This window comes from Dolichospermum heterosporum TAC447, assembly GCF_024584745.1.
In the GTDB taxonomy this organism is placed as follows: domain Bacteria; phylum Cyanobacteriota; class Cyanobacteriia; order Cyanobacteriales; family Nostocaceae; genus Dolichospermum; species Dolichospermum heterosporum.
Genome location: NZ_CP099464.1, coordinates 2,799,386 through 2,857,056, shown reverse-complemented (window position 1 = coordinate 2,857,056; position 57,671 = coordinate 2,799,386). Strand labels below are relative to the sequence as shown.

The window sequence follows — 57,671 nt, the reverse complement described above, 5'->3', positions numbered from 1 at the left end:
CATCTGTTCTGCCAATTCCTGATTTTGTAGTATCCGCAACAAAGCAGCCGCTAAAGCTTGTGAATCTCCAGGGGGGACAAGCAAGCCTGTCTGATTGTTTTGAACAATTTCCGCCAGTCCACCAATTGCACTTGCTATCACTGCGGTTCCTCGCATCATCGCTTCAATCACCACCATGCCAAACGGTTCTGGCCAAAGGGATGGGACTACCTGTACCCAAGCAACGGAGAATAATTTTTCCATCTCTATCCTTGACATGAAACCATACATTAAGACGTTAGTAGCAATATCTAAGTCAATGATTTGCTGATGTAAAGTTTCTCTTTCGGCTCCATCTCCCAATAATAATAACCTTGCCTCTGGTATCTGATTTACTACCAGGGCAAAAGCTTTTAACAATACCTCTGCTCCCTTTTCTTTGACCAGTCGAGCCGCAAATACTACTGTTGGAGGTGATGACAAAGGAGGACGTTGGCGTTGAATTGGTGTACCGTTCCAAACTATCTCGACTGAATTGATACCTGCCCCTATTAAATATTTTTTTACTGCTTGACTGGGGGCTACAAACAAGTTGAAAGCATTGCTCCAACGTTGCCATAATTTCATTTGGATCATTAATGGCAACCAATCCCGTAAAGGTAAGCAATGATTCTGATAACAAGCCATACCCATTTTTACTTGGCAAGCTGTTCCATTAGGTAGAATTTTAGTACCAATGGGACACATAGACCGATACCAAACCGCATAGTAAAGACTCGGTATATTTTTGAGTAGGGGCAGTATTAAGGGTGAAAGTTGAGTTAAAAATATTGTTACATGAACTACATCAGGCTGAAATTCTGCGAGGATTTGTTTTAATTTCCCAAAAGCCCAAAAGTTAGCCGTTTGTAATAGGGTACGCAATCTAGATGTTGTCCCTAAACAATGATAATCAGCTTGGCTTTGGGCATTTAGTGGACAGGCAGAACTGGCAAATAGGCGGGCATCATGGCCGCGCGATCGCAATCCATCTCTCAGGGCAATAGTCTGTATTTCTGCCCCTCCTGTCGGGGTAGCATAATCAGTAATTAACAAAATTTTCATGGATTTTCTATGTGATAGTAAACTAAAAATTCTGCAATTTTGTTTGAAAAAATCCCAAAGTATTAGCTAATTGGGAGATAAATAATAAGCCAGAAATTAAAACTTTAGATAGCATTCGGTATTTTGTTATCCATGGGTAAGCTAGTAATTGTAAATAGAAGTGCAATGGTTCGACTTTCATTGAAGTTTGATTACGCCGTGACCGAATCTGATGAAAGTAAAATGCACCACAACCATAATTAAAATGTTGTCGCCAAAATCTGGGTAAATTGAGATCATGGGCATGGTAAATTATGGCTTGAGGAACATAATATAAGGAATATCCAGAAAATAACCAGCGATCGCAAAATTCCCGATCCTCCGCCGCAGCTAAGGGAAAATTAAGATCAAATTGTCCTACTTGATTAAATAATTCCCTAGAAACAGCAAAATTATTAGAAGCGAAAAACTCAGGTTGAGAAGAATTTAGATTGTAATAATCGTAAATATAATCAATGAGTAATTGACTAGCTGTGGAGTATGGGTTGTCCGCTAAGGCGTTGATGGTTTTTCCTCCTAACAGGGCATTTGGTCTGTTGGAGAAAGTATTTTCCATAACTGAGAGCCAATTTGGATCGAGGGTGCAGTCATCATCCGTAAATCCTAAATATTGCCCTTTGGCCAGATTAGCACCTGTATTTCTAGCGGTTGCTGGACCTGCATTAGCTTGGTGAATTAAGGTGATATCTAGCTGACTTTGAAACGATTTAACCACCCTATCTAAAGAGATTTTGCTACCATCATCTACTACTATCACCTCAAAGCAGTTATGAGGATAATCTAGATTAGCTAGAGATTGCAAGCAATTAGTTAATGGCTGTGGACGATTGTAGGTAGGAACAATGATTGAGAATAAAATCTGGTTTTCTAACATAGCTGTGGATTTTAGTTATTTTTCCTTAAATCCTTTTTTGTGAACTCCTCATAATAAGAACGTTCAGTATTTACATCCCACAAATCATGATTCTCCCCCAAAACATTTTTCGCGGCTAATAATCCTGTTAACATCGAATGATCTTGATTATTATAACGGTGCATCCCATTCCGTCCAATGGTTTGTAAGTTATCAAACCCCTGCAAATAATCTTGAATCACCTGCAAATGTTGACGATATTCCTGATCATAAACAGGATAAGCTTTTAATTGTCTAATTACTGTCCCATCTTCAATTTTATTGATATTTGACAATAGAGATAAATCTACAATTTCTCTACTAGCAAATTCGATTAATTCACTATCCGATCTTGACCAAAGTTCATCACCTTCAGAACAAAAATATTCCATACCCAAGCAAGTTTTACTACTATCAGGAACCATTGCCAGACTCCAGTTTTTAAAGTTTTGTATCCGTCCTACCTTAAATTCTGGACTATGAATATAAATCCAGTTATCTGGAAATAAATCAACTGCATCAATTATTAAAGCCACAATTAAAAAATCTCGATATTTCAAACTGCGTGCTGCTTGTAAAACTGCTGTTGGTGCTGGTGGTTCTAGCTTTAATATCAAAGCACTAATTGGCATACTAGAAATAAATTCGTCTGCTTGTAAATCAAAAGTTTGATTTTCTTGCTGAACGGTAATTTTTTGAATTTGATTATGTTGATGGTAAATCTTGTTTACTTCGGTATTGAGATGAACTATTCCCCCCTGATTAGTAATGATTTCTTGGCATTTTTCCCACATCATCCCTGGTCCTAATTCCGGGTAGTAAAATTCCTTAATCAAGGATTTAGTTTGGTGATTTTTAACCAAACTGTCAAGAATTACCCTTTTTAATGACATTCCTTGAATGCGTTGCGCTGCCCAATCTGCTCTAATTTCTGTACAGGAAATGCCCCAAACTTTTTCAGTATAAGTTTTAAAAAAGGTTTCATATAACCTTTTACCGAAACGATTACAAACCCATTGTTCAAAATTCTCTTCCACTGGGTGAGGCTTGATTTTAGCTTGCAAATAACTAAATAACATGAGCAAGCTGTTAATAAATCCCAGATTTGATAAAGCGTTATTTACTTCCAAAGGATAGTTAAAGAACTTGCCATTGTAGTAAATGCGGGATAGACGAGGGACTTTTAGAAAGTTATTCCCCAATATTTCTAACCAAAGTTGCTGAACTTCTCCGACTTTAGTATAAAATCTGTGACCGCCAATATCAAAGCGATACCCTTTGTATGTTTCTGTACGCGAAATTCCCCCGACTCTATCAGCTTTTTCTAATACAATTGGCTGAGTATTTTGCTTAATCAAGTCATAAGCTGCTATCAGTCCAGCAGGACCAGCACCGATAATTAAGACGGTTTTTCGATTAGTCAATTAGTAGATCCGTATACTTGCCGTACAGGTTTTTTAAAAAGCACGAGGTTAACTGAAAATATGTCTTTTGGCAGATTTTAAATATCTCTATTAATGAGTATAGCTATAAACTATCAACCTTACCCCCTCCCGCAGAATAGTGTAAATACTGATATTCTTTTCACAATCAAGTATCAGACAAAAATAATTAGACATCTCCAAAAATTAAAGATACTTGACCTGAAAACCCTGTAGAGACGTTCCATGGAACGTCTCTACAATCTTTTTTGGAGATGTCTAAGTAATTGGACAAAAACATTTACAGTCATTGCGACCGAAGGGAAGCAATCGCAGGGGTTGTGATTGCTTCATTTCACTTCGTTCCATTGGCAATGACATTGTGTAATTAATTCTGTCTCACTACTTATTACATAATTTCCTCGAAATTCCTTGAGAATTTTTTCAAGAGTTGAAACGAAAGTTTTCCAATTTTTGTCAGTATCTACATTAATTAATTTATACTTGGTTTAATGGACTTTCATGAAATTTTAGTGATTTTTTATACAGTATTTTTGGAGAATTTTAACAAAAATATACCAATTGCAAAAGCTAAACCACTGTAAAAATAATACAACCAATGCCAAGGTAACACACCCAAGGCAAATAAAACACCCCGCTTCTCAGAGAAAAAACGGTAAACGGAAGCATTGATATTTATAAGTAGTATAGATATAACAGCAGCAAGAATTAATAGTTTCCATTGCCACCAACAAGCAACCAAAGTCAGTAGAAATGAGTAAACTAAAATCACACTTAGCCGACTTGACCAACCAAGATTCAAATCAGAAGGCATTTTTCCTTGACGGAGTATCAATTGAGTCCAGGGTAAAGCGCGATCGCACACATCTGCTTTAATTAAAGATATTACTCCCCATCTTTTTAAATGTTTTACTTGTAAAGCCTTGTCCAGCCTAATTTTATAACCTGCTGCTTTGAGCCGATAGCCTAATTCAATATCTTCCACACAGGGACGACGATAGGTTTCATCAAAGCTCCTCATAGATAAGAAGATATCACGGCGAATCGCACCATAAGCCCCCCAAGAAGTGAAAGCATCCTCTTTAGCATTTTGATGGGTGTAATGATGAAAAAGATTTTTGTATTGGGAAAGAAAACTTCTTTACTCTTTACTCTTGCCTCTTGCCTTGCTATAACGACAATTTTCAACGCCAACCTACTTACCTGAGTTCGACATAAGTTTACACAGACATTACATAGCTTGAGAATATCAGCCGATAAAGTTTCTTAACAAAAGCGATCGCTACTAGTTATAATTTTCTGTAAGTTGAAAAAAACATTAAGATTAGCGTAAAAATTACATTAAAATAAAGATTACGCTTCTATTAAACTGACTAGCTAAATACCCAAATTAGGAGGAATATATATGGCTCTCGTACCAATGCGGTTGCTTTTGGATCATGCTGCTGAACACGGTTATGGTATCCCCGCTTTTAACGTCAACAACTTAGAGCAGATTCAAGCAATCATGAAGGCTGCGGTTGACACAGATAGCCCCGTAATCTTACAAGCTTCTCGCGGCGCTCGTAATTATGCCGGGGAAAACTTCCTCCGTCACCTGATTTTGGCTGCGGTAGAAACCTATCCTCAGATTCCCATTGTCATGCACCAAGATCATGGTAATGCTCCTTCTACCTGCTACTCAGCGATGAAGAACAACTTCACCAGCGTGATGATGGATGGTTCTTTGGAAGCTGACGCTAAAACCCCTGCCAGCTTTGAATATAACGTTAGAGTTACCAGCGAAGTTGTCAACGTCGCTCACGCTTTGGGTGTCAGTGTTGAAGGTGAACTAGGCTGTTTGGGTTCTCTAGAAACTGGCGCTGGTGAAGCTGAAGATGGTCACGGTTTTGAAGGTACACTAGACCATTCTCAACTGTTAACTGACCCTGATGAAGCTGTTGAATTCGTAGAAGCAACTCAAGTAGATGCTTTGGCTGTGGCTATCGGTACAAGTCATGGTGCTTACAAGTTTACTCGTAAGCCTACAGGTGAAATTTTGGCTATTAGCCGCATTGAAGAAATTCACCGCCGTTTACCTAACACCCACTTGGTAATGCACGGTTCTTCTTCTGTACCTGAAGATTTGATTGCACTGATTAACCAACATGGTGGTGCTATTCCTGAAACCTACGGTGTACCTGTGGAAGAAATCCAAAAAGGTATCAAGAGTGGTGTGCGTAAGGTAAATATTGACACTGATAACCGTTTGGCTATTACTGCGGCTGTGCGTGAAGCTTTGGCTTCTAATCCCAAGGAATTTGATCCTCGTCACTTCCTCAAGCCTTCTATTGTATATATGCAAAAGGTTTGTGCTGACCGTTATGTACAATTTGGTACTGCTGGTAACGCAAGCAAGATTAAGCAAGTCTCTTTAGAAGATTATGCTGCTAAGTATGCTAAAGGCGATTTGGTCATGAGAGCGGCTGCTAAGGTTTAATCTTTTTCAGTCATAAATTAGGGTATAGCATGGCTATGCCCTTACAAGAATAAACCAGGTGGCGTTAAAGTCTCCTGGTTTTATTAATTAATGTGATAGACTTAAGTAATAGCAGTAAGTAAGGCTATTTGTGTCAGTAACCCAGCCCTAAAGGGACTGGGCTTGTAAGAGTAATCAAGCAAGCCGTACTGACCAGACCACCCTGAGCGTCTTGCCCTGAGCGAAGTCGAAGGGAGTCGAAGGGTAGCCGTTATTTGAGTCACGACACCTCGGAATGCGTTCGCGCCAGCGTGCCGTCAGGCATAGCTAGTTCCCCGCTCTGTCATTTGCAGTTAAACAGTTTTAAGGTCACTGAAACAGTATTGCAAGTCTAAAAAGCTTTTATAACTGGTCGTTCGCGCAGCGTGCCGTAGGCATCAGCTAACATTACCCCAGAAATGGGAGGCTCTTTGGAGCAAAACATTATGCGTACAGAGTTAGAGAATTTGAATCGGTAATTGTCCCGTTGAAAGTACATCACAAAAGTACCCCGAATTTCCTAACTCCAAGGCGGTAATGAAAAAAGATTCAAAGCGGTTAAAACCGCCCGTTTCGTTTCCCTCTCAGGGAGCCAAGCCGCTGAGTTTCCCATTTACCGGGTATTCTTATGACTACCAATTTACAATCTACATCCTTGAGTAGTTATCTTTATAATCAGGATTATTGTTTATGGCTAGAAACGACAGCTAAGTTATTGCGTAATCATCAATTAGATCACGTTGATTTTGAGCATTTGATTGAAGAAATAGAGGACATGGGGAAAGAGAAAAAACGTGAACTTAAAAACCGACTCATAGTTTTACTCATGCACTTACTCAAGTACCAATATCAATCTGAAAAACGTTCTTCTAGTTGGGTGAGGACAATTTGGGAACAATTTTATCAAATTGAATCTTTATTAGAAGATAGTCCCAGCCTTAAACCTTATTATTTAGAAATATTTTCTGATTGTTACTTAAAAGCAGTTCGTGCGGCCAGCACTGAAACTAAATTACCTATTAATTCTTTTCCCACAGAGTCTTCTTTTCTCGCTGATGATCTGACTAATCCTGATTTTATCACTATGCAATTAAGTTAAGAAATGTAACTGCAAATTCAGTTTCTTTAATTGATTGCAATGGGTAAGCTGTTACGCAGCTAAATTTGATAACCATAATTTACTTGAACTTTGTAGTGCGGGCATCTTGCCCGCTAGAATTATACAAACTAAATGCACAACAGCTTAATCTATTGGGGAAAAAAGGCCAAAAAATAGGGGGAAGTTGAACTTTCCCCCTGGTTATTGTTGTGATGATCATTTGGCTTGTGATTGTCTTTGAGTTTCTGTCTGAGCATTTGTCTTTGTTTTTTCAGTTGCCGTTTTCTAGCAGAACCACCTCGACCTTTATCGTTTCTGCCTTCTTGACGCGGGGATTCCCAGCGTTTTAGTCGCATAGTTTTTATTGGTAAAGTTTCACGATGTAGTTCTACAGTAACATGGTTTTTCCTCAATGGCTACTGTATTTTGCCGTAGGGAGAAAATATTTAACTTTGCTGAATATGACTATGTAACATGACTAAGGTTTCTGCTAATTGACTCAAGCGATTTTCTAGGTCTTGTTTGCGTCCTAAAAGTTGTCGTAATCTTTGGTGACGGGCGATCGCTATACTAACACTAGGAACTTGTTCAACTGGACAGGGACGAGACCACACTTGACCGGCTGTATCTACTCCACATAATCGGTAGTCAGTGTGTAGTGGTTTATGAGATTCTTTTTCACTACTAGCACAGATTTCTTCGACATAGTTCATGAGACGCTCTACTTCTGCATGGCGCAATGCGGCTGTTCCTACTGTTTCTGGTTCTTGAACATTAGATTCCAACCAACCATTAATAATTGGTCCTTCCAAGTAAATATCCTGAATCTGCTGTATTATTTTTTGTAGTTCTAGTTGCCAATCAGCTACTTTGTCTTGAATTTCTTGGAGCATATTCATGGCCAGTGCTGGGTTAGCGCTGTGACGATGATTGCTGAATGATGGAGTTTTAAATTTCGGGAGAGTTGGCGTTTTTTCTCCATTGTCTTGGGCTGGAAAGGCTGAGACGGAATTATGGTGAGGAAATAAATTTGCCTCTGGAGTTTCATGAATAACTGGATCTGCTTCTAAGTTACTATTATAGGCTTGGGTTGTCTTTTGGGAATTTTCTGGAGATTCCTGGGGACCGATACTAATGCGAAAGGAAAAGGAACGTTTGCTTTCTTCACCTGGTTCTGTGGTGACATCATCATTGCGAGTTTTTAAATCATGCAGCGTAGCCTCTATCCGTTTTAGCCCTGGTTTCATAAGCATATCCTAAAATTTATGGTCTTTGGCAAGAAAGAATTCAGGAGTACAGAAAGGTGTTGATTTTGGGGATACTTGATTTAACTCGTGTATTCTTCCTGATGAAACATTATATTATCAAATAATGGGGAAAATAATTTTGGTGACAGGTGCAGCCCGCTCTGGTAAAAGTGAATGGGCGGAAGATTTGGCGATAAAGTCGGAAAAAAATGTTGTCTACATTGCCACAGCTACACAAAATCCTGATGATCTAGAATGGCAAGAACGCATTCAAAAACATCAACAACGCCGTCCTCAAGATTGGATAACTCTTGCTGTCCCTGTGGAACTAACTGCTGCTTTGGCTCAATCTCAGCCGCATACTTGCCTGTTGGTGGATTCTTTAGGAACTTGGGTGGCTAATTTTCTGGAGGAGGAGGATTTAGTTTGGGAAAATATTGTGGGGGAGTTTCTGGCAATTCTGCCGTTAGTGGCTGCTGATGTCATATTTGTGGGGGAAGAAACAGGTTGGGGTGTAGTTCCAGCTTATCCTCTAGGGCGCAAATTCCGCGATCGCCTGGGCGCTTTAGTGAGACAATTAGGGACAATCTGTGAACCTGTTTATTTGGTGACGGGTGGTCATGCCTTGAATTTGAGTTTATTAGGTGTAGCATTACCAGTAGCTAAATAGGGAGTGGGGGGAGTGGGGGGAGTGGGGGGAGTGGGGGGAGTAGGGGAAGTGGGGGAAGTGGGGGGAGTAGGGGAAGTGGGGGGAGTGGGGGAAGTGGGGGGAGTGGGGGAAGTGGGGGAAGTGGGGGGAATATTTCTTCCCAATGACTAATGACTAATGACTAATGACTAATGACGCTAGAATAGGTCTTAAAGTGAAAATTCATTAATTCTAAATGTTTACCATTGACTTAAGCATCAGAAATACTGCTTTCCCTATATCAGTACAACGTAAGTCTACTGAAGATGCCGAGGCTGTTTACCAGCTAATTTTGGCGGCAATGCGTTCTGGAAATCCTGATATTGTGGAACTCAAGTGCGAAGGCAAAACAGAGAAAAAAATTGCTGTCCGTGCTAGTGAAATTTCGGGAGTCCAGATTATCCAAAAAGATAGTGCGGCTACTAGCAGTGGTAGAGCGCCTGGCTTTGCTGCTTTTACTGCTGAATAACACAAGGTATAAACATGACAGCAGTAGGCATTGAAGTTAATAATTTAAACTTCTTTTGGCCTAATGGGGAGCAAGTGATCAAATCTTGCTCTCTTCAAGTACCTAAAGGTGAGTTTTGGATGCTTCTGGGGACAAATGGCAGTGGTAAATCTACGCTTCTGAGATTAATAGCGGGTTTATTAGCTCCTCAATCTGGGGAAGTTAAGATTTCACCTGCTGTTGGTTTTGTGTTCCAAAATCCTGATCATCAATTGGTAATGCCAACGGTTGGTGCTGATGTGGCTTTTGGATTGGTGGCGGAAAAGTTACAACCGGCGATGGTGAAGGCTAGGGTTGAGGAGGCTTTGGGGGCGGTAAATTTATTGTCTCTACAGCGACGACCTATTTACGCGCTTTCTGGTGGACAAAAACAACGGGTAGCTATTGCTGGAGCGATCGCTCGTCATTGTGATGTTTTATTATTAGATGAACCTACTGCTTTACTAGATCCAGATAGTCAACTCGATTTAGTGGCTAGTGTCCGTAATCTCGTTAAAAGTCGTGGCATTACGGCATTATGGGTAACTCATCGCTTAGAAGAGTTAAATTACTGTGATGGTGCTTTTTTATTGGAAAAGGGTTGTTTAGTTGATTCCGGTGAAGCCGAACGTCTTAAACAGCGATTAATTCAAGTACATCAATAGACAGGAGGTAGGGGCGCAGGGCCTGCGCCCAGTCAGGAGTTCAGGATGAAGAAGGAATAAGTAATGGGACGGAATTAATTATACTAAACACGGTTGAGACATGGACTTTTACAAAATTACGAAAAACCTAGATTTGTGGGGGTTTAGCAGTGTTTAATGGTGTCAACTTAAGCTCAAATCCCTACCACATCTCGTTCCTAGTCTCTGACTAGGAATGCTATTACAGAGGCTCTGCCTCTAATAAGCTGTTACGCAGCTAAATTTGATAACCATAATTTACTTGAACTTTGTAGTGCGGGCATCTTGCCCGCTAGAATTATACAAACTAAATGCACAACAGCTTATCATTGAAGGCAGAGCCTTCTAGAATTCATTCCCAGTCAGAGACTGGGAATGAGATGACTTGAGTTCTTTGCGGGATAGATGTTTTACGTTAAGTTGACACATATCAGCACTGCTAAACCCCTACCCACAGAATCAAATTATTAAGCCGTGTTGAGTATACACAATTGATTTTTCTGTTCCCTGTTCCCTCTCTCAACGAGTGAATTTAATTTTGTCCAACTATTTATTTAATTAATTAATTATGAATGAAGCTTTATTTAGTGTTGAAAATCTCCGTGTAGCTTATCCTCGACGTGGTGAAGAGGTGGAAAGCTGGGCGGTTGATGATGTATCTTTTATTCTTCAGCCTGGGGAAAAAATGGGATTGGTGGGAGAGTCCGGTTGTGGAAAATCTACGATTGGACGAGCAATAATGCGTTTATTGCCTAATTCCAGTCGCACGGAAGGATTGGTGAAATTTCAGGGGCAATCTGTATTGGATTTGACACCAGCGCAAATGCAAAAGTTTCGTGGTGAAGCAGTGGCTTTGATTTTTCAAGATCCCATGACTCGCCTTGACCCGTTGATGACAATTGGCAATCATTGTATTGAAACTTTACAAGCTCATGCACCGGAGTTATCCAAACAGCAAGCGAAAGAAAAGGCTTTAGCGACTTTGGAAAAGGTGAAAATTCCTGCTAGTCGTTGGAGTCAATATCCCCATGAGTTTAGTGGGGGAATGCGTCAACGGGTAGCTATTGCTTTGGCTTTGCTGTTGAGTCCTAAGTTAATTGTGGCGGATGAACCAACTACAAGTTTAGATGTGACTGTTTCTGCTCAAATTCTCCAAGAACTAACGCGATTGTGTGGGGAAGAAAACATGGGATTATTATTGATTTCCCATGATTTGGCAATGGTGGGGGAATATTGCGATCGCATTGGAGTTATGTATCAGGGTAAAATTGTGGAAATGGGGAAAACGGCAACTGTATTTGCTCATCCTCAACATGAATATACTCAGTCTTTATTAAAAGCAGCTTTATATATTCAAAAGGAAGAGGGAACAGGGAAGAGGGAACAGGGAACAGAAAAGGTAAATCCCATTTTAAAAATTACAGAACTTAAACAGCATTACACCATAGAACCGAATTTTATTGAACGGATATTTAAAGAAGAAGGACAAACAATTAAAGCCGTAGATGGAATTAATTTAGAATTGTATGCTGGGGAGATTTTAGGCTTAGTGGGAGAGTCTGGTTGTGGAAAAAGTACACTTTCGAGAACCATCTTACAGTTGATTAGTCCCACATCGGGAAAAGTCGAATTTTTAGGACAGGAATTAACCAGGTTATCCCGTCAAGAAATCCGTTCTTCCCGTAGACAAATCCAAATGATCTTTCAAGATCCTCATGCTTGTTTAAATCCAGCTATGACGGTAGGACAAAGTATAGCAGATCCTTTATTAATTCATAATTTAGCTAATTCTGAAAAAGCGAAAGAACAGGTTTTATGGATGTTGGAAAAAGTGGGATTAACCCCCGCCGAATTATATTATCACCGTTATCCCGCCGATTTATCTGGGGGACAACAACAACGGGTAGCCATAGCCAGAGCTTTAATTACTCGTCCCAAACTGATAATATGTGATGAACCAGTGAGTATGTTAGATGCCAGCGTGCAAACACAAGTTCTTGATTTGATGTTACAACTCAAAGCAGAATTTGATTTAACCTATTTGTTTATTACCCATGATTTGTGGTTAGCAAGATTTTTGTGCGATCGCATCGCCGTAATGAATGGTGGTAAAATAGTAGAACTAGGACAGACTAAACAAATTTTTGCTCACCCCCAACATCCCTACACCCAAACCCTCTTAGCTGCTGCCCCTCTCCTAGCAAAAGCGTGACAGCGCAGGGCCTGCGCCCATCAATCATAAATAAGGACGAAGAAATAATAAAATCACCAATCACCAAAGTAATAAATGTCTAAAAATTCACCCCCTAATTTTTATAAAACAAATACCTATTCCTCAGACAAATGGCAAGAGAGAATAGCACAAGTAGCATATCGCTTTAATCGCCAATATCAAAATCAGAAATTTGAATTACCCGACGAAGTTCAAGAAATGCCAATATATAAAGAATGGATTAATGGCAGATTAAGCGAGAGAATAGTTTCACCATTTTGGGAAATTGCTCAACCTCAAAAAAACGAACATTGTTTAGATATTGGTTGTGGTGTTAGCTTTTTAATCTATCCTTGGAGAGATTGGCAAGCATTCTTTTATGGGCAAGAAATTAGTAATATAGCAAGAGATGGTCTTAACTCTCGCGGTTCACAGTTAAATTCAAAATTATTCAAAGGTGTGGAATTGGGACCATCCCACCATTTAAATTATCCTGAAGATCAATTTGATTTAATAATTGCCACAGGCTTTAGTTGTTATTTTCCTCTAGAATATTGGCAAGCCGTTTTAGTCGAAGTCAAACGAGTATTAAAACCAGGGGGACATTTTGTATTTGATATTCTTAATTCCGAACAGCCTTTAGCAGAAGATTGGGCTGTACTAGAAACCTATTTGGGTGCGGAGGTGTTTCTCGAAACTGTTACAGAATGGGAAAAAACCATTAAAGCTGGGGGTGCTAAAATCGTCAAAAGACAATTAGGAGAATTATTCGAGTTGTACAAAGTCCGGTTTTAAGATAAAATTATCGAATAAATGGCCTCTTAACGCTGTATTATTTGGAAAGATTTTATCAAGAATTTTGCCCAAATAGCCGCAATGATGATCCGCCATGCCCTAGAATCTGATTTACCCGCCATTGTCGCCATTTACAACGCTGCTGTTCCTAGCCGCATGGCTACCGCTGACTTAGAACCTGTGTCTGTGGAAAGTCGTATGGCTTGGTTTAAAGGAAGAGTCCCCTCAAAGTTTCCCCTATGGGTAATGGAAACGGAAGGGGTAATTGCTGGATGGTTGAGTTTTCAATCATTCTACGGTAGACCAGCTTACTATGCCACAGCGGAGCTTAGTATTTATATTTCTCCAAATTTTCAAGGACGTGGTTTAGGAAAACAACTTTTAGAAAAAGCTATTCAGGAAAGTCCCAGTTTAGGTTTAAAGACTTTAGTTGGTTTTATTTTTGCTCATAATCAACCCAGTTTAAAGTTATTTGCTTGGTTTGGTTTTCAAGCTTGGGGAAATTTACCGAAAATTGCTGATTTAGACGGAGTGGAACGGGATTTAATGATTTTGGGTTTGCGGGTGATGTAGGCATGAATTATGCTCAATTTGTTGATAATCATTAGGTGTATCAATATCAATTGCCCCCAAAGGAAAGGGAATACTAAAAACTTCGTGATAGTGGTTTCTAATTAATTTCTTCGCGCCTACATCTTCAGTTAAATTTGCTAATTTTGAGAAAAAACTCTGATTAAATAAAACGGGTACACCTAATGTATTTGCATATTCACAAGCAATAATAGGTTTCTTTGTATTATAGTATTTTGAGACTAAATTATTGATAATGTCAGCAGAAAGAAACGGTTGGTCACAAACAGTAATAACTACTGCATCTATATTTTGATAATCAGTGATAATTGATGAAATTCCTCGACGAATTGAAGAACTCATTCCTAAATGCCAATCTGGATTTTCAACTATTTTAATATCAGATTCGCTAATTTGAGAACGGATATTTTCTGCATTTGCTCCCAATACTACTACTATAGGTTTGCACACCGAAGCAACTGCATTTTCAATTGTATGCCTCAGTAAGCTACTTCCTTGATAGGGTAAGAGTTGTTTTGGTCTACCCATGCGAGTTGATGCCCCTGCGGCTAGAATAATTATAGCAATATTTGATTTAGTCATTGTTCAATTTTAATTTCTTGCATCTGATTTCGAGAGTAAATTGGTTCATTGCGATCTTTTAAAAAACCACCATTACGACTTTTAAGTATAGCTTGAATTTCTGTAATTATAGATAATGCTATTGTTTCTGGTGTATCTGCACCAATATCTAAACCCACAGGAGTATATAACTTTTGTAATAGTTCTGGTGTTTGTTCTATTCCTTCAGTTAGTAAATCATTTAATAATCTTGCAGTTCGCTGTTTTGATCCTAAACAACCTAAATATTTCAAATTAGATGGTATTAGCAATTTCAAAATTTCTAAATCATCAAAATAATTATGATTCATGACCACAGCAATAGTATTTTCTTTGATAGATATATGTTGATGAACAATTTCCCGATGAGTTAGGATCACGTTATTAGCCATCATAAAACGTTCCTTGGTTGCTTCAATAGCACGACAATCAATAATAGTAACTTGCCAACCTAAAGCTTTAGCAAACTCTACAACTGGTACAGCATCACGACCTGCACCAAAAATAATTAGGTGTGGGAGAGGCTGAATGAATTCAATAAAAACATTAACTTCACCTGATAAAAGTTGATATTTATGAAAACTTGAATATTGATTTTTTAATGCCGATTTAACATCTTTAATTAAGGATTGAGTTAAACTAGATTCAGCAATGTTAGTATTTATATTCCCGTCAGAATTGAGAATTAATCGCGCTCCTAACTGGACATTAATATTACCCTCAACACTAAAAATAGTGGCAATAATTCCTGGTTTTTGATTGTTAAAACATTGATGAATAAAAGTTAATGGATTAAGTGAATCATCTTGATAAAGACACTCAATCAAAACATCTACCACACCATTACAACCCAAACCAAATCCCCAAATAATATCTTCATCAGCATTGGTGTCATAAGTAACCAGTTTTGGCTGACCATCTGTGATTAAGCGAGTATGTTGAAATACATCATTTTCCAGACAACCACCACTGATAGTTCCCACCATTTTACCTGTTGACGTGATCAACATTCGCGCTCCCGGTTGACGATAGCTAGAACCTTGAACATTGACAACAGTTGCGAGAAAAACTGGTTCACTATTGTCTTGACTGTCTAAAAATGCTGTAATAATAGAATTTATCTCTTTCATATTTTTGCAGTATCCTCATTTGGGAAACTGGTTTAATAAATTACATGAATTTTAGTCTCACGCAAAGGCGCAAAGACGCAAAGGTCAGAGTTTTAAAGGTTTAATTTGGGAATTTCATACCTTAGTTCAGCAACGCCAAATCCTAAAGCTCCCTCTGCGCCTCTGCGCCTCTGCGTGAGAAAAAAAGAAATTGATTCCCACACAGAGGCAAAACACACAGCTAAATTAACTTATCCGGCGTAATTGGTAACTCACGAATCCGTTTACCCGTAGCATGATAAACAGCATTAGCGATCGCTGGTGAAACACCCGTAATGCCAATTTCACCCACACCACGCACCCCAGCAGAATTAAAATTCAGATCAGGTTCACCCACAAAAGAAACTTCAATGCGGGGAATATCTGCATGAGTTGGGTAATGATAGGTAGCCAAATCATAAACCACCGGATAACCGATATTGGGATCAAACTGGCAATCCTCCATTAAAGCGTGACCAATCCCCATAATTACAGCCCCCCGCACTTGAGAAGCGGCAGTTTTAGCATTCATCACCTTGCCAATATTCATCACAGACACCCACCGCGTCACCTGTAAGCGGCCGATTTCTTCATCTAGGCTGATTTCGCAAAAATGTGCGCCCCAGGACTGGAAAGCCCATTTTTTAGCTTCCTCACCCGGTGCAGAAGAACCCGTCGCTTCAAAAGCCGCCCGTTGGGACTGACGCAGACTTGTAAACGCCTCTTGGGCAGTTTTCGCTTGGGCAGTTTTCAGCACCTCCTCACAGGCCGTCATCACTGCTGGTATAAGACTTGCCGTCATTTGCGAACCACCAGCAAGACCACCGTTAGGGAATAAAGAATCACCCAATTCCACCCGCACCTTTTCCACTGGTAGCCCTAAAGCATTGGCCGCCGTACTGGCAACAATGGTATAAGCACCCGTACCCATATCATTACCACTGGTGAGAACATGAGCAGTACCATCTGCTAATAACCTGACTTTTACCGAAGCTGAACTTCTTAAACCGGGAAAAGTGGAAGCAGCCATACCCCAGCCGATGAGTTTACCGTCGCGGGATAAAGAACGGGGTTTTTGAGTTCGATTTTCCCAACCAAATTGTTTTGCACCCACCTGCAAGCATTCCGCAAAATGTTTTGCAGAGAAAGGTAAACCCCGGCTTTGATGTTCCTTTGTTTCGTTCTTTAACCGTAATTCTACGGGGTCTATGCCCAATTCCCAGGCTAATTCATCCATTGCGGACTCTAAAGCATACAAACCGGGATTTTCCCCAGGCGCTCGCATAAAGGTAGGTGTACCAATATTCATGACTCCTATTTGTTGGGATGTTCGCAAATTCGGAGTAGCATACATTGCCGGGGTAATACCTGTACAGGGTTCAGAAAAAACATCTACAGGGGAAGTATAAGATTTTGCTGTATGTTCAATTCCCTGCAAACTACCATCAGTTTTAGCAGCTAAACTAATAGTTTGCTCAGTTTGCGAACGGTGTCCCGCATTTGCTGTCATTTGTCGCCGACTGAGAACCACTTTCAGCGGACGCTGAAGTTTTCGCGCTGCTGCGGCACAGAGAATAGCGTGTGGCCAGGGAAAGGCTTTAGAACCAAATCCTCCGCCTAAAAATGGCGTAATAATTCTTACCTGTTCTGGAGCAAGTCCAAATAATTCTGAATATGTGCGTTGGCTACCCCCTACCCATTGAGTCGGTTCATAGACTGTCAGGGAGTTGGAATTTTGCCACTGGGCAATAATGGCATGAGGTTCCATGGGTGCGTGGAGTTCCGTCGCTGTTTTGTAGGTAGCGGTAATTTTCGCTGCTGCACCTGCCATTGCATCCGTTGAATTACCAGTAGCAAAACTACCCTTGGCAAATTTCAAGTCTTCCCCAAACATGGAGGGAGCATTTTTTAAGGTAACTTTTTGGGGATCTAAAATTGGTTTTTGGCTAGTATATTCAACTTTAACTAAATGTGCTGCTGCCTTTGCTTGTTCAAAGGTTTCTGCTACTACTAAACCGATAATTTGCCCGGCATAATGAATTGTGTCATCTGCTAATGGTAGTCGCGCTTCGTAAATTTTAGAATTGACAAAATTATTGCTAGGCTTAGAAATTTTGGGGGCATTTTTATGGGTGAAAATGGCAATTACACCGGGATATTTTGCTGCTGTTTGGGTGTTGACACTTTTTATTTTTCCACTGGAAATACTAGCAGTTATTAAATAACCATGAACTAAATTTGGTATTTGATGTTCGGCGGCATAGGTGGCTGTACCTGTTACTTTTGCCTGTCCATCTTTACGATTAATATTGGTTGTAGTTATTTTATTCATGCTATACCTCCTCCTTGAGCCGAAACCGTGAGAGCGCGACGAATTGCCCGTTTTGTTAGTTCAATTTTATAACCGTTATGAGCTAAAGGTTTTGCTCCCTGTAAAGCGATATTTGCCGCTTGGGTAAATGTGGAAATATCTGCTGGTTTACCAATTAAAAACTTTTCTGCTTCTACTGCTCGCCAAGGTTTATGGGCGACTCCACCCATTGCTAAACGAGCATCTTTGATTTTTTCCCCAGCAATTTCTAAAGCCGCCGCTACAGATATTAAAGCAAAAGAATAGGAAGTGCGATCGCGCAGTTTTAAATAAACTCCTGATTTCGCAAAAGCTAAAGGTGGTAAAATCACAGAAGTAATTAATTCTCCTGGCTGTAAATTACTATCTTTTTCTGGTGTATTTCCTGGCAAGCGATGGAAATCTCCAAAGGGAATTTGTCTTTTACCTTGAGGTCCTTCCACTTCTACCACCGCATCTAAAGCCGCCAATGCCACACACATATCAGAAGGATGAACTGCGACACATTGATCACTTGCAGCGAGTATTGCGTGCATTCGATTTATCCCCGTTGCTGCTGGGCATCCAGTTCCTGGCTCACGTTTATTACAAGCAAAAGCAGTATCGTAATAATAAGGGCAACGAGTTTTTTGTAAGAGATTACCACCGACTGTGGCCATATTGCGAATTTGTTGAGATGCACCAGACAGAATTGCCCTAGTTAACATCGGGTAATCACGGCGAATATCAGTATGATCAGCTACAGCCGTATTTGTCACCAACGCCCCTAACCGCAGACTACCATTAGCCATTTTTTCGATCTTCTGCATCTGTAGGCGGGAGATGTCAATTAGTTGTGATGGCTCGTTCACAAAGGCTTTGAGACGATCAACTAAATTTGTACCGCCACCAATAAACATAGCATTTTGGTCAGCAACGGCTCGGTTGACGGCATCTTTTACCGTGGTAGCGCGAATATAAGTGAAGTTATTCATTATACTGATACTCCCTGGGATTCACTGGTAATGATATTTGCCATTGGCGAAGGAGGTTTTTGGCCAATTGCTTGTTGAACTGCGGCGACAATTCCGTTATAAGCACTACACCGACAAAGATTCCCACTTAATCGTTCTTTAATTTCCGCTGTCGAGAGTTGAGCTAATTGGGGAGGAGCTTGTAAATCTGAGGTGACTACACTAGCACAACCGCGTTTAACTTCCTCTAGCAGTGCCACAGAGGCGCAAATTTGCCCTGGTGTACAGTAACCACACTGAAAGCCATCGTTGTCAATAAAGGCTATTTGCATGGGGTGGAGACTATCACCGCTGGCTAGTCCTTCAATGGTGACAATTTTTTTGCCTTCCTGCATGACTGCCAAAGAAAGACAAGAATATACTCGTTCACCATCAATCAGCACAGTACACGCGCCGCACTGTCCATGATCACAGCCTTTTTTACTACCAACTAATCCTAAACGTTCCCGCAGGGCATCCAGGAGAGTCACACGCGGCTCAATAATGAGGGGGCGTTGTTCACCATTAACATTGAGTGTTATATTCATCTCGCCGTTGCCTCCTAGAGTAGTTTCTTTGGCTGCACTTTCTTGAGTCAGCAATGCAGGAACAGTAATAGCCGCCCCGGCTGCGGTGAATGCTTGTCCGAGAAACCCACGTCGGGATGTTTTCCCTGGTTTCTGGTTAGATTGTTCCATAATTGGGAATTGATAACAATATTACTGATGATATAGCAGGAGTCATGATGTAGGAGCGCAGAGTCAAAAGAGATCGCACTCAAGGGGGAAATTTTACGTTTATGGAATCAATTAATACTGTCACTTCCACAAACATCCTCTAAAAGGTAGAGAATCTCAAAATCTAAACAGTTCCACCCATACCTTCGATAAATGTATCAATAAATAACTGGATTTTTTCGGAAACGCGCTCAATAGTTTTTTTCATGGTTCTCAACAAATCGAGAATATACGCCACATTAATCTCATCTCGATGAATTAATTCTAGTTGGGCTTCGGTTTGGGTGGTCATGGTTGATATTTTTTACACACAAGACTATTTTAATATAAAGAGTTATGATATTTATATGGAAGTAAAGCATCATTTTCTTATAATTGATGTAAATATTCTTAATTTATGACTAAAAAAGTAAAAGAAGTAATTAAATTACTAGAAAATGATGGATGGGTACATATACGAACTACGGGTAGTCATAGACATTTTCGGCATCCAAATAAGCAAGGGACTGTAACTGTTCCAGGAAAATTGTCTGATGATCTTAAGTTAGGTACGCTTAATAGCATTTTTAAACAAGCTGGTCTAAATGGAGATAATTAATTATGATCGCTCTAACTCCGAAAACTATAAATTATATTGTGATAGTCGAAAAAGCTGATCACAATTTTTCGGCTTATGTCCCTGATTTATTGGGATGTGTAACTACCGGTGAATCAATTGCAGAAATTGAAAAAAATATGAAAGAAGCTATTATTGGGCATTTAAAAGTAATGCGAGAATATGGTGATCCTATTCCTGAATCATCCTCTATCTATGAACTTGATAGTCCTGCAAGTATTATTCTGCAAGTAAGTATTCCTATAGGTTTTTAATCTTGACTCTGGCATATTTCATGCTTTGCAGTTGGGTAATTAAGTCTGCTTCTAGTTGGGCTTCCGTTTGGGTGGTCATGGTTGATATTTTTTAAGTATGAGAGACTATTTTAATATAGCAATCCTATTTGAGTTTTTTAATCATCTGTTGGCTTCCACACCCGCCTGGGAATAAATTCCCTGTCTCATAGCTCAAGTCCGTTAAAACGGACTAATAAATTTTCCTAGTGTTTAGTCATCTTCAGATGACTTTTGCTATTAGACTGGGAATATGGCTTACGCCACGCTACGCTATCATTCCCAGGCGGGTTATAGGTTTTACGTTAAGTTGACACATATCAGCACTGCTAAACCCCTACCCATAAAATCAAGTAATTAAGCCGTGTTGAGTATAAGTTATGAGGTATTCAAAGGGTTAAGTTCCTTTTGAGACCACGATAATGTTACCACTACAAACAATCTAATTGAGATTTTTGTGAGCGATCGCTCATTTACCTGTCAAAATAAATTTGATTGACATAAAACTAAGATTATCGCTGTCCAGATGTGTCTAGACTTTGGTAATTTTGGGTAAGTTTTATAGAACGGTTAGGAGTCAAGTTACAGTAATCATCACACCTGCACTTTCATTCCCTAATCTATCCACAGCACATACCGCATAAGTTCCCGGTGGAACTGTCGCAAAGGTAGTACCAGCGGATAAAATGCGTTGAATTATCCAATTATTGCTATTTTGCGAATATAGAGTCCAAGAACGCACAGGTTGACTATCTCCTGCTTCCCAATTTAATTTTCCATCCATAAACTTGAGGTTTTTGGGAGGTGGTGGCGTGATGGAACTTTGCCATGACATAATGGGAACTAAGGCAGGTGTGGGATAATCGGTTCTAAATTGGTCAGCAATGCCTTGACGATTTTCTTTAATGCCAGTCATGCTGAAAAAGATATTACCCAAAGATAAACTACCTGCTAAATTCCGAGAAATCTGAATCTGCTTGACAATTTCGCTGTTTTTCCATTCCTTCCCATCTAGCTGTCCGAGATTGTTACCTGCATAGACATGACGCTGTTTGGTATTAATCTCCGTCCACCATTTCAGCAAAGTTTGATAACCTTGTTTAGTTTGGTCAGTCCGCCAGTAAAGTTGAGGAGCAATATAATCTATCCAGCCTTGCTGTAACCATTTTTTAGAATCTGCATAGAGAACATTATAGGCATCTAACCCGACAATTCCCGCAGGTTCTCCAGAACGATAAATACCAAAAGGACTAATCCCAAATTTCACATGAGGTTTGGTGGCTTTGATTCCTTGGGAAAGTCGCAATACCATTTGATTGACGTTTTCCCGTCGCCAATCTTCTAAACTCAGTTTACCGCCACTGGCTTTATAAGCTGCGTAGGTTTTATGATCGGGAAAAGGTTTACCAGATATGGGGTAGGGGTAAAAATAATCATCTAAATGAATCGCATCTAAATCATAACGGCGGACAACATCAATAATGACGTTGTATGCTCTGTCTTGAACGATTTTTGCACCGGGGTCCATCCATAGTTGACTACCCCATTGATAAACAACTTCGGGATTTGTCACGGCAATATGAGGACGAACAGTGGAAACTTGACTGTTAGCTCTAGCGCGGTAAGGATTAAACCAAGCGTGTAATTCAATATTGCGTTGATGACATTGGGCGATCGCAAATTCCAAAGGATCATAAAATGGACTTGGCGCTTTTCCCTGCGTTCCCGTAATCCAAGCACTCCAAGGTTCTAAGTCAGAAGCATATACAGCATCACCTTCCGGTCTGACCTGCAAAACTAAAGCGTTGAAATTCAAAGCTTGTAACTGTTTAATAATCGCCACCAATTCCGCTTTTTGCTGTTCCACAGACAGTCCTGGCTTAGAAGGCCAATCACTATTCCACACAGTCGCAACCCAAGCGCCTCGAAATTCTCGCCGATGATTTACTTTAACGGTATTAGAGGTTGTCGGTTTAGGTGTAGGAATCGTTGTGGTTATAGGTGCTGCAACAATATAATCAGAAGGAATTTTTTCCGCTTTTCCCAAATACACTAAAGCCTGATAAACCATCACTGCCACATCTGCACGAGTAGCGGCTGTTTTATAATTTAGTATTTTGACGTTGGGATAATTCACCACCCAACCAGCACGGGTCGCCAAACCTATTTGATTAATTCCATAGTAAGGAATTAAAGATCCATCTTGATAAATTTCTGCCAGTTTACTCACTAAATCCAGGTCAACTTGACCAGCAATTCCCAAACCATTGACAATTGCGACTAAAGCATCACCCTTAGCAATACTTTCATCTATCCCAAACCGCTTGTTCGGATAACCCGTCAAAAATCCAGTTTCATAAACTTTCTTAATCGCGTTTATTGCCCAATGGGTCTGGGGAACATCTCCAAAAGGCAGATATGCACGTTTAACTGGTTGGGAAAAAACTGAAGCGATAATGGCAGCAAATTCAGCGCGAGTTACAGGGTTATTGGGGCGACAAGTTCCATCAGGATAACCGCTGATAATCCGCCGTGCTGCTAAAGCTTCTATAAATGGTCGGGACCAATGATTTTGAATATCGGAGAAAGTTATAGGAGTAGATACCATATTTAAGGAGATAGTTACATCTTCTGTTAATTTAGCAATTTTTAAGTCATAGTTGCTAATTTTCTGGGAATGCAGTCAAACATATAAGTTTTTTAAATCTCTCTTTTCCAAAAAAATCACATTTCTATGTTTATTGAGAATATACCCAGTTAATTCTCAAGATTATTGAGAATGTAATCAATAAGCTAACGATTTTACTAGGGTATTGACATCTGGAAATTTTATGTTATTGTCAAGATATATAATCTGGAAGTTTCTATATCTAAAAATTAGGATTGCGGAAGGAAGGTTAATTTGTACAGTGTGTCATTCCTAGATGATACTCCTTGTCAATGCGTAAGTCCTATATCTTTATGCCAGAAGTTACACGGTTTTATGGAATAGTTATCAAAATTTTCTTTGCTGATCACCCACCTCCTCATTTTCATGCAGTTTACGGTGAGTATAATGCCTTAGTTGGTATTGAGTCTTTAAAAATTATTGAAGGAGATTTACCCAGTCGTGCTGAAAAAATGGTAATAGAATGGGCTACATTGTATCAGAAAGAACTGCTCAATATGTGGAATAGCCAAGAGTTTAGTAAACTGCCACCTTTAAAATAATGGAGAGTTTAGATGAAACCTGCTCGTATTGTTTTTGCTCAAGCTATAGATGATCATAACTTGATCATTAAGTTTACAAATAACGAACTAAAAAAATATGATATCTCTAAATTATTAGATAACCCAATGTTTTCTCCTTTAAAAAATCCGGCATTTTTCAGAAATTTTATCATTGATTCAGGTGGTTATGCGTTGGTTTGGAATGAGGATATTGATATCAGTGAATATGAACTTTGGCAAAATGGAATCAGCATTACAAAGGAAGGTAACAGGGAACAGGGAACAGATAAAATCCAGTTTCATAAATTTTCTTAATCGCGTTTATTGCCCAATGTGTATCAGGAACATCTCCAAAAGGCAGATATGCACGTTTAATTGGTTGGGAAAAATGGCGTTGCTGAATTGAGGTATGAAATTCCCAAATTGAATCTTTAAAACTCAAACCTCAGTGCGTCTTTGCGCCTTTGCGTGAGACTAAAATTCATACCCTTAATCAGCAACGTCGGGAAAAATAAGTTTTTTAAATCTCTCTTCTGCAAAAAAATCACATTTCTATGTTTGTTGAGAATATGCTCGGTTAACTCTCAAGATTATTGAGAATGAAATCAATAAGCTAACGAATTTACTAGTACAGCACGGCGTAAATAAATCAACCATTCTTAATCGCCAAAAAGCTTGCCCAATATTGCTTTTGACTTTTGACTTTTGACGAACGCCTTGCGGTACTAGGGTATTGACATCTGGAAATTTTATGCAATTGTCGAGATATATAATTGTATTCAAAAATTGATATTCCAAAATCCAGGGAATAAATTCCCTGTCTTATAGCTAAAGTCGGTTAAAACCGACTATTAGGAACGTAAAGTTTTATTTTTTTAGTTTTATTGAGTATAATTTGTGATATAGTAATCACGACTTGACAAGTAATACCAGTTAACATGAATAATCGTCAGTTGCTAGAATTTAGCGAGTATATATGTTTGGGGTTATTAGTATTGGGAACAATAGTAGCTACAGTGACGCAACAGGTAGTTTATGCGGTTATTCCCCTGAGTTTAAGTGTAGCTTTAAATTTAGTCAATCGTCCTAAGTTTAATTATTCCCAATCACAATCACAAATAGACCAATTACAGACAGGTTTGCAAAATATTACTGAAGAATTTCACCAAGTAGAAAAAACCATGAATACCTCTAATCAACGTTTGGAACAAATCGAAGCTTGGAGACAACAACTCAGCCAAATTATTGACCAAACAATTGAGATGGCAATTAATGAACGTTTGGGAAAACTTGAAGTTTATAAACAGGAAATTAGTCAAATTGTTGACCAGAAAATTCAAATATCAATGCAAAAATTGAGTACGGAATTTAATGCAGTTAATCAACAAATGCAAATTGTCAATAATCGGTTGCAGCAATTAGATATTTCTCTAGAAAGTTTGAACTCTAATGTTGATAAAGATGAATATTTGAGAAATATTGCAGAATTGCAAACTGAATTATCACAAATTAATCAACAGCTACAAGTCTTTAATTCTCGATTTGCAGAAATTGAAACTTCTATCAAAAATGGCAATGAAAGCAATCAACAGCAATTAGCAGAATTACGGGACAATCAAGAAAATCAAAGTCAGGAATTTACTCAGATTCATCAACAAATCGAAGTTGTTAATTCTCGATTTGCAGAAATTGATAATTCAACCCAGAAATTGCATCAGACAATTTTAGAACAAAACCAATCAATAGGTGAGATTAAAGAAACTCAAAAAAGTGAAATTTCCAAAAATAATGACATCCTTGATTCTATTAACCAACGGTTGACAGATGGATTAACAGAATTAGATAGTTTATTTACAGCTTTGGTACAACCGTTACAGGTTGAAAATAAATCAAATCCGCAAACAGCAAGCCAAGAAAAAGAAGAAATTTCCCCAATTAATAAATTAGATTCTATTGGCAATTCTATTAACAAATCGTTGAAAACATTAGATGTATTGACGGAATTAAATACTTGGTTTAACCCGTCACAGTTAGGAAATGAATCAAGTATAAAAGAATCAGATAATTATCAAGAACCACTAGAAGTAATTGCTACCACATCTTCATCAAATGACAACACCGAAAAATTAGTATTTGTTCGTACTCTCAAAGGACATAAAAATAAAGTTCTCTCTGTAGCTTTTAGTCCAAATGGGAGATTTTTAGCAAGTGGCAGTGATGATACAATTATTAAATTGTGGGATTTAGCAACTCAGCAACATCGCACCTTTGCAGGACATGGGGAATATTCTTGGTCTAGAGGGATTAATTCTCTAGCTTTTAGTCCAGATGGTAAATTTTTAGTAAGTGGTAGTGATGATAAAACTATTAAATTATGGGATGTAAATTTAGGAATAGAAGTTTTCACTTTTACAGGACATGAAGAAAGAGTTAATGCTGTCTCCTTTAGTCCCTTGGGGAAAATTTTAGCCAGTGGAAGTAAAGACAAAACAGTTAAACTGTGGTCATTAGAAACAGGAAAAGAAGTTTACTCTTTCAAAAGTCATACCGATGATGTTTTATCTGTAACTTTTAGTCCCGACGGTAAACTATTAGCTAGTGGTGCAGGTGGTAATGATAAAACTATCAAGATTTTACAATTAGCTGAAAATAAAGTGAAAACCTTAACAGGACATTCTGATTGGTTTGGAGGGATTACATCTCTAGCATTTAGTCCCGACGGAAAAACTTTAATTAGTGGTAGTCAAGACAAAACTATTAAACTTTGGAATCTAGAAACTAGTCAAGAAATTAAAACTTTATCAGGACACTCTGATTATATTTGTTCTGTTGCATATAGTCCCAATGGACAAATTTTTGCGAGCGCTAGTAAAGATAAAACAGTGAAATTATGGTCAGTCGCTAGTGGAGAAGAAATTTCTAGCGTCAAATGTACTGATTCTGTAATTTACTCAATTACTTTCAGTCCAGATGGTAAAATATTAGCGGCTGGAAGTGGAGATACAACCATTACTCTGTTTCCCATAGCATAAGTTTGATTCTACAGGTAGGGTAAAGCATGAGCTAAACCCTTACACCTCTGGGTTTTGAGCGTTGCTGATAGCCATATTGAAGTAGAAAAAAGGAAAATTAAAAATCTTCACCTTTGCGCCTTTGCGCCTTTGCGTGAGACTAATTCATACTTTCATTCACCAACGCCATAATCAATAAAAACGGGGAAATCTGCAATCTGAGGATTATTTAAATGCTGCTATATTTAAGAATTGAAAATTTCGCCTTAATTGATCATCTGGAATTGGATTTTGGTGTAGGTTTAAATGTATTAACGGGAGAAACCGGCGCAGGAAAATCAATCATATTAGATGCCATTGATGCCGTTTTGGGTGGTAAAGTCTCTAGTCGGGCGATTAGAACTGGCACAAATCGCGCTATCGTGGAGGCGACTTTTAGCGTCACTCCGCCTTTAGCTGCTTGGTTAAGTGAACAAGAAATTGATTTAACCGATGATCATGCTGTGATCATTAGTCGAGAAATTGCCACCACTACTAGTAATATCCGCAGTAGATCAAGAGTAAATGGAGTGCTGGTAAATCGCCCCTTAATGGCAGGATTACGAGACAGTTTAGTAGAAATTACAGCACAAGGACAAACGGTACAGGTGGGACAATCTGCCCAAGTTCGGGATTGGTTAGATTTATATGGTGGTGATGCCTTGTTGCACAAACGCCAAAATGTTGCCGCTGCTTTTATTCTATATCAACAAGCCCGGCAAGCACTGGAAAAACGCCGGACATCAGAACGGGAACGGCTGCAACAATTGGATTTACTCACCTATCAAGTGCAAGAATTGGGTGCGGCTAATCTTGATGATGCCCAGGAAATGGAGCAATTAAATCAAGAAAGAGAACGCCTCAATCATGTTGTGGATTTACAACAAATGAGTTACAAGGTTTATCAGGCTTTGTATCAAGATGATCAGGAAACTCGCACTGCTGCTGATTTATTAGCCGATGGAGAGATGACATTAACTCACATGGTGGAGTATGATCCTCAATTACAATCTCTCTTGGAATTGGTGCGAGATGCAGTGGCAGCAGTGATGGAAGTGGGGAGACAAATTAGTATTTATGGAGAAGGGTTAGAAGCAGATCCGCAACGGTTGGAAGAGGTGGATGAACGGATACGGGAATTAAAACAAATTTGTCGTAAATATGGACCTACTTTAACGGAAGCGATCGCTTATTATGAACGTATTCAAACTGAATTAGCTGAACTAAATAATAGTGAACAATCTATCGAAACTTTAGAACAACAAGAACAATTATCTTTACAAGCACTCCAGCAAGTTAGCCACCAATTAACCCAATTACGTCGTCAAACTGCGGCTAATTTAGAATCTCGGTTATTAGCCCAACTCAAGCCGTTAGCAATGGATAAGGTGAAATTTCAAGTAGAAATCGTCCCCATTACCCCCGCAGCTACAGGTGCAGATAAAATTACTTTTATGTTTAGTCCTAACCCCGGTGAACCTATCCAACCATTAACAGAAATTGCTTCTGGTGGAGAAATGAGCCGTTTTTTACTAGCTTTAAAAGCTTGTTTTAATCAAGGAAATGAAGTAGGAACAATGATATTTGATGAAATTGATGTGGGGGTTTCTGGTAGAGTTGCCCAAGCTATAGCAGAGAAATTACACCAACTTAGTCAAGGACATCAAGTATTATGTGTAACTCATCAGCCTCTAATTGCAGCAATGGCAGATCGTCATTTTCGCGTTGATAAATTAGTAATTAATAAAGCCAGAAATAGTAATGATGAACAGCGGACTGTTGTGAGAGTAACAAGTTTGGATAATTTAACTACCCGACGGGAAGAATTAGCACAGTTAGCCGGTGGTAAATCAGCAAATGAAGCAATTTCTTTTGCTGAATCTTTATTATTACAAGCTGCTAATCATCGAGAAAAGAGAAAATAGATGGTGAAATTGTCAGAAGTGGCTAACGCCACGCTTCGCTATCAGGATGTCCAGGATTTAATAAAGTCATCCTCTCAATTATTCTATTATCTATCAGACAAGTGGTAGCATTTGAAAAACTACAATTTCTAAATCGGGAAAATCTAAAGGAGATATTTTTTGCTGTTCTGTGATAATTGCTTGATTTTGATAACCTTCTGTTGTGGGATTTCTAAATACAATTAATTCGCGTTTCACTACATCTAACACCCAATAATCCTTAATTCCTGCTTGAGAATAAGCTTTAGCTTTGATTTCTGTATCTAGTTTTAAACTACTATCTGCAACTTCGATAATTAAATAAACTTCTGCTGGGGTAGGATGATGATCTGCATAGTCTAGGGGATCTATTTTCACCACAGCAATATCTGGTTCTGGTTCAGATCGTTCATTTAATTTTACAGGGTCTTGAATAGCTATGCAAGCTTTATGACCAATTCTGTTTTCCAACAACTTATATGTTCTACCCACTGCTGAACGGTGGGCTGTTCCTTTAGCAACCATCCAGATTATTTTCCCCTCTAATAATTCTACCCGTTCACTTGGTTCAAATATTCCTGCTTCAGCCATTCTGTGGTATTCATCAACAGTCCACAGCCGCAATTGTAAGGGTGATTCTGTGGTTTGCATAGTTAATTAAGGTGAATATTTATTTTCTATTACAATACCTTGTCCAAATTAGAAAAAGCCTTGATTTGTAGGTTGGGTTGAAGCATGAAACCCAACAAATGCGTTGGGTTGCGCTGTCGCTTAACCCAACAAAGCAGGAAATGGACAAGGTATTGCTATTATAGAATTATTTGTCTGAATCAGGATGTCCAGAATTTAAGGATTTACAGGATTTTTGTCTGAATCAGGATATCCAGGATTTCAGGATTTTCAGGATTTTTTATGAGATAATACAAATAAAGACACTGTGAACATACAATGGCTACTCAATTAATGGTTCAACCTTCGTCTTTAATATCTTCTGGTATGAAGATGAGTGAATTTGGTAATATTTATCTATTTAAATTTACCGAAGAACTACAGATACGTTTTGAAGAACTATTAGCAAAGAAAAAATCTGATAAACTGACTTCTGAAGAGGAAGCGGAATATGTAGGTATCTCGGAGTTACAGCGAATATTTACCTTAATTAATGCTCAACTAGCGGCTAAAAGTAAATGGTGTCCGAACCAACTCGACGACTTATAAGAAAACGAGCTAAATTTCTCTGTGAATATTGTCACTCTCCAGAATATCTGAGTCCTGATCGTTTTACTATTGATCATATTATGCCGCAGTCTTTGGGGGGTTCAGACGAACTGGATAATTTAGCTTTGGCTTGTCATCGCTGTAATGAGCGTCATTATAATTTTATAGTAGCTACTGATCCTAAAACTCAAGAGCAAGTTGCTTTATTTAACCCTCGTCAGCAAGAATGGTCAGAGCATTTTATCTGGACAAAAGATGGTATAAAAATTGTAGGTACAACGCCTACAGGAAGAGCCTTCTCACAATGGAGTAAGTCGCCAGATTTCAGTCTTTGAATAAAATCAGTCTGCTGTGCTTTGAGTATTGTTGTCCAGTCCATTTGTCAAAACTCACCTTTATCTGACAAGGAGTATTTATTCTATTATTCCCTATTAAGCAGCAAAAAGCACTAATTTAGATCATATTGCAGTTTTTTGAGTCTAACCGAAAAGTATTGAATCCTCAAACCCTAAAAATACAACTCAAACAAACATCCTGCAAATCCTTTAATCCTGGATATCCTGATATGGCTTGCGCCACGCTACGCTATCAGACAATTTAATTTTATAATCCTAATTATCAATTGTTAATTACTTTTCCCAAAAGCGAAAATTGAAAGTTGCAGAGTCCCGACGGAAGCGCCGAGTAGGTTTTCTTTTGCGTCTCTTTGCATTTCTTTCACTCGGCTGTTCTGGATTTATTTCTTCCGCAATCTCCTCTGATAATTGTGTTTGTAATGCCTCCTCACTTCTCCACCAACCAATAATCCAACCACCACCAACTCCAGCGATCGCACCGAATATAATACTAATAAGGGCTGAATAACCGAGGAAAAGGCAGCCCATCATAAAAAACAACCAATATTTTAATCCAGCATCAATGCCATCATTAGAGGCGACAGTAGCAGGTTCAGGATTATTATCATTGGCAAATGTGAACCACCCCAAGGTGACACCACCCATAATGGCTATAAATAGACTGAGAGGAACTGAAGCATTAGCAATTCTGGAGATAATAAATAAAAATAATCCAAATAACAATTGAGAAAGAAAGTTAGGAGAAGAAGAGAAAATATTGCCTAGTAGATTATTTTTTGGTGCCATAATGCTAGAAATCAGGAGAAAGAATAATTATATCTCGGTTATCTCGTTATCTCGTTCCCAGTCTCTGACTGGGAATGCTATCATAGAGGCTCTGCCTCTACTATTCTTGTCAGTAACCCAGCCCTAAAGGGACTGGGCTTGCAAGAGTAATCAAGCAAGCCGTGCTGACCAGACCACCCTGAGCGTAGTCGAAGGGTAGCCGTTATTTGAGTCACGACACCCCGGAATGCGAAGCTAGTTCCCTGCTCTGTCATTTGCAATTAAACAGTTTTAAGGTCACTGAAACAGTGTTGCAAGTCTAACAAGCTCTTATAACTGGTCGTTCGCGCCAGCGTGCCGGAGGCATCTAGCTAACATCACCCCAGAAATGGGAGTTGGTTTCCAGATTCCAATCAAAAATCTGGTTTCAATTTTAATATCCACAGCGGTTAAAACCGCACGTGTCGCTTCCCTCTCAGGTCTAAAGACACTGAGTTTCCCACTTACCGCGAGGTCTTATGAGAATCCTATCATAGACATCTTGCCTCTACTATTATTGAAGGCAGAGCCTTTAGAGTTCATTCCCATACAGAGTATGGGAACGAGGAAAGCGCAATGCTAAACCCTAAGTTAACTAGACAAAAATTAAATCAGTTTTGATAATTGCGTGTCTAGCGGTTGAGTTGTATCCACAACTGTTATATAAGGTTGTTCGAGATTTGTAAATGGTTCAGATTGCTTGATTTGCGATGCTAATAAATCAGCGGTTGCGTCAGCAATATCACCAGTACGGTTCAGGAGTCGTTCTTTGATAACTTCTAGGGGTGCGGTACAGTTGATAATATGCACAGGTAATTGATGCTGTGTGGCTTGGGAAATAACTGTCTCCCGTAAATCCTGGCGATCATATTTGGCATCTAAAATCACAGACCAACCTTGATTAGCCAGTATAATTCCTAATGCTAATAATCGGCTATAGGTTTTTTGGGTCATTTCTGGTGTGTAGATTTCATCACCACCTTTTTCTAGGAGGGGAATTCCTGCTAAATGCTTACGCACAGCATCAGAACGGAGATGAACTGCGTTGAGTTTCCGCGCCAAATATTTAGCTGTGGTACTTTTACCAGCGCCAGATAATCCTGACATTAAAATCAGTCTTCCCTGTTGGGGTTTGGTATATTCCCAGGCTTGACGGTAATATGCAGATGCGGTTTTTGCAGATTCTTCTTTGACCGCAGCCGGGATATTAGGATCATCTAATAAAAAGGAATTTACTTTAGCTCGTACATAGGCTTGACGGCTTAAGTATAAAGGTAATACCTGTAAACCTTCCCAGTCTCCAGTTTGCTCTACGTAGGTATTTAAAAAGGCATTTCCTAAGTCTTTCCGTCCTCTGGCTTCAATATCCATGACTGTAAATGCTACGTCATACATGACATCCACAAAGCGGAAAGGCTCATTGAATTCTATACAATCAAATAGCATAATTTTGTCATGCCAAAGAGCAATATTTCTGAGGTGCAAATCGCCGTGACATTCACGAATATAGTTATTGTCAATTCTGCTTTTAAATAGTTCTGGATGTTGGAGAAAGAAGTTGTCTGTATATTGTTTTGTTTCTTCAAATTGTTCTTTTGTTTGTGGTCCACCAATATATTTTTCAGCTTGTTGATAATTCTCATCAATTGCTAATCGGACTTGGGAGACTTCTCCAAAACTGCGAATATAATCGTTTGTCTCGGTGTTTGCATGATATTGAGCTACAACTCGTCCCAATTCTTCTAAGTGACTTTCTGACAAATTTCCACTGGCAAAAAGTTCACTAAATAGGGTTTCTTGGGGAAATTGACGCATCTTTACTGCATATTCTACGGCTTCTTCTGTGCCACCTAAATGGTATTGTTCACCTACTACGGTGATGGGAAGAACTTCTAAATATAATTCACCTGCACCTCTTTGATTTAGTCGCAGTTCTTCTTGACAAAAATAATGCCGTTTTTCTAAGGTGGAAAAGTCTAAAAAACCAAAGTTGGCTGGTTTTTTGAGTTTGTAAGCATAATCCCCGGTGAGGAGGACATAGGAAATATGAGTTTGAATTAGTTGAATTGGTTCTGTTACGGGATGAGGATAAAATCCTGGTTGTAACATTTGTGAGATTAAATTCGGGAGATTGGTTTCTGTCATTTTTATTGGTAATTGGTAATTGGTAATTGGTAATTGGTGAACTCTTCCCCGTTCCCTAATATAGATAATTTTTCCACAAAAAAACCAGGGCTAACCCTGGTTCTCTTCTTTATTACAGCAGGTTGCGTAGTTAGGAGGTAAACAATCTAAATTGAAACCTATACAAGTAGTGAGACAGAGTTAATTACACAACGTCATTGCGTAAGCGTTGCGTTGCGTTAGCCATATGGAACGAAATGAAGCAATCGCCAGGGTTGTGATTGCTTCCCTTCGCTCGCAATAACTGTAAATATTTTTGTCCAATTACTTACAAAGCCAGTTTTACTCCTGACTCTTGACTGGGCGCAGGCCCTGCGCCCCTACTTCCTGACTCCTGCTGTATTACCTGAATTTTAGCCTTTAGCGCCAGCAAAAAAACTTAGGTGATAAGGTGTGCCTTTGGCTGGGTGGATCTGAAGTTCGCGGATTACGGTTATACCAGTCCACTCCAATTCAGGAATGCTGAGTTCTATTTCGGTTTTGTTGGGGGTAACTTGCTTGAGCAGGCGTTCTACAACTTTAGCGTCAAGAACTAGAGCAATTGATTCAATCCCTTTGTGACCATACAAGTTGGCGGGAATTAAGCCTGAACGGCGCAAAGCTCTGGGTTTGCTACCTTCGGGACGGGGTTTAGATTCGAGTGCGATCGCCATATAATTTGTTAATTTGTTAATTGTTAGTTATTCGTTGTCTGTTGTCAGTTATTTTGCCACTAACCAATGACCAATGACCAATGACTAAACAGGTGTACCGTTGGGTTGTAACAGTGCGCGTTTGGGACCGTGAATCGGGTCTTCGACAATGATAGTTTGATCACGACTTGCTCCCAAGGAAACAATTGCGATCGGCACTTTCATTAATTCTGCTAAGAATTTCAGATAGTCCAGTGCTTTTTGTGGTAACTCTTCCAGGGTACGACAGTGACTTGTTGAAACTTGCCACCCCGGTACAGTTTTGTAGATGGGACGACAACGAGCGAACTGACGAGCGCTGGTGGGGAAGTCTTCGCAGCGTTCACCATCAATTTCATAAGCCACACAAACATTGATTTCCTCTAGTTCATCGAGAACATCCAGTTTAGTGAGTGCCATGCAATCCATGCCGTTAATACGGACTGCATAACGCCCGATAACCGCATCAAACCAACCACAGCGACGTTTACGCCCTGTAGTTGTGCCAAATTCTGCACCGCGATCGCCTAGCAAGTCCCCAATTTCGCCATTTAGTTCTGTGGGGAATGGACCTTCTCCCACTCTTGTAGTATAGGCTTTGGATACACCAATTACCCGATCTATCATTGTTGGACCTAATCCACTACCAACGCAAGCCCCACCAGCGACTGGGTTGGAGGATGTGACGTAGGGATAAGTTCCATGATCCAGATCAAGCAATGTCCCTTGTGCGCCTTCAAACAAAATATTTCGTCGCCGTAAAACTGCATCGTAGATTTTCAACGATGTATCAACGACAAAAGGACGCAAGCGTTCTGCATAACCTAAATACTCCTCAATCACTGCTTGTGGATTCAAGGGTGGTAGATTATACAGCTTTTCTAAAATGGTATTTTTATAGTTTATCGTCCGTTCTAACTGCTCAGGCAGTCCATCGGTGTCCATCAGGTCCAACATCCTGATGCCTGTACGTTCCGATTTATCCGCGTAGGTGGGACCAATGCCTCTACCTGTTGTACCGATTTTATGATTTCCCCGGACTTCCTCGGATGCCTTGTCAATCATGCGATGATAGGGCATGGTGACATGAGCCGTCTGAGATATCAACAGATTAGCCGTAGAAATATTTAATTGTTCTAGTTGTTCGAGTTCTTTGATCAAAACCTGTGGATCTATGACTGTGCCACAGCCAATGATACATTCGGTTTTTGGATACAAAATACCAGAGGGGATTAAGTGCAGCTTAAACGTCTGACCTTGGACTACGATTGTATGCCCAGCGTTAACTCCCCCTTGATAACGTACCACCACGTCTGCGGAGCGGCTGAGCAAGTCAGTTATTTTACCTTTTCCTTCATCGCCCCACTGGGCACCTATGACAATGACGTTAGCCAAGAGATTATATTAAAGGGTAAAGTTTCCACAAATTACAATTATCAGCATATTTCATATCTTTTGTCAAGAAATTTGTCATAAATTCAATGAGTAAGCACAAAAAGGAGACAACAAAAGATGTCTTTCGGTTTCTCTCGAACTGTGACATACTGAATACTTTTAACCGCGACACTCCCTGACATCTGAGATATCGTGAATGTCCAGTACAACATTACCAACTGAGTTGATGAAGGTGCATTGGTGTCAACTTAAGCTCAAATCCCTACCACATCTCGTTCCTAGTCTCTGACTAGGAATGCAGTTGATGAGGCTCTGCCTCTAATATTATTGAAGGCAGAGCCTTTTAGAATTCATTCCCAGTCAGAGACTGGGAATGAGATGAAAAATTTCCGGGTTATTTAGAGAAATCCACAAAAAAGATGATCCTAGTGCTTACGCATTGACAAAGTTTTCTAAATATGTAATGTAGATTTTATCTCTTGTAGGGTGCGTCAGACCCAATAATTTGGTAAAAAACAGATTTCCTCTATCTGACGCACCCTACTCAATATGTAATGTGGATTTTATCTCTTGTAGGGTGCGTCAGACCCAATAATTTAGTGAGGGACTTCCAAGAAATAAATTATCCTGATTAACGAACCACGGAGGCGCAGAGGACACAGAGGAATAAGGGTTTGAGAGATTTTTGCGTTAGGTGGTTTATCGGTTGTCAAGAGATTGCTTCCTTTCACTGGCAATGACAACTCATGCAGCACAGGTTTATTAGAGACTTCCAATCAAAAAAATATCCCAAAATTTCTTGTGGTGCGGGACGAATTGTCCGCTAATCATCAAGGACGGGCAAGGATGCCCATCCCACAAAATTGGATCATTTTTTTTGCGGAGTTCTCTTAGTCATCTTCAGATGACTTCTGCTATTAGACTGGGAATTCATTCCAAGGCGGGCTAAAGGTTTTAGCACATCTTTAGTTGGTTTTTAGATGGGAGTGGGGGGGCTCGAACCCCCACGACCTTTTACGGTCAACGGATTTTCATTCTCTTGTAGTTTTCACTACTACTTAGGTGCTAAAGCAATCATAAGTTTTGAGAATTGGACTCTCCCTTTACCCTCGGCTTTACGTTAGGGTAGCTCCCGTCGAGTCTCTGCACCTTCCCAGTCAAATATTTTTCTGGGCTTGGCTCAGGATTGCCATATCTATAAACAGATTTAGGTTTCCCTGAGTTTGAGAGCTGCCACTTGAAAGATTTCTCTATCAAGGCTCAATTCCTTTAAGTCCGTAGCGTCTACCATTCCGCCACACTCCCGTAAGGTTGTTTACTGTTTTTGAGGCAGTATTTACCCTCTTGTCTGTTATACCACTAATTGCTTTTTTTTGGCAAGTAGATTTTAAAATTTTATTTGCTAACGCTAATATTTGACATTTAGCACCGAAACAAAATATTAAACTAGCCAGTTAGTTCACGCTTAATGGCTAAGGACGATCATATCATAAGTTTCGATTTTTGGGCAATTGGTTTTTAAAGAAGATGGAAAATAACAGAATTACCGACTTCCTCAAACCAGCCATTGGGCATATCATAAGAAGTGAATGCACCAAATATAGTTCAAATTGCGGTAAGAAATATGGTTGTAGCACTACTGTATCTGAGTTTGGCGGGCGCTTATTTGCTGGTAATACCCATTGCTGTATTTTTCTACTTGAGTTTAAGATGGTATACCTGTGGTTCTGTGGAACGGGTGTTTATGTACTTTTTAGTGTTCTTTTTCTTTCCGGGGTTGCTAGTTCTCTCCCCGTTTGTGAATTTGAACCCCCGTCCTCGAAAAATTGCTTAAATTAAAATTGGTAGGTCATAATTCTCATGCGACGTATTGACGCAATTGGTATTGGCTTCGGCGTTTTTGTGGCTGGTGGCTTGGCTTATGTGGGTTTGCAAGGGGTGGGTTTAGATAGTCAGAATGCTGGTATCTGGAGTCAAGTTTTCTTGATGGCTGGCTTAATTGGCTGGTTATGCACCTATATTTTCCGAGCGATAGGGAATAAAATGACCTACCATCAACAACGGGAAGCTTATGAAACGGCTTTTTTGCAAAAGCGGCTTGATGAACTCTCTCCTGAAGAGTTAGCTAAACTGCAAGCGAAGATTGAAGAGGAAAAAGAATCTCAGGTTTAGAGTTATGATTGTTCAGTTGTCAGTTGTTGATTGTAACTACTGACTACTGACCACTGACTACTGACTAGGCGAAATGACTGCTATTTCTCGTTGCTTTGAAAATTTAAGACGGAATCAAGAGTGCGCGTTGATTCCTTTTATTACGGCTGGTGATCCGGATTTAGAAACTACTGCTAAGGCTTTGCAGGTTCTGGATAATTCTGGGGCGGATATTATTGAGTTGGGTGTACCCTATTCTGATCCTTTGGCTGATGGTCCGGTGATTCAGGCTGCGGCTACTCGCGCTTTGGAGAGGGGAACGACTTTAGAGCAGGTATTGGAAATGCTCAAGGGGATTAGTCCGAGTTTGCGATCGCCTATTATTTTATTTACCTATTACAATCCGATTTTACATCGAGGCGTTGATAAGTTTTTGAGGCAAATTAAAGATGCTGGGGTAGCAGGTTTAGTTGTGCCGGATTTGCCATTGGAAGAGTCCGCAGGGCTAATTAAACCAGCGGCGGAGATGGGGATAGATTTAACCTTATTGGTAGCTCCTACGAGTTCTCCCGAAAGAATAGAGGCGATCGCCCGTGCGTCTCAAGGATTTATCTATTTAGTCAGTGTTACTGGTGTCACGGGAATGCGAACCCAACTGCAAACGCGGGTTGGTGAACTGCTGCAACAAATCCGTCATGTTACAGATAAACCTATTGGTGTGGGGTTTGGAATTTCTGAGCCTGAGCAAGCAGGACAGATAAAAGCATGGGGGGCGGATGCGGCAATTGTCGGTAGTGCTATGGTGAAGCGACTGGCAGAAGGCACACCAGAGCAGGGATTAGATGCGATCGCTCAATTTTGCCAAAGTCTCAAAACAGCCATCAAAAATCCCTCTTAATCAAAGAGAGCAATTGCCAAACAGTGTATTTTTTTGTTATTTTTTAGTGGACAATTTGACTGTAATCGTCTTAAATAATAACAGCATATCTTAGGATAGACAAAAAACTAACTGATACACTGGTTAATCTTGAATTTTCTTATAATATCAAAGTAGGCAAAAAATTATGCGTGTGAGAGTGCATCAGTCACAACTGAGTTACTATTCAGTAATATTTGGGGGGTAACAGCAATGAGCGAAAGTATGGCATTTATTGGCGGAGTCGCAGTAGCTGGGTTAGCGGCTTTAGTCTTGCTGAAAGGGACAAATACCCCGATATCATCGAACTTTGCTGTCAGTCCCCAAATGCCTGGGACAGTCATGGCACCCCAGGTAATGCAGTATCCCCCTAATTACGGGCAACCTGTCTATTCTAACCAGCCCCCAACCGCTCCTAATTCTGATCAGCGGCTAGAAATGGAAAAGCTGAAAATGAATATGCAAATAGAGAAATTGAAAACTGACAATGAACAACTAAAGTTACAAAACCAACAATTCCAGGCACAAGCTCAAAGTTTTACGCAACAGCAGTGGCAATTAGCACAACAAGCTAATCAACAAAAAATGGCCACTTTACAACAACCTGAGCAAAATAATTGGTGGTCTTCACCTATGCTTTGGGCTGTGGGTGGTGCTACCTTGACTATTGGTGGTGGTGTTGTTGTCGCCGGTGTCTTATCTTTATTTGCACCAAAACAGCGACCTACTCGTACTGTTCAGGTGATTCATCCCTACAATGGATCAACACAATCTTTAAATCCTGTGCGTCGTGCTGAGTTTTTACCATCTTCTCCCATGGAATCTAGAAGGATCGAAACCGCAGAATACGACGAAATGCACTAAAACGTTGTGCTGAATAGTTCAGACATTGAGAAAGTAAAAACCAAACATCAGAATCCAATTAGTAGGGTTTTAACATTAGTAGCAATTGTTTTCATAAAACCTCGCAGTAAGTGGGAAACTCAGTGGCTTTAGCCCTGAGAGTCCCAACCTTGCATTTCCACCAACTCCATACACAAATCATTAATTTGCTCCAAATCAGGACGATGTGGTAAACTAGATTGCTCATAAAAAGCATCCATTTGAGCAACCAAATCTTCCGCCATTTTCATCAACTCTTCATAACTATAATTACCCCGCAGAATAGCCTTTAAATCATCAATATCACCAGCTAAATTTCTATCTACAGTTACTTCTCCCCGCTGCAAAATTTCCAATCCACTGCGTAGTAATCTAATACAGTGCATTCCATGTTTTAAATCATAACCTGATTTTTTTTCCATTTCGGCTCTTGCAGGGTTTCTATTTTCCTGCCAAGATATATAGGCCTTCCATTCTCGCAACGCAATTTGATAACTTTGACTTTTTTGCAAAAGGCGAATAAACTCTTTGCGTCCATGAGTTAAATTTTGGGTATATGCTAAAGTTTCATCTGCTAAAGTGTATTGTTTTAAAACACCTTTAAAATCAATATCCGCAGTCAGCAATTTATATAACTGTTCTGATTCTTCCAAAAATTCAATTTTCCCCCTAATTAAAAGATAAAGATATTCCAAAAAAGCATTTAACTCATCTTTACTTAAAGGAACTTCATCCATAATATTAAAATCAGCAGGAATAGGTTTTTTCGTGGGTGGATTTAATAACCATTTACGATGAGTTTCCATCTTCTTGATTTGAGCAAAAGCATAACCAGAATAAGTGTGTTTTACCTTTTTACTCAAAAACAACCTGCGATGATTAATTAAATGTTGTCCGACATTTGTTAAAAAAGGATAATTCGTTAACCACAGCAATTCTAAAACATTGGGATTTGCACCAGCCAATAAATGTAGAACTTTCCTTAATTCATAAATAACCGTATCTTCATTACCATCTATAAACGGGAATATCCCTGGTTCATCCCATCCCGAATCCTTTTGCTCAATACTATCAAAACCTAAATAATAGCGTTTAGGAGCAATAAATACACCACGATAATCATAATCTGATTCAGGACGATTTAAACCATAACCATGACTACCAGCTAAACCCACAAAAATAGTTCTTTGTTCAACTTCTATCCTTTTCATATTTATCCAATAAAAATTAGGCGTTGCTGATTTTAGGGATGAAAATAATTTTGCATAGGTTCAAGACTCTTGTAGAGACGTTCCATGGAACGTCTCCACCTCCAAAAATCATACGCCAATTCAGCAACGCCAAAAATACCGTTGTTTCCTATGAGCCGGGATTTCTCCGTACTAGGATGCTTCAACACATAAATGTTTTCTTGTTCTTACCCACAATTTAATTGTAACATACCACAGGGATTAAAATCCCTCGTGTCGCTTATAAGCTTTTGTGCATTTAATTTGTATAAGTGGAACAGGCATCTTGCCTGTTAAACAAGAGTTCAGAATATTAGGATTATACAATTTAGCTGTGTAACAGCTTATCTCAGGGAACCAAGCCGCTGAGTTTTACGCTTACCGCGAGGTCTGATAAAATTATATTTTCTAAAAGGTTGACTGATTAGCTATCAATCAGGTAATATATTAGATTGTCTGTCTAACTCCTGCTCGGATCAGGTAGACATACTTCAAAGGCTGGCAAAAGCTATAAATAGCGTCTCTACGGGAGATTATAGCCAGCTACCTGTACGGCAACTTCAAGGACAATTTAATGACCTACGCGATTATTGAAACTGGCGGTAAACAAATGAAAGTAGAAGCAGGTCGCTTTTACGACATTGAACTACTAACCGCTGAACCAGATGAAAAAGTTACCATCAACGCAGTGTTACTTGTACACCACGAAGGCGCAGTTTCCATTGGGCAACCTTTAGTAGAAGGTGCGACAGTGGAAGGGACAATTATGCGACATTTCAGAGGTCGCAAAGTCCTGGTGTATAAGATGAAACCTAAAAAGAAAACCCGCAAAAAACGGGGACATCGCCAGGAAATTACCAGATTTTTGATTAATTCTATCAATCTTAACGGCGAAGTTTTAGCTTACGAAGAAGCCCCAACGATGGCGGAAAGTCCCGTCATTAATGCTGATTTCGTGGAAGAAACCGCAGAAGAATCATAAATAAGGTTAAGTTGCTAGTTAAGGAATAGGCAAGAGGTGAGCAAGAGTAATTTAATTACCAATCATTAATCATCCTTTTCCTAGCCTAAACTAGATAACTAGCTGGGATAAATAAAGTAAATAGAAAAGAGGAAATCATGGCTCATAAGAAGGGAACGGGTAGTACGCGAAACGGTCGTGACTCTAATGCTCAACGACTAGGTGTAAAGCGTTACGGTGGACAAACTGTACGCGCAGGTAATATTCTCGTCCGTCAACGTGGTACTAAGGTTCACCCTGGTAATAATGTTGGTATCGGTAGTGATGATACTTTGTTCGCTTTAGTTGATGGTGTAGTTACCTTTGAAAGAAGAGGTAAAAGCCAGAAGAAAGTTAGCGTTTATCCAGTAGCAGTAGAACTTGTAGAAGCTGTAGCCAGCTAGTTATTTATTAGTTATTGGCCATTAGTTATATCCAAAACGGCTTAATTATTTGATTCTCCGGGTAGGGGTAAAGCAAGAGCTTAAGCTCTTGCTTTACCCCTACAAATCTAGGGTTTTCGTGATTTCGCAAAAGTCCATGTCCCAACCGTTTTGAGTATATTAATTAATTACTAATGACTAATTCTAAATGTAGTAATTGATAAGTGCGCCCAATCCTAAACCCAGCAGTGAGCAAAAAGATATATAGCCAAAAGCTAGTGCTGGTTTTAAACCAACTGATTGAAAGTCTATTTTAGCTAAAATAGTGGCGCAGATAATAAGTAAAGTATCAAGAAATACCCGAAACCAGGCAATCATTAGAAAAAATAGGAAAGCTGCTAAGATAGCCACCAAAAAAGTCCTAGCGTTTGACTTGAAGAAAATATGAGAATAATCATCGAGTTTTAACCAAGGGTTGGTGACAGAAATTAGTGACAGCAGGATGGTTAGCACAGTTATCAGCCGTACATACCAAGGGGCTTTTTCTTCAAATATCACCCAGCCTAATGTACTGTAACTCAGCAATACAAGTGTTAGAGAAAACCAAGGAATTTTTTTCAACATTGACATATAGCAAAAGTCAGGAGGTAGGGGCGCAGGTCCTGCGCCCAGTTAGAAGTCAGGAGGACGGAAAAAGGAAATTTCTCCCCTAGTTCTTATAAACTTGGCGGGTGCTATAACTTTACCCTTTTGTACCCCACTCAGTTACAAATCGTTATATACTGGTATTTTGAATATCAGTTGCATTCATTATTTCACAGATTTACTGAACCTATAAGGTTTCTAAAGGTTGAACTTCACTCCTGATTCCCATGTCGAGAGAATAAATATCAACATTTAGTTAAATCGTTCATAAATATTTGTAAACTGTTAACAGTTGAGTAGCCATCTGGCATATCATTAAGGATTGATCATGAGACAACTTGTTATCGTCGAGCGCGTATGCCTAATTGGTCATATCGTTTCTATGGTATTTGGACTGGTGGGAATACTGATTGTTATTCCCAATGCTGAACAAATTATCAGCTTATCAGAGTTTGGACAAAGCGTCATGCAGTGGAGCATGGCGGGCGGCGGTGTGGTATATATGATTTTGGGGGCGGTGGGAGTGTTCCTCTATGCTTACCGGACTTTAGGTTTGGGACGCGCTTTAGGATTTTTAATCCCATCTGTATTAATTTCTTTGGCTAGTGAATTATTAGGAACTAGCACTGGCTTTCCTTTTGGTCACTACAGCTATCTGAGTGGTTTGGGGTATAAAATTTCTGGTTTGGTACCTTTCACGATTCCCCTTTCATGGTTTTATGTAGGATGTGTTTCTTATGTGTTGGCACGGGCGGGTTTAGACGTAGATAAAAAACCCACTTTGTTCCGTCACGTTGGAGCAATTGTTTTGGGGGCTTTACTGCTCACTTCTTGGGATTTTGTGCTTGACCCAGCTATGAGTCAAACTTCTCTTCCCTTCTGGTATTGGCAACAACCTGGAGCTTTCTTTGGAATGCCTTACCAGAACTTTGCAGGTTGGATGGGTACTGGGTCGTTATTTATGACTGTAGCGGCTTTGTTATGGAGCAAAAACCCGATTAAATTGGACAATTACCAATTGAATATCCCTTTATTAGTTTATTTGGGTAATTTCGGTTTTGCGACAGTGATGAGTTTGGCGGCGGGGTTTCCTATCCCGGTATTGCTAGGTGTGGCGCTAGGTGTAGCTCCTGCTGTGCTACTGTGGTTTAAGGGTTCTAATGCACCTGCAACGGTGAATATTGAAGCATCTGCTAAGGAAGTTGCTGTTGCTAATGTGAAAGTTGCTTTCAAATAAGAATAGGGAAGAGGGAATAAGAAAAGCAATTTTTGTAATTTCCTCTTCCCCAATTGCGTCAGGAGTCAGGAGTTAGAAGGAAGAAGAAAGAATTATCTAAAGTGCCTGATTTTTTATTGTTTATTTTTGCCATTCTTTCTAATCCCAAAATAATGTAGTGTTTCAGAGTCAAAGGTAGGAATAAGCATCTTTGCTGTGGAGTTTTTTAAAATCAGTTAGTTTCCCGCCGATTCTTTTTCCATCTACTCTTATCTCTAGTCTGGTCGCAGATTGCACGGGTTGTGATTGCTTCCCTTCCCTCGCAATGACTGTAAATATTTTTGTCCAATTACTTATATAGGGTTTGCTGAAAAAGTTGTCTGTGAGGGCGGGGAAACCCCGCCCCTACTTTACGATTTGCTGACTGGATTTCACAAAGAGTGCGTACCCCTCTATATTAATTTTGATCACGAGGGGCATTGAAAGCTTCCCAAGCCGCTTTAGCAGCATTTTGGAATCTCTCACCTAAATCTGTGATATCTTTATGCAGTAAGTTCCAATTATGGTCTAATTCTTCTTGAATTCTTGCCCAAGAATATTCTAAACGGTCACGTTCAATGAGTTTATCTCTTTCAATAGCTTCCCGCACCTGACGCACAGCATTCAAATAGGTTTCACGGGTAATAGTACCAGCAGATTCAGCTTCAGCTTGGGCGCGTTTTTTAATTGCTTCCAATAGTGCTGTAGTTTCCTGCTTAACTTCGTCTGTTTCACCATTTTGGCTAGTTTGCAGACTAATTTCGACGATTTCTATAGATTCAATATTGTTAGTAGTCATGGTTGCCACATCCTGTTGGTCAAGTTTACTTGTGGATGAAAATTGCACCTGTAATCATCATAATTTGGTCATCAGTTAATTGGGGATTTATCAATATACTTATGACCAAAGATAGATTATTAACGACTAATAAGTTGCGATTCTAATTGCAGTAAAGCTTCCACTCTTGCTTCAGTTGCTGGGTGACTAGAGAAAAGATTTCCCAAAAACTGACCGGAAATGGGATGAATAATTAATAATGGTTCAAAGGCTGGGTTGGCATTCAAAGGCATTTGTCTAGCTGTGGATTCCAACCGTTGTAACGCTCTAGCTAATGCGCGAGGATTACCTGTTAATTTTGCTGCTCCAGCATCAGCCGAAAATTCTCTTGTGCGGGAAATTGCCAACTGAATCACAGTAGCAGCAATGGGCGCAAATATGACTGTAGCTAACACACCTAAAGGATTGCCACCTCTTTCATTATCCCTTGAACCGCCACCAAACCACATACTATAACTGAGCATCTGCGCCAGGAAAGAAATAGCACCAGCGACAGTGGCGGCGATCGCTTGAGTTAAGGTATCACGATTAATAATATGGGTAAGTTCGTGGGCAATTACGCCTTCTAATTCATCCTGTGGGAGGATGTCTAAAATCCCGGCGGTGACAGCCACAGCCGCGTGTTCAGGATCTCGTCCTGTTGCAAAAGCATTGGCAGTGGGACTAGGAACAATGTACACTCCCGGCATGGGAATATTGGCACGGTTAGATAATTTTTGGACGATACGATACAGTGCTGGTGCTTCTGCTGCGGTGACAGGTTGGGCATTATATACTGCTAAAGCAATCTTATCTGATTGATACCAAGAGAAGAGGTTAGTCGCTGCTGCTAACCCAACTCCGATGACTAAGCCCCCTGCACCACCAATTACCCAGTAACTAATTGCTATTAATAAGCCACTGAGGGTAGCTAGTAAAATAGCAGTTTTCAGTTGATTTCCCATCTTGATAACTCTCCTACTTATGCTGTATTAATTTTTGTAACTTTATCTGGACAACAGCATCTCTTTACCCACCCCTTGATTGTATCGAGTTCAAATTTGGGGTACAGTGATGGAAACCTCTCACTAGAGTACGGTTTTCCGTTTGAGGTGAATTAGATTCAATTTGTTTTGGATATACTCAAGATAATTGATAGTTAATTTTTTCACATATTGGCTCTTGCGTCTCTTTTATGGTGATTGAGGATTGATGATAACAAAACCCTTACGGGACAAGGGTTATAAACAATTATTTCCATATTTTCAATGAAATGCCTACACAATAGGGCTTTCAATGATTTTGAACCAGGGTTTCCATAAAAATAACCGAAGAACCCATATATTTTTAAATTCAAGAGTCTTTAAATACATCTAAGAATGGTTGGTAAGCAAAAACTCTATTACGCTTCTGTCCGGTGATTTCCTCTAACAAACCTACGTCACAAAGTTCTCTAATTAGAGTGTTTGCATTGGGATAGGATAGTTGAATTATTTCTTGAACATTTTCCACAGAAACAATTGGTTTAAAATAAAGTCTTTCTAATAAAGTTATTGCATTTCCTGATTTTTTACGTCCCATCTTACTAAGAACTAACAACCGATGTTCTTCTTTCATACTAACTATTTTACGAGCATTAGTAGATGCTTCTTGAGCAACTTCATAGACACCATGCAAGAAGAATTTTAACCAACCCTCCCAGTTTCCATTATCCCTAACAGCTTGAAGGCGATCATAATATTCAGAACGATTTTTTTTAAAGTAGTAAGAGATATACAATAATGGTTTTTTGAGTATATTTTGCTCACAAAGTAGAAAAGTAATTAGTAACCTTCCGGTTCTACCATTACCATCTAAAAAAGGGTGAATTGTCTCAAATTGAGCATGAGCCAATCCAATTTTAATCAAAGCAGGAGTTGGTCTTGGATCGTGTAGAAATTTCTCTAAATTGTCAAGAGCTTGGTTCATTTCGTATGGTGGAGGAGGAACATAAGTAGCGTTACTTAGAGAACATCCACCAGAGCCAATCCAATTCTGAGTACTACGAAATTCTCCGGGATATTTTTCAGCACCCCTTACTCCATTCATTAACTGCTTATGAATTTCCCGAATCAATCTCAGCGATATAGGCAAATCTGCCAATCGTTCAATACCGTAATTAATCGCTGCTATATAGTTCACAACTTCAGCAATATCTTGAGGATTGTCTGGTTCTAGGGCTTTAGATTCAAACTCTAGAACATCAATAAGTGATGCTTCTGTACCCTCAATTTGACTGGAGAGGACAGCTTCTTTGCGAACGTACATAAATACAAATAGGTCTGGATTAGGCAAGGCATCTGTTGATCCATCTAAACGACCTAGCGACCGATCCGCAAGAGAAAGAAGTTGCCACCAGGGGATTGCGGGAAGGCTGGGAGCCGCGTCTCTTTAGAGCGCGGGGGAAAGCCTACCCGTGCGGTTTTAACCGCTGCCAATATTCTCAACCATGATGCGGGTCATTAATATATCTTTCTATTGTGTCGGCGGCAACATTCCCCGCAGTTGAAAAGAAATAGCTACTAGTCCAAAGTGACGGTAGCTTTTTTAATTCTGGAAACTCTTTTCTTAGATAATTAGATGAGCGTCCTTTAAATGCTTTAACTACCTGAAATATTGCATCGGTTGGATGAATCTCTACAAATAAATGAATATGATCTGGCGCAACTTCTAACGCACGAATATTCCAGTCTTTTTCAATAGCTAATGCCGAAAATATCTCAAAAATCCTATCTCTGATTTTCCCAACAAGTACCTTCTTTCGGCGTTTAGGTATCCAGACTAGATGAATCACGCTCAACCCGACAGCGTGATTATAATGCCGATATTCATAAGAACTTTTTTTCATAGATTTTAGCTATTGACTTCCTTTTAATTGGAGATTAACATAGTTATATCATCAATCACATCAACAAAATAAACCTGTGCAAATACGCTGGAGATTCAAGCTACAACCGAATATTGGGCAACAAGCCTTAATGTCTGAGTGGCTTGTTACTTTGCGGAAACACAGAAATTATTGTTTGGCAGAACGTCAGCGCGGTTTTGAGACTAATAACCAGAAATCAGATGAGTCCGTGATGTACTATTATGGTGCATTCTCAGACTTAGATAGTCGAATTGAATATGGTTCTTATTGCCCTTTGACCTGCCCTATTGTTAAACATGGCGTCATGTATGCTGAGTTAACAAAAAATAGCAAAAAGCATGGTTTAATCTGGGGTAACGCGACTGATATTCAAAGTAAAAGAACAACTGAATTACGTTCTGAGTCTGAATGGTATAGCCGAATTAATTCAGATGTTTTACAAGGCAATTTAGCTAAATTAGATATTGCTTATCACGGATTTTTTCAACACAAAAGGGGTTTCCCTGCGTTTCGTAAAGCAGCTAACTTTAAAACTTTTCAATTCAAGCCAGGACAAGTAAAATTAACTGTTAATCGTGAATCTAATCAGCCAAGATGCTATTCCCATGCCTACTTTCCTGGACTGGGGACTATGCGCTATTTTGATAGTCGTACTATTCCAGTAGATGCTAACATTAGAACGGTAACAGTAATTCAAGAAGCTGATGGCTGGTACATGAGTGTATTGCTCAACTTGCCTGAATCTTTACCTGAAGTTACAGGAATTGAAACCGTTAAGTCGGCAGTAGGTATTGATGTAGGAATTAATAAATTAATTTCTTTGTCTGATGGTTCGTTTATTGAAAATCCTCATCTGGCAACTAATAAGAAAATTCGCCGTCAATTAAGAATTAGACAGCGCCGAGTTAATCGTAAAGTCAAGGGTTCTAACAATCGCAAAAAAGCTGGGAAAATAGTTGCCAAGCTACATAAAAAAATTGCAGATAAGCGAAATGATCATCAATGGAAAGCAGCTAATAAAGTTGTTAACACCGCTGAGGCAATTGTCCAAGAGCATCTAAATGTTAAGGCTATGAAATCCCGCTGCAAACCCAAAAGACAGCAAGGACGATTTATGGCTAATGGTCAATCTGCAAAACGTGGATTAAATCGCTCTATTTCTGATGCCAGTTGGGGCGAATTATTTTCTAAGATTGCTTGGCTGGCATTGAAGTCTGGTAAACCAGTATTATCCGTTAATCCTCAATTTACTTCTCAAGAATGTTCGGCTTGTCATCATATTAGTAAAGCTAATAGAGATGGCGAAAAGTTCATTTGTGAACATTGTGGTCATATTGACCATGCTGATACTCAGGCTTCTCGGACAATTTTACGAAGAGCTAATTTAAAATTTGTCAGCAAAGACATTAAAAACCTACCGGGGGACTCTCGGAAAGTTACGCTTGTCAGAGATGATTCTGCCAGTAATGGCAAACAGGATCAGGGCAAGAACCGTACATCTAAGGTAATACCTGAAAAGCGGATATTATTCGAGCAGTTGTCTTGACAATTATTCGATTAAGAATCCCCGCGTCTTTAGACCGGGGAGTGTCAAATCTCCTGATCCATATTTATCTCCGGTACAGGTGGCAATGGATTAGGTATAAATGCTTGATATTTTCCAAGTTGCTCAACGTACCGACCTGCTCTGGTATAGTTATTCATTATTATCAGTTTCGTTAATATAGCATAACTTCCATAAGTATATTATCAATAATAGCTCATTTTCATTAATAAGATAATTTATTTCAAAATATTAATTATAATTGATCCCATTTTCGTTAATTTAAAATATCTTACATGAAAAAACCTGTTACAATTAATAGCATTATGATTAATCCTGTGCCTAGTCCTAACTTGCGTGTTCCCATTGCCATTAGTTTAGGGGCAATAGCTGGAGCTTTAAGTCGCTATTATTTAACATTGTGGGTTACGAACCGCTTTGGTTTAAATTTTCCCTATGGAACTTTTTTTATTAATATTAGCGGTTGTTTAGCAATGGGGTTTTTCGCAACTTTAGCTATGGAAAAAACAGCGCTGATTTCCCCAGAAATTAAGTTAATTGTCGCTACAGGATTTTTAGGGGCATATACTACTTTTTCTACTTTTGGTTTAGATACAGTTGGCTTGTTACAACGTGGTAATTGGTTAGCTGCTGCTGGTTATTTTTCAGGTAGTACAATCTTGGGAATTATCAGTGTGCAATTAGGGATGGTTCTTGCTAGAATGTTCAATTAAAAGTTATTGAAAATTAATCAATACAGAAAATGGTGCAAACACAATTTTTTATCAACGAGAATTCTTTAACAGAAATATTACCTGGAGGGAGTAATCCAGATGCTTTTGAATTAGCAGAAGCATGGTATCCAGTTCACTACCTTCAAGATTTAGACAAATCCAAACCCACACCTTTCACTCTTTTGGGTAAAGATATTGTGATTTGGTGGGATCAGAAAAACTCATCTTGGCAAGTATTTATAGATCAATGTCCTCACCGTCTTGCACCTCTTTCGGAAGGCAGAATTAATGAAGATGGATTGTTAGAATGTCCTTATCATGGTTGGTCATTTGCTGGAGATGGAAGTTGTCAAAAAATTCCCCAACAGGTTGCAGGTGCAAAAGCAGAAACCTCTCCCAGGGCTTGCGTACCATCTTTACCAACAACAGAAAAACAAGGATTATTATTTGTCTATGCTGGTAATCCAGAAAATGCTGCAAATACGAAAGTTCCTGTAGTTGAACCCATAGAAGCAGCACCGGAAGGATGGGTAATTATGAACACTTTTCGAGATGTTCCTTATGATGCCCTAACATTATTAGAAAATATCCTTGATCCTAGTCATATTGCCTTTACCCATCATCGCACAGTTGGCAATCGTGCCAATGCTGCACCCTTAGAATTAGAAATAGTTGAATCTGGAAAATATGGTTTTGCAGGAATTTGGAAACAAGGATTAAAAGCGGGACAATCGGGAAAACTTTCCACAACATTTATTGCTCCTGGTTTGATGTGGCATGATATTAATGCGGAAAAAGGCAGAATTTTAACTGTTGTTTATGCTGTGCCTATTCGCAAAGGTGAATGTCGGATAATTGCCCGTTTTCCTTTTAAGTTCAAGTCTAAACTACCAGGATTTTTTATTAAAATTCGCCCTCGTTGGTATGTCCATATTGGTCAAAATGGCGTTTTAGAAGATGATCAAATTTTTCTCCATTATCAAGAACGTTATTTAGCCGATAAAGGTGGTAGTGCTAATTTTAATAAAGCCTTTTACCTAGCAACAAAAGCTGATACTTTTGTGGCTGAATTCCGTCGCTGGGTAAATCAATATCACGGGGAAACATTTCCAGAAGAATCTTTACCACCACTTTTACTAAATAGAGAATTACTGCTAGAAAGATATCATTCCCATACAGAAAAATGTGCTAGTTGTCGTCAGGCTTTAAAGAAAATTCAACAGTTAAAATTTTGGTGTGGTGTTCTTACAATTCTCACTTTAGCTAGTAGTCCGTTATTCGCATTTTTGGTGGAAACAAAATCAATTCTATTTGCGATGACAGAAACATTTATTCCTCTTTTATTGGGTGCAGCTTGGTGGAAATTAAGTCAGTTGGAAAGGGAGTTTTATGAGGGGAGAATAATCCCTCCTCGTAATTTACCGGAGAAAAGAAGGTAAATTGGCGGGTTCAAATTTCACTTAATACTATTGTCAGCGTCCAAATATGAAAGTTTGAATTCATACTCTCGGTATCAATCGGGCTTTAATGTTTTAGATGCTGAGTCTATACCTGTTCATCTGTCTGAGGTATTGTCAGAATCAGGATGTCCAGGATTTAAGGATTTACAGGATGTTTGTTTAAGTTGCGTTTTTAGGGTTTGAGGATTCTATACTTCTCGGTTAAACTCAAAAAACTGCAATGTGATCTAGATTAGTGCTTTTTGCTGCTTGATAGGGAATACTAGAATAAATACTCCTTGTCAGATAAAGGTGAGTTTTGACAAATGGACTGGACGACTATACTCAAAGCACAACAGACTGATTTTATTCAAAGACTGAAATCTGGTGACTTACTTCATTGTGAGAAGGAAGGTCAGCATAGTGAGTTGACGGTTATCTCTGGAGGGAGGTTAAAGCAATTACGGGATTTTTGCTGGGAGATGGCTAATAAATTTAAGCAACAATACGATGTTAAGAACATCTTCTTCAATAATATGAAGGGAAAGCTGGGTGAGGAAGTTGTTAAAATCCGTTTAGGTGATTTTGTCACTGAAATTGATTATGAAAAACGCATTGGTGGAGATGGAAAAATTGATTTTACTTTAACTTCTGATTCATCTATTGGTATTCAGGTTAAAACCCGTTATGGATATTTTGATAAAGTTCAATGGACAATTGATAAGGAAGAAATTGAAAAAAATGCTGTTTTGGTTTGTATTTTATGTCAAGAAGAATTTAGTGAAATGGAAAAAGAATATGGTCTTATTATAGCTGGTTTTTTACCAACTAATATGATTAAATCAATTTGTGATAAAACTTTAATTGGAATAGATGAATTACTTTATCCTGGTGGGTTACATGGTTATTTAGAGAATTTAAAATTATTTACATCTTATTCTTATGATTATGATAAGTATATCACATTGGGTGATGAATGTATTAATAATCAAGATTATCAAGGTGCTATTTTCGATTATTGTCATGCCTTACATTTAAGAAGATCAAATGAGGTAATTACTTATTATGAAAGGGATGCAATTATGACAATTATTTATTGCAAAATAGCTAACACTCGCTATACTTTAGGAGATTATAAAGGTGCTATTTCAGATTATACTCAGGCACTTCTTACTCAACCAATTCTTATTAATCCTGCCGATACTGAATTATACTATAAGCGGGGTTTGGCTCATTCTTATTTAGGAGATAAGCAAGCTGCTATTTCAGATTATACTCAGGCAATTAAGCTTGATAGTAATTATATCGATGCCTACTATGAACGAGCAGAAATCTACTCTAAATTAGGATACAAATTAGCTGCTATTGAAGATTTAACCAAAATTATTAACATTGCTCCGAATGAAGTTCGTGCTTGTTGGAAGGTAGGAAATATTTATTATAATTTGGGGCTATATCAAGATGCTATATGGACATATACACAGATTATTGAAATTTTACCCACTGATAATTATGCTTACTACAACCGAGGAGTAGCTTGTTATAATTTAGGAGATCATCAAGGTGCTATTGAAGATTTTACATACCTTATTAAACTTTCACCACGTGATGCTAATAACTATTACTATCGTGGGTTAGCTCGTTTTAATGCAGGAGATAATCGAGGTGCTATTGAAGATTTATCAACTATGATTGCAATCAATTCTAATGATGCTCAAGCTTATTTTAAGCGCGGATTAATTTATTATAATTTGGAACTATATCAAGATGCAATTAGAGACTATAATCAGGCAATAAAAATTCTTCCTAATTGTGCTAACACCTATTACAATCGTGGCTTAACTCTTTTAAATGAGATGTCATATTTTTAATGGTTTTTAATAGTTGGTAATCTAATGTTGAAACACCTTCTAAAAAACCGTGATCTTTAGCATAGCTAAATACAAGTGCTGAGATACCTTCTTCAATAGCTACTGCACGACCTCCATCTTCAACTTCGTCAATAAGAGGATTACTTTTGCGCTTACGTTTAAGGATACTACGAGTAACTACAGACCAACCCAAAACTGCGGCATAGGAAAAATGAAAAATATCATGAAAGCGGTATCCATCACTTTTATAAGAATTATCTGTGAGGTCATTTCCTATTTGTTCTTTATTTATAAATGCTTTCATTTTGACTGAATTATCTTTGCTTATCTCTGTAATTTCTACTTCAAATTGTCGTGGTAAACTTTCATGCTCTGGAAATTTATTATCAAAGATATAACTTGTATTCTTATTATCTGTTTCTGTTGAATCTCTCCATCCCCAACGGTCATTGCACTTTCTTAAATTATCTTCTGCAATTTCTTGTAAATCAAGGTTAAATTTACTGGCTATATTGGAAATATACCAAAGCATATCTCCTAATTCTTCCGCAATTCCTTCTTTAAATAATTTGTGTGCATCACCATCGCGTAAATGTTTTTTATATTCTGTCATCAAAGAACCAACTTCACCCACTAAACCTAATAGCGGTATGATTAATTCACTACCTCCAACAGCAGGGATTTGATCTGTATTCAGTGCTTGTTTTTGATATTCAGAAAAATTCATAATCTAATTCCTTAAATTTCAAAGCCTGTAGGGTGTGTTAGCGAAAGCGTAATGCACCATTTTGAGTTAAGCTATAATGGTACATTCATAACGTACCCTCCAAAATTAATTGGATAATTTATTTTTTGTAAGCCACATTTTTAGATAAAAAGCTTTCTTCCTTTAATAGGTCGAGCGCGTTGTAGTGGGTGAAATGGATGCCCATCTTTTGTTCGATCATCACCACGATTATTAACAAGACAGTAAAGCTTATAGCCAGAAATTAGACTTAGCACTTCTTCGTTCCGGTCCATAATTTTAGGAAACTTACCCCCACCCCAAGCTACAATAATTGATTCAGCACGTTTTGTTGCTGATTGAATATAAATATTATTTTCTGATCCTACAATATGATCAGTTGTTAGAAGAAGATCAGGACGTTTTGTAGCACGATACGCGAATAGATTAACTACTTCAAGAGAACCATAATCCCAAGATTTAGCCAAATTAATACATTTCGTGAGTGTTCTATCATCTTGTTGATGGTCAGCGGTACTTGGGTTAAGCATCACAAAAGTAACTTGTGGCAAATTTGCATCCCATTTACGCCCTAGTAAGTAGCGATAATTTCCGTCAATCTTGGCATACTTTTCCATTCCACCATACTTTCCTTTGAATTACTGTTGATTTATAAATACTAGAAGACATCAAAACAAACACAACTGTTGAGATTTTTCTAACTCTGTATTTTGCAAAGCTTTTGATTTTTTCTTCTGCGTTTCTTGCTTATATTGTTTATGCAATTTTAATAAAGTATCTGATATTTCAGATGTAGTTTTTACCAAAGAATCTAACTCTAAAGATAACTGCTGACCATTATCCTGCAAATTAGGAATTTCTAATGGTGGTAATCTCTGGGCTAAAGTTTCTTGAACTTTATCATTAATACACCATTTAGGTGGATAAAAATAATCAATTAGTTGGGGTGTTGCAGTGAATTTTGCTTTGATCTTTTTGCGATTACTTTTTAAATCAGGAAAAGCCGCTCGACAGTATTTGTCAGTTTCACAAAAAAGATTTTGACAGTCTATAGCTTGTAATGGACGACCCCAGAGAGATTGAAAATTTAAACCCAAACGTTGAAATTCATTTTCTTGATTTTCTGTCATCCAATAAATGACATCAGCATAACTTTTTCCCTCAGTATCAATAAAACATTTATTAATACCCCGTTCTGCTCCTGGTCCTGCTATGGTAAAACTATTTTCATCAAAATTAATAACTTCACTATAGTTAATATCTGTTGCTAATTGGTAAGCCATAAACTTACCTAACAATGGATATGATTCAATAATATGAAAAATCTCTTCTAAACTTTTAGCTTTGACTATGGGATTAATTACCTTATCTTTGACAACCATTTTATCAATTAATGCCAAGTGATTTTGGTGTTTTTTATCATAACCAAACTCTTTACTAGCACAGGACATATATGCACTAGTATAAATCACATATCCAAGATCCATAGCTTCTTGTAATATGGTTGAATATGCTTCTAAATCGAAGTTAGATACTGTAATATAATCTCCTATCTTGTTTTCTAAGTATTCCCATGTTTCTATTTTATTGAAAATTTTAAATAGCAAAATCCTAAATAAGACTTCTTCTTCATTTTGACTCCTATTCTCACTATAAATTACATTCTTGATCAAATATTGAGAAACCCGATCACTTACTCGATAAGCATTACAAAATTTATAAGTATTAAGAATAGGATCGCTTGTCCAGGGTGGTGGTACATTTTTAAGTTTGTTGAAAAATACTTCTTGACGCATAGCAGCAAATCGCCAATAAGTATCAAAAATTTCTTGTCTTACTTGCATATTATATTGTTCTCCTTGGTTCTCATCATCATTTATGGGGTAATAAAGTTTAGTTAAGCCTAAAAATCAACATTATCAAATTTTTAGTTGGGTTGCGCTTTTGCTTAACCCAACCTACCATTTTTTAACTTTACTTTACGCAAAGACACAAAGAGTTTTTTGTGTCTTTGCTTATTAGCCTCTACCCTTCAGTATCTCTAAAAGAGATGGTGCGAAACAAAACTCAAATAGATTGAACCTTATCCCGCAGCGTCAGGTAATGGTTTTTTGGGTGTTGCTAGTTGCAGGATGATTTCTAGTAACCAAGGGGCGAGACGTTGGCATAATACGGCTAAGTGAGATTGCCAGCCAACTAGGATTTCTGCGGTATCGTTTTCTATGCCGATGACGAGCGCTTGAGCGACTTGTTCGGGTGTCATGGGAATTACTCCCCGAAATGATTGCAAGTCACGCACCATGTCTGTTTCGGTGAGGGAAGGGAGTAGGGCGATAACGCGAATATTGTGTTGGGCGAGTTCTTGACGTAAGGCTTGGGTAAATCCGACAATGGCAAATTTAGTGGCGGAATATGTGGCCATTGTTGGGGCGGCAACTTTCCCCATTAAACTGGAGACATTGACAATGATTCCCTTTTTTTGACTAACCATGCGTTTGGCTATCAAGCTGGTGAGGGTGTACATTCCCAACAAATTGACGGAGAGTTCTTCTTGCAGTTGGGGAAGTTTTGATTGCAGAAACGAGTTTTGATGTGCGACTCCGGCACAATTTACGAGGAGATGAATTGGTCCATAACTGCGCCAAAGTTGAGCTACGGCTATGTTAACGTTGATGGAGTGGGTTAAGTCCAAAGCCATGATTGTAGTTTCTACGCCTAAAGCTTCAATTTCGGCGGCTACTTCGGCTAACTTTTGGCGATCGCGTGCTACCAATATTAACCTTTTCATGCCTTGTTTGGCTAATTCTAGGGCGATCGCTTTACCAATGCCACGAGAAGCTCCGGTAATGAGTGCAACTTTTCCTTGAATCTTCATCGGGTTTCACCTCTAAATTCTTCATTCTTCGTCTTCCTGTTGCGTTCTTGGCAATCAATAGGTAAGACAATTAATGAACAGTACACAAAAATCAAATCTCCATGCAGTGACAAGATGGAAGCTACTTTTTCTGCTCATTTGCAATACCCCTTTATTGCTTCTCGAAAGTAGAAATTCCTGGTTGTCAGCATGGGAATAATCAACATAAAAGACTTTTGGCAGGATGGATAAAGCTCATTGATTTCACCTCTTTTAAATAATCCGAGCATTCACCAGTGCTGTCGTACCCACACACACTAGCAACTAAATCAAGTTATTGCAATATTTTTTAATCAGAATTCCTGATCAGTCATTTTCGTAAGATATATATATGGCAGTCGTGATTGATATAAGTTTTTATGAATAGTCAGCAATTTATATCATGATCCCCTCACAATTCTGGGAATTTTGTGACCATGAATACATTTTTTTAAGTTATTCAAGACAATTAATCTGTTGCATTTCTAGGGGATTAATTATAATTTTTGGTGAAACAACACTAATTTATCTGTGGTCAAATATTATTATTTTGTGTAACTGCTGATAATATAGACAAATTTGCTAACGAATCCCCCAAAACAGCAGTTAAGTAAGTGGATGTAAAATAACCAAAATGTGTAACGATATGTAAATTCACCTCAATGCGTTATTGTGGTTGAGTTTTAGCCATTTCACAAAACGAAATATATTTTGATTCTCCCAAGCCCACCTACTTAAAATTACCTTGGTAACAGCTTATCAGGTTTTACTCTGCGGGTGTATTTGAAAACCCTTACTCTGTCCATAAAATACAGTTTTAAACTGTACCTGATTTGTACCAGGATTGTAGAGAGTATAGGTTGCTTGTCCTGGTATCCGTCCCACATTTCCGACCCCAATCACTTGACGAGGGGTAACTGTGACTGTTTGTGGGGAAAATTGATGATCAAGAGTAATGA

Annotated in this window: 56 protein-coding genes (2 of these 56 running past the window's edge); 27 read left to right on the top strand and 29 right to left on the bottom strand. The window is 38.8% G+C overall.

Annotated features, from left to right (window positions below):
- The 4 genes from NG743_RS12985 to NG743_RS12970 all read right to left on the bottom strand — a co-directional run.
- Window positions 1-1,083, bottom strand: partial view of a glycosyltransferase family 4 protein gene (locus tag NG743_RS12985; protein WP_257122097.1) — the 5' portion only. 135 nt of this gene lie to the left of the window's left edge; the window shows 1,083 of its 1,218 coding nt (coding positions 1-1,083); it begins with the start codon at window positions 1,081-1,083; its stop codon lies off the left edge, out of view.
- Window positions 1,084-1,105: 22 nt separating this feature from the next.
- Window positions 1,106-1,996 (bottom strand): glycosyltransferase family 2 protein, encoded by an 891-nt coding sequence (locus tag NG743_RS12980; RefSeq protein WP_257122096.1) that lies wholly within the window; start codon window positions 1,994-1,996, stop codon window positions 1,106-1,108.
- Window positions 1,997-2,007: 11 nt separating this feature from the next.
- Complete coding sequence (locus NG743_RS12975) at window positions 2,008-3,438, bottom strand: NAD(P)/FAD-dependent oxidoreductase (RefSeq protein ID WP_257122095.1); 1,431 nt, start codon at window positions 3,436-3,438, stop codon at window positions 2,008-2,010.
- 538 nt (window positions 3,439-3,976) lie between these two features.
- Window positions 3,977-4,477, bottom strand: coding sequence for a glycosyltransferase family 2 protein (locus NG743_RS12970; protein ID WP_257122094.1), 501 nt, complete (start codon window positions 4,475-4,477; stop codon window positions 3,977-3,979).
- 384 nt (window positions 4,478-4,861) lie between these two features.
- Between NG743_RS12970 and fba the strand changes: the two genes are divergently transcribed.
- Together fba and NG743_RS12960 are read left to right on the top strand one after the other, a co-directional pair.
- Complete coding sequence (fba, locus tag NG743_RS12965) at window positions 4,862-5,935, top strand: class II fructose-bisphosphate aldolase (protein ID WP_027403190.1); 1,074 nt, start codon at window positions 4,862-4,864, stop codon at window positions 5,933-5,935.
- A 646-nt stretch (window positions 5,936-6,581) separates the two neighbouring features.
- Window positions 6,582-7,052 carry a DUF29 domain-containing protein gene (locus NG743_RS12960; protein WP_257122093.1) on the top strand — a complete coding sequence of 157 codons (471 nt, stop codon included), beginning with the start codon at window positions 6,582-6,584 and terminating at the stop codon, window positions 7,050-7,052.
- 149 nt (window positions 7,053-7,201) lie between these two features.
- Here the strand turns inward: NG743_RS12960 and NG743_RS12955 are convergent, their stop codons facing one another.
- Together NG743_RS12955 and NG743_RS12950 are read right to left on the bottom strand one after the other, a co-directional pair.
- A complete protein-coding gene (locus NG743_RS12955; protein ID WP_035082546.1) occupies window positions 7,202-7,408 on the bottom strand; it encodes a hypothetical protein in 207 nt (68 codons plus the stop codon).
- Between the two features lie 90 nt (window positions 7,409-7,498).
- Window positions 7,499-8,299, bottom strand: coding sequence for a hypothetical protein (locus NG743_RS12950; RefSeq protein WP_257122092.1), 801 nt, complete (start codon window positions 8,297-8,299; stop codon window positions 7,499-7,501).
- Between the two features lie 124 nt (window positions 8,300-8,423).
- Here NG743_RS12950 and cobU point away from each other — a divergent pair, with 124 nt between their 5' ends.
- The 6 genes from cobU to NG743_RS12920 all read left to right on the top strand — a co-directional run bounded on the left by cobU (window position 8,424) and on the right by NG743_RS12920 (window position 13,737).
- Complete coding sequence (cobU, locus tag NG743_RS12945) at window positions 8,424-8,969, top strand: bifunctional adenosylcobinamide kinase/adenosylcobinamide-phosphate guanylyltransferase (RefSeq protein ID WP_257122091.1); 546 nt, start codon at window positions 8,424-8,426, stop codon at window positions 8,967-8,969.
- Between the two features lie 214 nt (window positions 8,970-9,183).
- Window positions 9,184-9,456, top strand: a complete 273-nt coding sequence (locus tag NG743_RS12940) for a UPF0367 protein family (RefSeq protein WP_027403185.1) — start codon at window positions 9,184-9,186, stop codon at window positions 9,454-9,456.
- Between the two features lie 14 nt (window positions 9,457-9,470).
- Window positions 9,471-10,139, top strand: a complete 669-nt coding sequence (locus NG743_RS12935; RefSeq protein WP_027403184.1) for an ABC transporter ATP-binding protein — start codon at window positions 9,471-9,473, stop codon at window positions 10,137-10,139.
- 586 nt (window positions 10,140-10,725) lie between these two features.
- Window positions 10,726-12,369 (top strand): dipeptide ABC transporter ATP-binding protein, encoded by a 1,644-nt coding sequence (locus tag NG743_RS12930; RefSeq protein ID WP_257122090.1) that lies wholly within the window; start codon window positions 10,726-10,728, stop codon window positions 12,367-12,369.
- Between the two features lie 75 nt (window positions 12,370-12,444).
- Window positions 12,445-13,164: a class I SAM-dependent methyltransferase gene (locus tag NG743_RS12925; RefSeq protein ID WP_257122089.1), complete on the top strand. Its 720-nt coding sequence runs from the start codon at window positions 12,445-12,447 to the stop codon at window positions 13,162-13,164.
- An 81-nt stretch (window positions 13,165-13,245) separates the two neighbouring features.
- Window positions 13,246-13,737: a GNAT family N-acetyltransferase gene (locus NG743_RS12920; RefSeq protein ID WP_027403181.1), complete on the top strand. Its 492-nt coding sequence runs from the start codon at window positions 13,246-13,248 to the stop codon at window positions 13,735-13,737.
- Here NG743_RS12920 and NG743_RS12915 read toward each other — a convergent pair.
- The 6 genes from NG743_RS12915 to NG743_RS12890 form a co-directional block, all read right to left on the bottom strand.
- Complete coding sequence (locus NG743_RS12915) at window positions 13,708-14,337, bottom strand: nucleotidyltransferase family protein (protein ID WP_257122088.1); 630 nt, start codon at window positions 14,335-14,337, stop codon at window positions 13,708-13,710. The genes NG743_RS12920 and NG743_RS12915 overlap by 30 nt on opposite strands.
- A complete protein-coding gene (locus NG743_RS12910) occupies window positions 14,334-15,485 on the bottom strand; it encodes an XdhC family protein (protein WP_193963001.1) in 1,152 nt (383 codons plus the stop codon). Before NG743_RS12910 ends, NG743_RS12915 begins: the two co-directional genes overlap by 4 nt.
- A gap of 220 nt (window positions 15,486-15,705) precedes the next feature.
- Entirely contained in the window at window positions 15,706-17,835 is a 2,130-nt protein-coding gene (locus NG743_RS12905) for a xanthine dehydrogenase family protein molybdopterin-binding subunit (protein ID WP_257122087.1), read from the bottom strand.
- Window positions 17,832-18,827 (bottom strand): FAD binding domain-containing protein, encoded by a 996-nt coding sequence (locus tag NG743_RS12900; protein WP_257122086.1) that lies wholly within the window; start codon window positions 18,825-18,827, stop codon window positions 17,832-17,834. The genes NG743_RS12905 and NG743_RS12900 overlap by 4 nt, the downstream gene beginning before the upstream one ends.
- A complete protein-coding gene (locus tag NG743_RS12895) occupies window positions 18,827-19,543 on the bottom strand; it encodes a 2Fe-2S iron-sulfur cluster-binding protein (RefSeq protein WP_027403176.1) in 717 nt (238 codons plus the stop codon). The genes NG743_RS12900 and NG743_RS12895 overlap by 1 nt, the downstream gene beginning before the upstream one ends.
- Before the next feature lie 163 nt (window positions 19,544-19,706).
- On the bottom strand, window positions 19,707-19,874 hold the full coding sequence (locus NG743_RS12890) for a type I restriction endonuclease subunit R, EcoR124 family (RefSeq protein ID WP_152608971.1): 168 nt from the start codon (window positions 19,872-19,874) through the stop codon (window positions 19,707-19,709).
- Between the two features lie 105 nt (window positions 19,875-19,979).
- Between NG743_RS12890 and NG743_RS12885 the strand changes: the two genes are divergently transcribed.
- On the top strand, window positions 19,980-20,180 hold the full coding sequence (locus NG743_RS12885) for a type II toxin-antitoxin system HicA family toxin (protein WP_027403175.1): 201 nt from the start codon (window positions 19,980-19,982) through the stop codon (window positions 20,178-20,180).
- A 2-nt stretch (window positions 20,181-20,182) separates the two neighbouring features.
- Complete coding sequence (locus NG743_RS12880; RefSeq protein ID WP_228043726.1) at window positions 20,183-20,452, top strand: type II toxin-antitoxin system HicB family antitoxin; 270 nt, start codon at window positions 20,183-20,185, stop codon at window positions 20,450-20,452.
- A gap of 595 nt (window positions 20,453-21,047) precedes the next feature.
- On the opposite strand, the gene NG743_RS12875 is transcribed toward NG743_RS12880, so the two are convergent.
- Window positions 21,048-23,078 (bottom strand): glycoside hydrolase family 10-like protein, encoded by a 2,031-nt coding sequence (locus tag NG743_RS12875; protein ID WP_193962427.1) that lies wholly within the window; start codon window positions 23,076-23,078, stop codon window positions 21,048-21,050.
- Window positions 23,079-23,431: 353 nt separating this feature from the next.
- Here NG743_RS12875 and NG743_RS12870 point away from each other — a divergent pair, with 353 nt between their 5' ends.
- The 4 genes from NG743_RS12870 to recN all read left to right on the top strand — a co-directional run bounded on the left by NG743_RS12870 (window position 23,432) and on the right by recN (window position 28,655).
- Window positions 23,432-23,680: a DUF4160 domain-containing protein gene (locus NG743_RS12870; protein WP_257122085.1), complete on the top strand. Its 249-nt coding sequence runs from the start codon at window positions 23,432-23,434 to the stop codon at window positions 23,678-23,680.
- A gap of 12 nt (window positions 23,681-23,692) precedes the next feature.
- Complete coding sequence (locus NG743_RS12865) at window positions 23,693-23,995, top strand: DUF2442 domain-containing protein (RefSeq protein WP_257122084.1); 303 nt, start codon at window positions 23,693-23,695, stop codon at window positions 23,993-23,995.
- Between the two features lie 623 nt (window positions 23,996-24,618).
- A complete protein-coding gene (locus tag NG743_RS12860; RefSeq protein ID WP_257122083.1) occupies window positions 24,619-26,712 on the top strand; it encodes a WD40 repeat domain-containing protein in 2,094 nt (697 codons plus the stop codon).
- A 212-nt stretch (window positions 26,713-26,924) separates the two neighbouring features.
- Window positions 26,925-28,655 carry a DNA repair protein RecN gene (gene recN / locus NG743_RS12855; protein WP_027403171.1) on the top strand — a complete coding sequence of 577 codons (1,731 nt, stop codon included), beginning with the start codon at window positions 26,925-26,927 and terminating at the stop codon, window positions 28,653-28,655.
- 93 nt (window positions 28,656-28,748) lie between these two features.
- Here recN and NG743_RS12850 read toward each other — a convergent pair whose 3' ends face one another.
- Window positions 28,749-29,324, bottom strand: coding sequence for a Uma2 family endonuclease (locus NG743_RS12850; RefSeq protein WP_027403170.1), 576 nt, complete (start codon window positions 29,322-29,324; stop codon window positions 28,749-28,751).
- A 297-nt stretch (window positions 29,325-29,621) separates the two neighbouring features.
- Here NG743_RS12850 and NG743_RS12845 point away from each other — a divergent pair, with 297 nt between their 5' ends.
- Window positions 29,622-29,891, top strand: a complete 270-nt coding sequence (locus tag NG743_RS12845) for a hypothetical protein (protein WP_027403169.1) — start codon at window positions 29,622-29,624, stop codon at window positions 29,889-29,891.
- A complete protein-coding gene (locus NG743_RS12840) occupies window positions 29,861-30,226 on the top strand; it encodes an HNH endonuclease (RefSeq protein ID WP_306459844.1) in 366 nt (121 codons plus the stop codon). The genes NG743_RS12845 and NG743_RS12840 overlap by 31 nt, the downstream gene beginning before the upstream one ends.
- 294 nt (window positions 30,227-30,520) lie before the next feature.
- On the opposite strand, the gene NG743_RS12835 is transcribed toward NG743_RS12840, so the two are convergent.
- The 4 genes from NG743_RS12835 to NG743_RS12820 form a co-directional block, all read right to left on the bottom strand.
- Complete coding sequence (locus NG743_RS12835) at window positions 30,521-31,033, bottom strand: hypothetical protein (RefSeq protein ID WP_257122082.1); 513 nt, start codon at window positions 31,031-31,033, stop codon at window positions 30,521-30,523.
- 624 nt (window positions 31,034-31,657) lie between these two features.
- Window positions 31,658-33,196, bottom strand: a complete 1,539-nt coding sequence (locus tag NG743_RS12830; protein ID WP_257122081.1) for a bifunctional aminoglycoside phosphotransferase/ATP-binding protein — start codon at window positions 33,194-33,196, stop codon at window positions 31,658-31,660.
- A 392-nt stretch (window positions 33,197-33,588) separates the two neighbouring features.
- A complete protein-coding gene (gene rplY, locus NG743_RS12825) occupies window positions 33,589-33,888 on the bottom strand; it encodes a 50S ribosomal protein L25 (protein ID WP_027403164.1) in 300 nt (99 codons plus the stop codon).
- Window positions 33,889-33,972: 84 nt separating this feature from the next.
- Window positions 33,973-35,301: an adenylosuccinate synthase gene (locus NG743_RS12820; protein ID WP_027403163.1), complete on the bottom strand. Its 1,329-nt coding sequence runs from the start codon at window positions 35,299-35,301 to the stop codon at window positions 33,973-33,975.
- A gap of 1,624 nt (window positions 35,302-36,925) precedes the next feature.
- Here NG743_RS12820 and ndhL point away from each other — a divergent pair.
- The 4 genes from ndhL (at window position 36,926) to NG743_RS12800 (ending at window position 39,232) form a co-directional block, all read left to right on the top strand.
- A complete protein-coding gene (gene ndhL / locus NG743_RS12815; protein WP_080683924.1) occupies window positions 36,926-37,135 on the top strand; it encodes an NAD(P)H-quinone oxidoreductase subunit L in 210 nt (69 codons plus the stop codon).
- A 26-nt stretch (window positions 37,136-37,161) separates the two neighbouring features.
- Entirely contained in the window at window positions 37,162-37,473 is a 312-nt protein-coding gene (locus NG743_RS12810; protein WP_027403162.1) for a DUF3007 family protein, read from the top strand.
- 73 nt (window positions 37,474-37,546) lie between these two features.
- Entirely contained in the window at window positions 37,547-38,350 is an 804-nt protein-coding gene (gene trpA, locus NG743_RS12805) for a tryptophan synthase subunit alpha (protein ID WP_027403161.1), read from the top strand.
- A 231-nt stretch (window positions 38,351-38,581) separates the two neighbouring features.
- A complete protein-coding gene (locus NG743_RS12800) occupies window positions 38,582-39,232 on the top strand; it encodes a hypothetical protein (protein ID WP_027403160.1) in 651 nt (216 codons plus the stop codon).
- 128 nt (window positions 39,233-39,360) lie between these two features.
- Here NG743_RS12800 and NG743_RS12795 read toward each other — a convergent pair whose 3' ends face one another.
- Window positions 39,361-40,461: a nucleotidyltransferase domain-containing protein gene (locus tag NG743_RS12795; RefSeq protein WP_027403159.1), complete on the bottom strand. Its 1,101-nt coding sequence runs from the start codon at window positions 40,459-40,461 to the stop codon at window positions 39,361-39,363.
- Window positions 40,462-41,053: 592 nt separating this feature from the next.
- On the opposite strand from NG743_RS12795, the gene rplU reads away from it, so the two are divergent.
- Together rplU and rpmA are read left to right on the top strand one after the other, a co-directional pair.
- Window positions 41,054-41,461 carry a 50S ribosomal protein L21 gene (rplU, locus tag NG743_RS12790; RefSeq protein WP_027403158.1) on the top strand — a complete coding sequence of 136 codons (408 nt, stop codon included), beginning with the start codon at window positions 41,054-41,056 and terminating at the stop codon, window positions 41,459-41,461.
- A 137-nt stretch (window positions 41,462-41,598) separates the two neighbouring features.
- On the top strand, window positions 41,599-41,883 hold the full coding sequence (gene rpmA / locus NG743_RS12785) for a 50S ribosomal protein L27 (protein WP_027403157.1): 285 nt from the start codon (window positions 41,599-41,601) through the stop codon (window positions 41,881-41,883).
- 183 nt (window positions 41,884-42,066) lie between these two features.
- Here the strand turns inward: rpmA and NG743_RS12780 are convergent, their stop codons facing one another.
- A complete protein-coding gene (locus tag NG743_RS12780) occupies window positions 42,067-42,492 on the bottom strand; it encodes a hypothetical protein (protein WP_027403156.1) in 426 nt (141 codons plus the stop codon).
- A gap of 343 nt (window positions 42,493-42,835) precedes the next feature.
- Here NG743_RS12780 and cruF point away from each other — a divergent pair, with 343 nt between their 5' ends.
- A complete protein-coding gene (gene cruF / locus NG743_RS12775; protein WP_027403155.1) occupies window positions 42,836-43,744 on the top strand; it encodes a gamma-carotene 1'-hydroxylase CruF in 909 nt (302 codons plus the stop codon).
- A gap of 436 nt (window positions 43,745-44,180) precedes the next feature.
- Here the strand turns inward: cruF and NG743_RS12770 are convergent, their stop codons facing one another.
- From NG743_RS12770 to tnpA, 4 genes are all read right to left on the bottom strand, one after another.
- Window positions 44,181-44,561, bottom strand: coding sequence for a hypothetical protein (locus tag NG743_RS12770; protein ID WP_027403154.1), 381 nt, complete (start codon window positions 44,559-44,561; stop codon window positions 44,181-44,183).
- A 119-nt stretch (window positions 44,562-44,680) separates the two neighbouring features.
- Window positions 44,681-45,544 (bottom strand): zinc metalloprotease HtpX, encoded by an 864-nt coding sequence (locus tag NG743_RS12765; RefSeq protein ID WP_257122080.1) that lies wholly within the window; start codon window positions 45,542-45,544, stop codon window positions 44,681-44,683.
- Between the two features lie 388 nt (window positions 45,545-45,932).
- Window positions 45,933-46,913, bottom strand: a complete 981-nt coding sequence (locus NG743_RS12760) for a Fic family protein (RefSeq protein WP_257122079.1) — start codon at window positions 46,911-46,913, stop codon at window positions 45,933-45,935.
- Window positions 46,914-47,061: 148 nt separating this feature from the next.
- Complete coding sequence (gene tnpA / locus NG743_RS12755; RefSeq protein ID WP_039202577.1) at window positions 47,062-47,466, bottom strand: IS200/IS605 family transposase; 405 nt, start codon at window positions 47,464-47,466, stop codon at window positions 47,062-47,064.
- Window positions 47,467-47,596: 130 nt separating this feature from the next.
- Between tnpA and NG743_RS12750 the strand changes: the two genes are divergently transcribed.
- The 4 genes from NG743_RS12750 to NG743_RS12735 all read left to right on the top strand — a co-directional run bounded on the left by NG743_RS12750 (window position 47,597) and on the right by NG743_RS12735 (window position 53,074).
- A complete protein-coding gene (locus NG743_RS12750) occupies window positions 47,597-49,033 on the top strand; it encodes an RNA-guided endonuclease InsQ/TnpB family protein (RefSeq protein WP_257122078.1) in 1,437 nt (478 codons plus the stop codon).
- Between the two features lie 293 nt (window positions 49,034-49,326).
- Window positions 49,327-49,764, top strand: coding sequence for a fluoride efflux transporter CrcB (gene crcB / locus NG743_RS12745; protein ID WP_257122077.1), 438 nt, complete (start codon window positions 49,327-49,329; stop codon window positions 49,762-49,764).
- A gap of 29 nt (window positions 49,765-49,793) precedes the next feature.
- Window positions 49,794-51,203, top strand: coding sequence for an aromatic ring-hydroxylating dioxygenase subunit alpha (locus NG743_RS12740; protein WP_257122076.1), 1,410 nt, complete (start codon window positions 49,794-49,796; stop codon window positions 51,201-51,203).
- A gap of 326 nt (window positions 51,204-51,529) precedes the next feature.
- Window positions 51,530-53,074 carry a tetratricopeptide repeat protein gene (locus NG743_RS12735; RefSeq protein WP_257122075.1) on the top strand — a complete coding sequence of 515 codons (1,545 nt, stop codon included), beginning with the start codon at window positions 51,530-51,532 and terminating at the stop codon, window positions 53,072-53,074.
- On the opposite strand, the gene NG743_RS12730 is transcribed toward NG743_RS12735, so the two are convergent.
- The 5 genes from NG743_RS12730 to NG743_RS12710 form a co-directional block, all read right to left on the bottom strand.
- Window positions 53,019-53,801, bottom strand: coding sequence for a nucleoside triphosphate pyrophosphohydrolase family protein (locus NG743_RS12730; RefSeq protein ID WP_257122074.1), 783 nt, complete (start codon window positions 53,799-53,801; stop codon window positions 53,019-53,021). The two genes, NG743_RS12735 and NG743_RS12730, sit on opposite strands and share 56 nt — an antisense overlap.
- Before the next feature lie 140 nt (window positions 53,802-53,941).
- On the bottom strand, window positions 53,942-54,436 hold the full coding sequence (locus NG743_RS12725; protein WP_193891016.1) for a DUF1643 domain-containing protein: 495 nt from the start codon (window positions 54,434-54,436) through the stop codon (window positions 53,942-53,944).
- Between the two features lie 51 nt (window positions 54,437-54,487).
- Window positions 54,488-55,663, bottom strand: a complete 1,176-nt coding sequence (locus NG743_RS12720) for a nucleotide kinase domain-containing protein (protein WP_193891018.1) — start codon at window positions 55,661-55,663, stop codon at window positions 54,488-54,490.
- Between the two features lie 239 nt (window positions 55,664-55,902).
- Window positions 55,903-56,694: an SDR family NAD(P)-dependent oxidoreductase gene (locus tag NG743_RS12715; protein ID WP_027403149.1), complete on the bottom strand. Its 792-nt coding sequence runs from the start codon at window positions 56,692-56,694 to the stop codon at window positions 55,903-55,905.
- 777 nt (window positions 56,695-57,471) lie between these two features.
- Window positions 57,472-57,671, bottom strand: partial view of a metallophosphatase gene (locus NG743_RS12710; RefSeq protein ID WP_152540470.1) — the final stretch only. Its footprint extends 547 nt past the window's final position; 200 of the gene's 747 nt are visible here — the last part of the coding sequence; the start codon falls outside the window, past its right edge — the gene reads right to left on this strand; the stop codon is at window positions 57,472-57,474.

What these genes read in the sequence shown, in the direction of transcription:
- NG743_RS12845 (WP_027403169.1), top strand. Translation starts at nt 29,622, where the DNA reads ATGGCTACTCAATTAATGGTTCAACCTTCGTCTTTAATATCTTCTGGT.
- rpmA (WP_027403157.1), top strand. Translation starts at nt 41,599, where the DNA reads ATGGCTCATAAGAAGGGAACGGGTAGTACGCGAAACGGTCGTGACTCT.
- cobU (WP_257122091.1), top strand. Translation starts at nt 8,424, where the DNA reads ATGGGGAAAATAATTTTGGTGACAGGTGCAGCCCGCTCTGGTAAAAGT.
- NG743_RS12720 (WP_193891018.1), bottom strand. Translation starts at nt 55,663, where the DNA reads ATGCAAGTAAGACAAGAAATTTTTGATACTTATTGGCGATTTGCTGCT.
- NG743_RS12920 (WP_027403181.1), top strand. Translation starts at nt 13,246, where the DNA reads ATGATGATCCGCCATGCCCTAGAATCTGATTTACCCGCCATTGTCGCC.
- fba (WP_027403190.1), top strand. Translation starts at nt 4,862, where the DNA reads ATGGCTCTCGTACCAATGCGGTTGCTTTTGGATCATGCTGCTGAACAC.
- NG743_RS12980 (WP_257122096.1), bottom strand. Translation starts at nt 1,996, where the DNA reads ATGTTAGAAAACCAGATTTTATTCTCAATCATTGTTCCTACCTACAAT.
- rplY (WP_027403164.1), bottom strand. Translation starts at nt 33,888, where the DNA reads ATGGCGATCGCACTCGAATCTAAACCCCGTCCCGAAGGTAGCAAACCC.
- NG743_RS12870 (WP_257122085.1), top strand. Translation starts at nt 23,432, where the DNA reads ATGCCAGAAGTTACACGGTTTTATGGAATAGTTATCAAAATTTTCTTT.
- NG743_RS12780 (WP_027403156.1), bottom strand. Translation starts at nt 42,492, where the DNA reads ATGTCAATGTTGAAAAAAATTCCTTGGTTTTCTCTAACACTTGTATTG.
- NG743_RS12835 (WP_257122082.1), bottom strand. Translation starts at nt 31,033, where the DNA reads ATGGCACCAAAAAATAATCTACTAGGCAATATTTTCTCTTCTTCTCCT.
- NG743_RS12750 (WP_257122078.1), top strand. Translation starts at nt 47,597, where the DNA reads ATGTCTGAGTGGCTTGTTACTTTGCGGAAACACAGAAATTATTGTTTG.
- NG743_RS12915 (WP_257122088.1), bottom strand. Translation starts at nt 14,337, where the DNA reads ATGACTAAATCAAATATTGCTATAATTATTCTAGCCGCAGGGGCATCA.
- NG743_RS12875 (WP_193962427.1), bottom strand. Translation starts at nt 23,078, where the DNA reads ATGGTATCTACTCCTATAACTTTCTCCGATATTCAAAATCATTGGTCC.
- NG743_RS12715 (WP_027403149.1), bottom strand. Translation starts at nt 56,694, where the DNA reads ATGAAGATTCAAGGAAAAGTTGCACTCATTACCGGAGCTTCTCGTGGC.
- NG743_RS12795 (WP_027403159.1), bottom strand. Translation starts at nt 40,461, where the DNA reads ATGAAAAGGATAGAAGTTGAACAAAGAACTATTTTTGTGGGTTTAGCT.
- NG743_RS12885 (WP_027403175.1), top strand. Translation starts at nt 19,980, where the DNA reads ATGACTAAAAAAGTAAAAGAAGTAATTAAATTACTAGAAAATGATGGA.
- NG743_RS12905 (WP_257122087.1), bottom strand. Translation starts at nt 17,835, where the DNA reads ATGAATAAAATAACTACAACCAATATTAATCGTAAAGATGGACAGGCA.
- trpA (WP_027403161.1), top strand. Translation starts at nt 37,547, where the DNA reads ATGACTGCTATTTCTCGTTGCTTTGAAAATTTAAGACGGAATCAAGAG.
- NG743_RS12770 (WP_027403154.1), bottom strand. Translation starts at nt 44,561, where the DNA reads ATGACTACTAACAATATTGAATCTATAGAAATCGTCGAAATTAGTCTG.
- NG743_RS12865 (WP_257122084.1), top strand. Translation starts at nt 23,693, where the DNA reads ATGAAACCTGCTCGTATTGTTTTTGCTCAAGCTATAGATGATCATAAC.
- NG743_RS12725 (WP_193891016.1), bottom strand. Translation starts at nt 54,436, where the DNA reads ATGGAAAAGTATGCCAAGATTGACGGAAATTATCGCTACTTACTAGGG.
- NG743_RS12930 (WP_257122090.1), top strand. Translation starts at nt 10,726, where the DNA reads ATGAATGAAGCTTTATTTAGTGTTGAAAATCTCCGTGTAGCTTATCCT.
- NG743_RS12935 (WP_027403184.1), top strand. Translation starts at nt 9,471, where the DNA reads ATGACAGCAGTAGGCATTGAAGTTAATAATTTAAACTTCTTTTGGCCT.
- NG743_RS12960 (WP_257122093.1), top strand. Translation starts at nt 6,582, where the DNA reads ATGACTACCAATTTACAATCTACATCCTTGAGTAGTTATCTTTATAAT.
- NG743_RS12830 (WP_257122081.1), bottom strand. Translation starts at nt 33,196, where the DNA reads ATGACAGAAACCAATCTCCCGAATTTAATCTCACAAATGTTACAACCA.
- NG743_RS12765 (WP_257122080.1), bottom strand. Translation starts at nt 45,544, where the DNA reads ATGGGAAATCAACTGAAAACTGCTATTTTACTAGCTACCCTCAGTGGC.
- NG743_RS12900 (WP_257122086.1), bottom strand. Translation starts at nt 18,827, where the DNA reads ATGAATAACTTCACTTATATTCGCGCTACCACGGTAAAAGATGCCGTC.
- NG743_RS12860 (WP_257122083.1), top strand. Translation starts at nt 24,619, where the DNA reads ATGAATAATCGTCAGTTGCTAGAATTTAGCGAGTATATATGTTTGGGG.
- NG743_RS12730 (WP_257122074.1), bottom strand. Translation starts at nt 53,801, where the DNA reads ATGAATTTTTCTGAATATCAAAAACAAGCACTGAATACAGATCAAATC.
- NG743_RS12840 (WP_306459844.1), top strand. Translation starts at nt 29,861, where the DNA reads ATGGTGTCCGAACCAACTCGACGACTTATAAGAAAACGAGCTAAATTT.
- tnpA (WP_039202577.1), bottom strand. Translation starts at nt 47,466, where the DNA reads ATGAAAAAAAGTTCTTATGAATATCGGCATTATAATCACGCTGTCGGG.
- NG743_RS12880 (WP_228043726.1), top strand. Translation starts at nt 20,183, where the DNA reads ATGATCGCTCTAACTCCGAAAACTATAAATTATATTGTGATAGTCGAA.
- recN (WP_027403171.1), top strand. Translation starts at nt 26,925, where the DNA reads ATGCTGCTATATTTAAGAATTGAAAATTTCGCCTTAATTGATCATCTG.
- ndhL (WP_080683924.1), top strand. Translation starts at nt 36,926, where the DNA reads ATGGTTGTAGCACTACTGTATCTGAGTTTGGCGGGCGCTTATTTGCTG.
- NG743_RS12895 (WP_027403176.1), bottom strand. Translation starts at nt 19,543, where the DNA reads ATGGAACAATCTAACCAGAAACCAGGGAAAACATCCCGACGTGGGTTT.
- NG743_RS12910 (WP_193963001.1), bottom strand. Translation starts at nt 15,485, where the DNA reads ATGAAAGAGATAAATTCTATTATTACAGCATTTTTAGACAGTCAAGAC.
- cruF (WP_027403155.1), top strand. Translation starts at nt 42,836, where the DNA reads ATGAGACAACTTGTTATCGTCGAGCGCGTATGCCTAATTGGTCATATC.
- NG743_RS12955 (WP_035082546.1), bottom strand. Translation starts at nt 7,408, where the DNA reads ATGCGACTAAAACGCTGGGAATCCCCGCGTCAAGAAGGCAGAAACGAT.
- NG743_RS12850 (WP_027403170.1), bottom strand. Translation starts at nt 29,324, where the DNA reads ATGCAAACCACAGAATCACCCTTACAATTGCGGCTGTGGACTGTTGAT.
- crcB (WP_257122077.1), top strand. Translation starts at nt 49,327, where the DNA reads ATGAAAAAACCTGTTACAATTAATAGCATTATGATTAATCCTGTGCCT.
- NG743_RS12735 (WP_257122075.1), top strand. Translation starts at nt 51,530, where the DNA reads ATGGACTGGACGACTATACTCAAAGCACAACAGACTGATTTTATTCAA.
- NG743_RS12925 (WP_257122089.1), top strand. Translation starts at nt 12,445, where the DNA reads ATGTCTAAAAATTCACCCCCTAATTTTTATAAAACAAATACCTATTCC.
- NG743_RS12740 (WP_257122076.1), top strand. Translation starts at nt 49,794, where the DNA reads ATGGTGCAAACACAATTTTTTATCAACGAGAATTCTTTAACAGAAATA.
- NG743_RS12810 (WP_027403162.1), top strand. Translation starts at nt 37,162, where the DNA reads ATGCGACGTATTGACGCAATTGGTATTGGCTTCGGCGTTTTTGTGGCT.
- NG743_RS12940 (WP_027403185.1), top strand. Translation starts at nt 9,184, where the DNA reads ATGTTTACCATTGACTTAAGCATCAGAAATACTGCTTTCCCTATATCA.
- NG743_RS12970 (WP_257122094.1), bottom strand. Translation starts at nt 4,477, where the DNA reads ATGAGGAGCTTTGATGAAACCTATCGTCGTCCCTGTGTGGAAGATATT.
- NG743_RS12950 (WP_257122092.1), bottom strand. Translation starts at nt 8,299, where the DNA reads ATGAAACCAGGGCTAAAACGGATAGAGGCTACGCTGCATGATTTAAAA.
- NG743_RS12890 (WP_152608971.1), bottom strand. Translation starts at nt 19,874, where the DNA reads ATGACCACCCAAACCGAAGCCCAACTAGAATTAATTCATCGAGATGAG.
- NG743_RS12800 (WP_027403160.1), top strand. Translation starts at nt 38,582, where the DNA reads ATGAGCGAAAGTATGGCATTTATTGGCGGAGTCGCAGTAGCTGGGTTA.
- rplU (WP_027403158.1), top strand. Translation starts at nt 41,054, where the DNA reads ATGACCTACGCGATTATTGAAACTGGCGGTAAACAAATGAAAGTAGAA.